Annotated in this window: 32 protein-coding genes and 1 pseudogene; 11 read left to right on the top strand and 22 right to left on the bottom strand. The window is 38.9% G+C overall.

Annotated elements, in window-relative coordinates:
• From VE944_RS21635 to VE944_RS21705, 15 genes and pseudogenes are all read right to left on the bottom strand, one after another.
• Positions 1-253: pseudogene (locus VE944_RS21635) on the bottom strand (DUF4419 domain-containing protein); the annotation flags it as partial.
• 147 nt (positions 254-400) lie between these two features.
• Positions 401-994, bottom strand: a complete 594-nt coding sequence (locus tag VE944_RS21640) for a CPBP family intramembrane glutamic endopeptidase (RefSeq protein WP_324981646.1) — start codon at positions 992-994, stop codon at positions 401-403.
• A gap of 86 nt (positions 995-1080) precedes the next feature.
• On the bottom strand, positions 1081-2517 hold the full coding sequence (locus VE944_RS21645; RefSeq protein WP_324981649.1) for a transglutaminase domain-containing protein: 1437 nt from the start codon (positions 2515-2517) through the stop codon (positions 1081-1083).
• A 50-nt stretch (positions 2518-2567) separates the two neighbouring features.
• Positions 2568-4514, bottom strand: a complete 1947-nt coding sequence (locus tag VE944_RS21650; protein ID WP_324981652.1) for a GmrSD restriction endonuclease domain-containing protein — start codon at positions 4512-4514, stop codon at positions 2568-2570.
• Positions 4515-4542: 28 nt separating this feature from the next.
• The gene (locus tag VE944_RS21655; protein ID WP_324981654.1) at positions 4543-6249 is read right to left on the bottom strand and encodes an exonuclease domain-containing protein; all 1707 of its coding nucleotides are present in this window, start codon (positions 6247-6249) and stop codon (positions 4543-4545) included.
• A 211-nt stretch (positions 6250-6460) separates the two neighbouring features.
• Positions 6461-6664, bottom strand: a complete 204-nt coding sequence (locus tag VE944_RS21660; RefSeq protein WP_324981655.1) for a hypothetical protein — start codon at positions 6662-6664, stop codon at positions 6461-6463.
• Entirely contained in the window at positions 6633-7271 is a 639-nt protein-coding gene (locus tag VE944_RS21665; protein WP_324981657.1) for a ribonuclease III domain-containing protein, read from the bottom strand. Before VE944_RS21665 ends, VE944_RS21660 begins: the two co-directional genes overlap by 32 nt.
• A gap of 81 nt (positions 7272-7352) precedes the next feature.
• Entirely contained in the window at positions 7353-11621 is a 4269-nt protein-coding gene (locus VE944_RS21670; RefSeq protein WP_324981660.1) for a helicase-related protein, read from the bottom strand.
• Between the two features lie 9 nt (positions 11622-11630).
• Positions 11631-11975, bottom strand: coding sequence for a hypothetical protein (locus VE944_RS21675; protein WP_324981664.1), 345 nt, complete (start codon positions 11973-11975; stop codon positions 11631-11633).
• Positions 11966-13063 carry a phospholipase D family protein gene (locus tag VE944_RS21680; protein ID WP_324981666.1) on the bottom strand — a complete coding sequence of 366 codons (1098 nt, stop codon included), beginning with the start codon at positions 13061-13063 and terminating at the stop codon, positions 11966-11968. The genes VE944_RS21675 and VE944_RS21680 overlap by 10 nt, the downstream gene beginning before the upstream one ends.
• Positions 13064-13112: 49 nt before the next feature.
• A complete protein-coding gene (locus VE944_RS21685; RefSeq protein ID WP_324981669.1) occupies positions 13113-16268 on the bottom strand; it encodes a type ISP restriction/modification enzyme in 3156 nt (1051 codons plus the stop codon).
• Between the two features lie 131 nt (positions 16269-16399).
• On the bottom strand, positions 16400-16648 hold the full coding sequence (locus tag VE944_RS21690; RefSeq protein WP_324981672.1) for a helix-turn-helix domain-containing protein: 249 nt from the start codon (positions 16646-16648) through the stop codon (positions 16400-16402).
• A 175-nt stretch (positions 16649-16823) separates the two neighbouring features.
• Entirely contained in the window at positions 16824-17294 is a 471-nt protein-coding gene (gene ybaK, locus VE944_RS21695) for a Cys-tRNA(Pro) deacylase (RefSeq protein ID WP_324981677.1), read from the bottom strand.
• A gap of 18 nt (positions 17295-17312) precedes the next feature.
• On the bottom strand, positions 17313-17720 hold the full coding sequence (locus tag VE944_RS21700; RefSeq protein ID WP_324981680.1) for a type II toxin-antitoxin system VapC family toxin: 408 nt from the start codon (positions 17718-17720) through the stop codon (positions 17313-17315).
• The gene (locus VE944_RS21705; protein ID WP_324981683.1) at positions 17717-17971 is read right to left on the bottom strand and encodes a hypothetical protein; all 255 of its coding nucleotides are present in this window, start codon (positions 17969-17971) and stop codon (positions 17717-17719) included. Before VE944_RS21705 ends, VE944_RS21700 begins: the two co-directional genes overlap by 4 nt.
• 247 nt (positions 17972-18218) lie before the next feature.
• Between VE944_RS21705 and VE944_RS21710 the strand changes: the two genes are divergently transcribed.
• Both VE944_RS21710 and VE944_RS21715 read left to right on the top strand, forming a co-directional pair.
• Positions 18219-18395 (top strand): hypothetical protein, encoded by a 177-nt coding sequence (locus tag VE944_RS21710; RefSeq protein ID WP_324981686.1) that lies wholly within the window; start codon positions 18219-18221, stop codon positions 18393-18395.
• Positions 18388-19656: an IS1096 element passenger TnpR family protein gene (locus VE944_RS21715; protein WP_324981689.1), complete on the top strand. Its 1269-nt coding sequence runs from the start codon at positions 18388-18390 to the stop codon at positions 19654-19656. The genes VE944_RS21710 and VE944_RS21715 overlap by 8 nt, the downstream gene beginning before the upstream one ends.
• 102 nt (positions 19657-19758) lie before the next feature.
• Here the strand turns inward: VE944_RS21715 and VE944_RS21720 are convergent, their stop codons facing one another.
• From VE944_RS21720 to VE944_RS21735, 4 genes are all read right to left on the bottom strand, one after another.
• The gene (locus VE944_RS21720; RefSeq protein ID WP_324981692.1) at positions 19759-24219 is read right to left on the bottom strand and encodes a WD40 domain-containing protein; all 4461 of its coding nucleotides are present in this window, start codon (positions 24217-24219) and stop codon (positions 19759-19761) included.
• A gap of 110 nt (positions 24220-24329) precedes the next feature.
• Positions 24330-25223, bottom strand: a complete 894-nt coding sequence (locus tag VE944_RS21725; RefSeq protein ID WP_324981695.1) for a hypothetical protein — start codon at positions 25221-25223, stop codon at positions 24330-24332.
• A 241-nt stretch (positions 25224-25464) separates the two neighbouring features.
• On the bottom strand, positions 25465-26001 hold the full coding sequence (locus tag VE944_RS21730; protein ID WP_324981697.1) for a helix-turn-helix domain-containing protein: 537 nt from the start codon (positions 25999-26001) through the stop codon (positions 25465-25467).
• The gene (locus VE944_RS21735) at positions 25991-26212 is read right to left on the bottom strand and encodes a helix-turn-helix domain-containing protein (RefSeq protein WP_324981700.1); all 222 of its coding nucleotides are present in this window, start codon (positions 26210-26212) and stop codon (positions 25991-25993) included. The genes VE944_RS21730 and VE944_RS21735 overlap by 11 nt, the downstream gene beginning before the upstream one ends.
• Before the next feature lie 214 nt (positions 26213-26426).
• Here VE944_RS21735 and VE944_RS21740 point away from each other — a divergent pair, with 214 nt between their 5' ends.
• Complete coding sequence (locus tag VE944_RS21740; RefSeq protein ID WP_324981703.1) at positions 26427-30230, top strand: WD40 domain-containing protein; 3804 nt, start codon at positions 26427-26429, stop codon at positions 30228-30230.
• 30 nt (positions 30231-30260) lie between these two features.
• On the opposite strand, the gene VE944_RS21745 is transcribed toward VE944_RS21740, so the two are convergent.
• Entirely contained in the window at positions 30261-31010 is a 750-nt protein-coding gene (locus VE944_RS21745) for a sucrose-phosphate phosphatase (protein WP_324981706.1), read from the bottom strand.
• A gap of 337 nt (positions 31011-31347) precedes the next feature.
• Here VE944_RS21745 and VE944_RS21750 point away from each other — a divergent pair, with 337 nt between their 5' ends.
• From VE944_RS21750 to VE944_RS21765, 4 genes are read left to right on the top strand one after another with little or no spacing between them, the layout of a single operon-like run.
• Entirely contained in the window at positions 31348-32409 is a 1062-nt protein-coding gene (locus VE944_RS21750; RefSeq protein WP_324981709.1) for a trypsin-like peptidase domain-containing protein, read from the top strand.
• Between the two features lie 7 nt (positions 32410-32416).
• Positions 32417-33922: a VMAP-C domain-containing protein gene (locus tag VE944_RS21755; protein ID WP_324981712.1), complete on the top strand. Its 1506-nt coding sequence runs from the start codon at positions 32417-32419 to the stop codon at positions 33920-33922.
• Positions 33923-33936: 14 nt separating this feature from the next.
• Positions 33937-34887: an AAA family ATPase gene (locus VE944_RS21760; protein ID WP_324981715.1), complete on the top strand. Its 951-nt coding sequence runs from the start codon at positions 33937-33939 to the stop codon at positions 34885-34887.
• Positions 34884-39077 (top strand): SAV_2336 N-terminal domain-related protein, encoded by a 4194-nt coding sequence (locus tag VE944_RS21765; RefSeq protein WP_324981718.1) that lies wholly within the window; start codon positions 34884-34886, stop codon positions 39075-39077. Before VE944_RS21760 ends, VE944_RS21765 begins: the two co-directional genes overlap by 4 nt.
• A gap of 42 nt (positions 39078-39119) precedes the next feature.
• On the opposite strand, the gene VE944_RS21770 is transcribed toward VE944_RS21765, so the two are convergent.
• Complete coding sequence (locus tag VE944_RS21770) at positions 39120-39674, bottom strand: hypothetical protein (protein ID WP_324981721.1); 555 nt, start codon at positions 39672-39674, stop codon at positions 39120-39122.
• 159 nt (positions 39675-39833) lie between these two features.
• Complete coding sequence (locus tag VE944_RS21775; RefSeq protein ID WP_324981724.1) at positions 39834-40286, bottom strand: helix-turn-helix domain-containing protein; 453 nt, start codon at positions 40284-40286, stop codon at positions 39834-39836.
• A gap of 214 nt (positions 40287-40500) precedes the next feature.
• Between VE944_RS21775 and VE944_RS21780 the strand changes: the two genes are divergently transcribed.
• From VE944_RS21780 to VE944_RS21795, 4 genes are all read left to right on the top strand, one after another.
• Positions 40501-41277 (top strand): hypothetical protein, encoded by a 777-nt coding sequence (locus VE944_RS21780; protein WP_324981727.1) that lies wholly within the window; start codon positions 40501-40503, stop codon positions 41275-41277.
• Between the two features lie 95 nt (positions 41278-41372).
• The gene (locus VE944_RS21785; protein ID WP_324981730.1) at positions 41373-41699 is read left to right on the top strand and encodes a hypothetical protein; all 327 of its coding nucleotides are present in this window, start codon (positions 41373-41375) and stop codon (positions 41697-41699) included.
• Positions 41692-41889 carry a hypothetical protein gene (locus tag VE944_RS21790; RefSeq protein ID WP_324981733.1) on the top strand — a complete coding sequence of 66 codons (198 nt, stop codon included), beginning with the start codon at positions 41692-41694 and terminating at the stop codon, positions 41887-41889. Before VE944_RS21785 ends, VE944_RS21790 begins: the two co-directional genes overlap by 8 nt.
• A gap of 24 nt (positions 41890-41913) precedes the next feature.
• On the top strand, positions 41914-42021 hold a 108-nt coding region (locus VE944_RS21795), incomplete at its 3' end, for a DUF1392 family protein (RefSeq protein ID WP_324981736.1).

Raw genomic sequence — 42021 nt, forward strand, 5'->3', positions numbered from 1 at the left:
CAGGTGTTAATAATAACGGGCGATGTTCGCTAAAAGCAGCATGAACAGCAAACGCCAGCGAATGAATACCTTTGTCTTGAATTACTTCAAACGTATCATTATGGCTGAATGCCAGCACTTGTTCTTGGAAATGCTTCTCTAACTGAAATTTGGCGTTTTCAGTAGGTAAAGGTTTCTGAGCGTTTTTTACATCATCAACACAAAAGCGAATCTTTCCTACAGTTTGTTCCAAAATAGGTGCAAGTACTGCCATAAGCTAGTTCTGGTTATATTTTAGTTCTAGTTAATATTTTGCAAATCTAGAAAAGAAATTATGCCATTTTTTAGAAAAATTTTATATAAATCAATACCTTTACCAAAAGTTGAGCAGCGATATTGCATAAAGAGAGTGTCTGATACTCTAACTGGAAACATATTTAGCCCTGCGTTTCTCCCTTCTTCGTTTTTTATAGTTATTAACCTGATATTTAAGCCACATGAACGGGTAAATATCTCCTGCCAAGTGAAAACCTATAGATCCAACAAGTCCTATATCTGAATAAAGCAATGTTACAGTAAAAATATAAAAGATAATATGCGTAATAATATGTAATCTTCCTTGATAGATATGATTTCCAACAGTTACAAATAAACCCAAAACAATTGCCAAGTAATAATTATTTATATATATGCCTAATTGGTGTACTAGTACTCCACGAAATATCAACTCTTCTGTTATTGGATTTAATATACATACAGCAACCCAAAATAAAGTTTTTTGAAACTTTTGCCGTGGTATAAGTCTTATGGAAAGAATATAAGTTATGCAAAAAAAGGGAATTAACGAAATTTGATTCCACAAGACATAAAAGACAAAACTAGATTTTGGTCTTTCTAGTTTTCGTTGTTTTTTAATTGATTTTCTTTGAGTTATGCTGCTATAAAAATACATCATACTTAAGAAAAGTACAAAGAATAGAACACAATTACTAAATGGAGGTAATTCAGTTTTCACGATTATCTTTTATTGGGTTGAAGATGAAACTTAGTATTACTCATATATATTTTTTTAGCTCCATTTGTGATGTTTAAATTTTTTTCTTACGACTTGTTAAACTCTAATTGACCTACATAATTAAATTCACCCTGACTTTTTGTAGAGGTAAATAACCGCATTTCATAGGAACCGGAGGCAGGAAGTTTACACGTAACTTGATCGCCTTGTACCGCATGACCACAAGATTGGGAGTTGCCTTCACCTTTTGAGTTATAGCTGGCTAATAACCAAACATTTTTAGGATTTGCCAATACTAATTTTGCTTCACCACCTACATTCGTCTGCGATCGCACAGGGCTGACAAGTTGCAAGCCATCAGCAAAAAACTTTGGTTTCATCATCGGCTGGCGCAAAAATTCACCAAGCGGTAGTGGATTTGATAACAGCTGCCAAGCAGGATCTTTTGGAAAATGGCTGATCACCATAACTTCTGGTGGGGGCATTAAGTATTCAGTACGGTAGTTTTTTGTAAAACCTGACGAGCGATCAACATAACCGCTATCCCAAGTAGCATCAATTAAGTACCATTGTCCTTTTACTCTTGCTGCATTCCACGCGTGACCTTGACCGCTAAGGTCGCTGGTTTGAGTCCGTGCATCTCCTACGACATAAATGATTTCTTCTCCAGCCGCTTTACCCAATGCTTCTAATAATTTTGCATACCCAGCACACACAGACTTACGAGTTTTAAATACAGTTTCGGCATCTTGCGGCGGATATTGCCCTGCAAAATAAGATTCAGCATCGTAGGCAATACGATCAGCAACATAATCATGAAGAGCTTTAATTCGCTGTACTGGATCTGATTCCTTGCTAACAATATACTGAGCAACTGATGCGATACTTGTCTCTACACTGCTGGGCATATTGGCAACTGCGGGGTGTATTCCCATACCTTCCCACGCCCAACCATTGGTATTATTAGCTGGCCGCGGTTTAGCAGTATCTTGGGTTCTTAATTTCTCAAAAGGATCTCGGTCAGTTTGGGGTTGCGGTTGTACTTGACTACTGCCGTCATCGTAACGCTCAAAAGGATTTTTATTGAAGCTGAGATACATTCCTTCCAAACCATTTGCCAGCTTGAATAAATTCTGTCGAATTAACTGTGCAGGTTGTCCTTGTAAATTACCCAGCATCCAGTCGCCTCGCGTTGACAGAGCTACGAAACTCAAACGTGGTTGCCATGCTAATAAGGCAGCGATCGCCACAAAGTTGATTACAAGAGTTCTGAGCGTCAAGCGATCGCCCCAAGTCAAAATGCGCTCTTTACTCCGACTGCCCTTGCTTTGTGCCCGTAGTTCCCAGAGCATAGGTAAGATGGGAAAGAGAAACACCCCTGCTAGTACGGCTAAAGAAGTAGAACGGTTATTGTAAGCAGCTAGGGAAGATGCTAGCCAGACACCTAGAACGGGTGTGAGGTAGATAATAGCGATCGCAGTCCACTTGATTAATCTACCGATAAGTTGGAAGAGAATAGCCATATAGATTTACGTTCCAGAGAGTAACTAAATTAGAAAGATTTATACCTGGCTTATACCCAACCTAAATGTTCTAAAGCTTGACTAACCTGCTCCCGTAATTGCCAGTGCCATTCTCGTTGACTAGTAATTTCAGCATCTTCCAATGTTTTCCAGTACCCAGAAGCTAACATTAGTGACCAGAAAGGTTTACCACTATCGTCATGTTGAGGTGGCGAATAGTTTAAGTAATTTGCAACCAGTTCTGCTATTCTGGCGTATTGAAGATTTGCACCACCAAAATGTTCATATCCAGCCGCCTTTGCTAACTCAGTTGCAGTAATAATTTGCTCGGCTGCGTGGTAATGCGCTCTCAGCATAGCTTTATGACTATTCGTTATTTCACAACTAATAGCGATAAAAGCTTTTTTGTAATCGTCTACTGTCGGAAAATCAACAGCTAAAACCTCTTGGATAACATAGCTTTTGAATTTGTCTATGTCTGTAAAATAGCAATAACCAAGACGATTTGCAGCCTCTTCTATTTCTTGATCTGCATCAATTATCAGGGCAACTGGTTGACTTTTCCCCGATTGCAAACCATTGGGCCATGCTAAATCAAGTACTTTACTCACTGTTCCTGTCGAATCAGCAATTTCATGTATCCATTCACCAATCGGTAATCCCTGCTCTTGCACCCATACATTACATTCTTCCAGAACTCGTTCCTCAGCCAATGGTGCAACCTCAGTAGAACTTTCAGCTCGTTCTTCTAAAATAGAATCTGTCACTTTTGGTTCTGGAATATCCCCGGTGAGTAAGCTATTCAAAAATTTATTGGCAGCTTGAGCTAAAAGTTCACGACGTGCGGTTAAAAAATCACGGTAGTTTTCAATTTGCCACAAACTGCGTTCCATCGGTATCCAGTGCGTTGCGATCGCACCCGGTTGGGTTGTCTCAAATGCCTCAAAATACTCCGAAGGGTGTCGATTTGAAACTTTGAGGTTGGTTTCTTGGGTTAGAAATGTCAGGTTAGCGATCGCGTTAACTTCCGATTTGGGATATCCAGCTTTGGAAAGTAACGATTTCGGAAAAATATGATGGACTTGCAAATAGCAATGTTTACCGAGAAGATGCTTGGATAGTTCGATGCCACTATCCCAGTCTTGTGCTTGATGCACACGAGTGAGCATATAAACTAATGGGTAAAACCTTGCTCCCATACCCCAACCTTGAAAGTCAATAGCTTTAATTTCCAAGTCTCCGCGATTTTGCCGTAGGTTGGTGATAAGTTGGTCTAGCGGATTATCTTCAGATTCCAATACGTGTAAATCTTGGGCTAGAACGCTCTCAGTTGACCCTGCGTAACGTCCCCACAATAAAGTATGTACATACCAGTACAGTAACTTGTCGCGCTCTGTGTGATCTCTAAGATGTCCGCCACGCGCAACAAGGTAACGCACCATGACAGGAAAGGCGTAAATACCACCGAGTACCCGATTGTGGTCGAGTCCTAAACGCCCAGAAATGAGGTTGAGCAGGGTATCAATAGCTTTTTCTGCCTTGTATAGCCCGTCTTGAAATGTCGTAGTTTTAACATCTTTGAGCGCGGAAAACATTGCCTCTCCGGTAATAACTGCATTAATGCACCTCAGCAACCACTCCAAACGAAAGTCAAAACCTGCTTTATTCCATTTTGCCAGACGTGCTTTGAGTTCACTACGGGCATCCGGCCATTGAGCGCAAACTTTTGCTAGTGCCAAATCACCTTTAGATAGTTTGGTTCCTCCGCTATTAACAGTGTTAAAAATCTCTACAACAACATCAACTGTTTTATCTTCACCAGTGACTTCTTCAATATGCAAATTGATATTTTTAATGCCTTCTAGTTTATTTAAAGCATTAATGTAAGTAGTCAAATTCAGACTAAGCTCTGGAATTTTGAGCAAATGCCCAATGAAAACTCCTACTCCTTGCTGCATCAATTCAGTCACATTTACCCATAAAGGGTTATCCTTCATTTTGACGGGAGCGTAAAATTCAAATATTTCATCTTCTAAGTTTTTGCTGTTGCTGCTGTACAGTTCTTAGCTGTTGCTCTAGTTGTTCTTTACTATCAAGCTTATGCAGGTTTTCTTTGACAGATGCTAGAGGAATTTGACGAACCCTGTAGTTATAATAGTCTGCTGCTCGGTTTAATACCCCTCTAATTGGCTTTTGTCCAAGAATATCTTCCAAATCTTCAGAGCTAAATAATAGTTCTAGAGGAATATCAAGCGCCTGAAGCTTCACCCGCAGAATCGCTTCAAGTTCTGTTTCATCTGGCTGACGTAGATAAATCTGGTACTGGGAAACTCGACCAATAATTGAGTTATCAAAGCTAGCTTGAAACTGTTCCCATCGATCAGGAAACATATTGAGAATAATTAAACTGTTAGGAACGTGAGTAAAAATTTCCTTGATAGCTTCCCCAAAATTCAGTAAGATTTCTCGGTTATGTGAAAGCCCTAATCCTTCTAGCTGATCGAAGACGATAATTAAGGGTTCATCCAAGATAGATAGTTTAGCCAAAACTGAAATTGCTTCCAAAGAAAAAGCTTCTTGGCTGAGGTCTTCTCCCCAATTTGGCAAACCAACTAATTCTGCCTCTTCTTTAGATAAGATATTGGCAGCTAACCAACGGGTAGTAATATCTTTGCGTCGTGGGTCAGTATAACTACAATACTTAACAATTCCCTTGAGGATAGCAAGAGCAAAACCTCCAGAAGAATAATGACCCGCCCACCACTCGTTGATTCGTTTTTCAATGTGTTGCCAGTAATCTCGTCTGCGCCCAGTTCCTTCTGCTCCAAGCGCATCTAAATTTTTATCTTGTAGAGCTTTAATAATTTCTTGGTCTTTCTGAGATGTAACTCGGAAACTGAGAATTTTATAAAAGCTATTGATAATCAGGTAGTCTAATTGAGTAGCAGAACCAACCGACTGTACCAAAGACTCCAAAATGCGGCTGTAGATGTGATGCAGCACTGCTTTGGGATGGTTTGGTTGACGGATAAATAACAGTCGATTATTGGCTAGTCGCTCATTGGCTAGTCTCATCATTAAGTGGGTTTTACCAGTCCCCGGCTCTCCAATAACTACAACTCCTTTACTCTGGCGATTGGAATCTAGTTTGATGTCAGCCAAAATTGACTCAAGAGTAAGATATTCTTGGCGGTAAGTGGCAAAATAATCAGGGTGAGTCTGAAACGGAGTATCAACCCGACTAGCACTAAATGGATTGGGCTTTTGTTTTAATTGCTCAATCATCATCTGACGATAAAGCTGGTAAGTAAACTGGGCATCATACCGAGCAACATGAGCCATATCTCGAACAAAGTAGCGGTTGTTCACCTGCAAATTAAAATGCTTACTCAGGTATTCTAGGGAATGGCTTTCTAGCTCTGACCAAACACTTTTTGCTTTTTCCCAAGTACACTCGTATTCTAGTTTGGGGCAAAAAAGACCAACTCGGCGAAAACTGGACTGAAGTATCTCAATATCATGCAAGGCATAGTGGCAGACTATTTTTTTCCCTTGGACAAGGGACAGAAACTCTGTAAGCAGAGTTTTGAGACTTTTAAGGTTAGGCAGATTCTTGTTGTGATTGGGATAATCACTAGAAAACCCTTCATAGATCAACCGTCCTTGACTATCCACAATCGCCAATTCACTTAATTCCGGTTTCCCCTCAGTGTCTAAAACTACAAAGTCCATATAACCCTGACTATGAGTAAGCTATAGCAAAATTAACACAAGTATTTAAAAACGGGTATAATTTGTATCACTTAAATAAGTAAGATCGGAAAATATCAGTAGATAACTTGACAAGTATCAATGTCTTTCAATGGTCGCAGTCAGTATTGATGCGATGAAAATTTTCTACAGCGATCGCATATATCCCCGTCTTATCTCCAGATTTCCTTTCTCAGTACCCCATCGAAACCACATCTTTGGCATAGCGTGTTGCCAGCCACGGCATCTGCGACTTTGAGCAGATGCCGCCTATGATGTGGTAGTACTTGGGATTGCCTTGGAATAAGGAATAAGTCATTGCTGTTTGGTAGATTTCCTTGCTTAGTTTGAGTGGGGCGATCGCTTTAGTCATCATCGTCACCAGGGGCCCATCCATAGTCAGGAAAATTTTCTAAGCCAATCATGTCTAAGCAATCTCTGGTATCAAGACTCATATCCTCAAAACTATCCTCATCGTCTTCTTCATCATTAAGAATTTCGTCTAAAGCATCTGCTAAAAAGCGCTTAATTAGCCAAGAGCTAGCTTGAGAAAAATCACGGTTAAACCCTAAATAAACTGCACCAAACACAGCCTCAAACATTTCTGCAAAAAGTCTCTCTTGCTCATTTAAAGGTTTTCCTTTTAAACTTTTTCCTAATAGGCAGAACTCTGGTAAATTTAACTTAATAGCAAATTCTGACAATTTAGCTTTATCTACAAGTGATTGTTTATCCTCAGTAAGTTCACCTTTTGTAGATTCGGGAAATCTTTCATATAAATAGTCAGTAACAATAGCACTAAGAATTGCATCTCCTAAATGAGCTAACCGTCTGTAAGCTTTCTCTTGTAAATCTTTTGTCTGCCTATCTACATTTGATTCATATATAAATGATGGGTGTCTTAAAGCTATTCCTAGCTCTTCTGTTGCCTGAAATTCACTTATGCCAATTCCTTTCAAAAAATCTTGAATCTGCTGTTGTCTTTGCTGTTCTGGTTTATACAATTGTGTCATGATTTAATAATTAATATGATGATTTTTAGCTAAAAAGGAGTAAAAACAAGAGAGTATGTCTACTACAATCGCTTATGCCCTTAATAAAAGAGCAGCTAAAGAAACTTGTATACTAGTAGGTTTAATGCCTTCAAATACAATTAGGTTGAGTTTGTCTGTATCTTGCACTAACTGAATCACAAAGTTTTCATCATCCAAAATTGCTTTATTCCCATCGGTATACTCTTTTAAAAGTTTTTGTACAGCCTTCATCTCCTTCCAAGTGTTTAATTTTTTTAACGTACTCTTAACAGCTACTCGATCTAAACCTGCTGGAAAGTGATCAAGCATACTCACCCGACGTTGAATTTTAGTAATGCGCTCAGAGGTAACGCTAATGTTTTCTAGGGTTTCTGGCTGTTCTAATTCAGCAACCTGTTGCTGTTTTAAGCCCACCAGTTTGTTATATAAAGATTGAGCGCATGATAGTAAATATTTTGAGGAGAAAACATTTCCCGCTATCGGAGTTTTGAAGGCAGTAGCGATCGCCATACCATAACCATCGTTTTCCCCGGTTTGGTCATTCCAGAACAAAGTCTGCTGTTTCTCTAAAATTGGTTCTCCATTTGGGCCAAAATATTGCACTGTCAACGCCACTAATCCGGTAGCTTCACCCTTTTCACCAGTGCGGCGACCTACAACAATTGGATTGGCTTGGTAATCTTCACCCAATTCTTTTAGTAACTTGCTTAGTTCTTCACTATGCAGAATCTCATTTTGGGTATAAAGGTCGCAGCTAGTTTCCTGTTTTTTATAGGCATCTTCTTGTAAATTACCCTGCTCTATTTTTCTAGCTTTGACTAAGCTCTGAACAAAGTCGATGTATCCTGGCAGAATTTCATCATCAAATAGGGTATCACCATAAATAGAAGCCCCCAATGTGTTGACACTAGAAATGGTAGGGATGTTTGGGTTAGGTTCAATACTAGCTATGTGTTCATCATTTTGAGCTAAATCTCCCACTAGTTTTTTATGCAAATTTGACAGGCGAGAAGCTTGCCGTAACAATTGGCTTTCACTATTGGCATAATAAACATAAATGTTCTTAGCTTTATGTTGTTTGGGGCGGTCAATTCTGCCAATGCGCTGCTCCAAAATCATAGGATTCCAAGGCAGGTCAATATTAATCAAATAATCAGCATCTTGTAGATTTTGACCCACTGATAAAGTTTCTGAACCAATTAGTACGGTGATTTCTTCTTCTGGCTTTGGGCGTTCTGTAAGATTTTTACAAGTAGCGTCTGGGGCAAACAGTCTAAATATTTCTTGGCGATTTAAAGTAACTGGGCTACGTTTTGGTTGCAGTGCGTGGCCAGGACTTACTTTTTGAGGTTTAGCTGAGTTATTTGTGTAATACAGCTTTGTAGAACCAATCAGCATCCCAATACCTTTAGATGCGATCGCACTGTCACGAGCCATGTAACGGTAGTAATCAATTACAGTGTCACTGAAAGTTGAAATTAGCAGCACCTTATGACCTTGACCTACCAGTTCTGCTACTTTTTGAGTAACTTGCTTGCGTTTGTGGTCAACCAGAAATTCATCTATTAACAGGTTTTGAATCTGTTCTAGCTGATGCAAATCACCTTCACAAGCAGCCAACATTCGCTCATAAACTTTTTGGGCATTGTTAGGATTATCTCGTAAGTTATCTGTGGCAATATCAATAGACCGCCTTAACTGTTGACGTTTTTGCTGTTGTTCTGCCTCGTTTTCGTCCTCGTCTTCTTCCCCATGTTCATAATCCTCATCCCAGCCTTCAGGGTTGTAATCATCTAATAAACTTTCTGGTTTATCCTTCTTGTCTGATTCAAAATTGTAGTGAATTAGCAAAAATTCTTTCAGCCCATCAGCATCAGGAGAAACTGATTCTAGGCGTTGTTGCATCTGCCGAATGCGATCGCCAAAGTTTTTGATAGTCCGATTCAAGGCATACATACTCGATTCAGCCCGTTGTAGAAAGAATCGGCGTTGGTTGCCTAATAGACTTCGCTGTTCGACGCTACCTGTTAAATAACGGATTGGATCAGCAAAGGGAATGAAAAGACTGGTTTCAAATTGAGTGAAAATCTGTTCAAGTGCCTGTTCTGTACTAATTTCAAAATGTACAGGTAGCCATTCTGCTATCCGTTTGGCATATAAATTTAAATCTGGGGTGGCTTCTCGCAGCATTTGGCGAGTGCGCTGAAGAAACAGTTCGCGGTAGGTACGGCGAAATAGTTCAGTATTATCTGTAAAATTTTCTACCCCAATTTCCCGATTTTGAAACCATTGAGCGACTTCTGCGGGGAACTTTAAATCATTGAATCCTTGAGGACGACTGATAAAGGGCGAGAGAATGTTATAAATATCTTCCCGACGATTGTTCCAAGGTGTAGCGGTCAACAGTAGAAAGTAACGTTGCCGAGCAGACTTGCGATCGCTTTCTTGAATCGCTGCACAGGTTTTATGAATGCGGTTTTTATAATTGCGAATGCCTTCGTGGGCTTCATCGATGATAACTAGGTCAGGGCCACCGTAGCGATTGAAGTCTGCAAGAAAATTACTACCTTTGCGGCTCATCAGGTTTTTATTGTAAAGCTCGTAATCGTTAGATTTAAAGCCCAATTCTGCCATTTCTCGCTCCCAGTTGGGGTAGAGTTTCTTAGCAGCAATGATCGCAATTTTAGCTTGACCGTTCTGCTGGCGATACAACCACGAGACAGTAGCCGCTAGCCGAGTTTTACCCAATCCTACAGCATCAGCACAAACGGCAACACCAAAATCCTGCATGACTCTTAGGCAATGTTGCGCTCCAGATTTTTGATGCTCAAACAAGATACCTTGATTTAACAGTTCATCTAATAAATCACTACGTTCAACACGGAACTGACGGGGGCGCTGCTGTGCCAACCAGTAGAGAAAATCGTTAGGTGTGCCGTGATTCCCTGCCAAAATGATTTCTACAGCTTGTTTAAACCCCTCAATCTCACTGAAATCTGGAATTTCTAGGGATTGGCTGACTGCCGGGGGATTTTCGGGTAAGTTGTGATATGTGCCTTCGGTAGTTATAACTTTGAATTCAGTTAGCTTTGTCGGCGGATGTTCTGGGTCTACCTCAACTTGACCAATAATCCGTTCAGAATCTTGGCTGTCAATGGTGATTTTAACCAATTCATCATTTACAACTTCAATGCTTTTTATTTTGTCTAAATTTTGACCTGTGATTTCAACTTGGGTGGTTTCTCCAGGGGCAAACTCATCAGGATTGATAGATTCAATAACTGGTTCTTTTAACTGGGCACGGCGATCGCGTTCGGCTAATACCTGCTGTAAAAACTCTTGGGTTAAGTCAAAGGTGATATCATCTCGCTGCCACTCAACATCAAACTGACCAATACTTTCAAATATGGCTTCTGCATCTAAACGAGAATCCCAAGAATAGAGAAAGGTTACACTCTCAGCATTTTTGGAATGTGCTGCACGAGTGAAATTATCTGAGCCTTCGTGCAAAATGTGGTTTTCTAACTGGTCACTCAGGATGCCAGTTTTTTTGTGATAAATACCTCTTCCTGACTCCATTTTTACAAGTTTAATTTGCAAAAAATTCAGGCGAACTAACTCTGCCAAAATTTCTGTCCCACTAAAGGCACTATCTTCTAAACCCTTAAGGAATTCAGCTAGGGTACAATGAGCATATTGGGCGCGGTAGTTAGGGTCTTGTAATTTCTCCAGTTCTTGGACATCAGCCTGCTTGGTGAATCCTTGCCAGTCCATCAGTAGGCGAATTTGACCTTCAGTTTGCACAATTGAAGCAAGAGGTTCTTCATATAGTTTCAGCACACCACTATCAAAGTAAGCCGTAGAACGGCGATAAATTTGTGTGCGTTCTAGGGCAGAGCCGATGAAGACATTGTATTTATCTAGCTGATCAGGCAAATTGAATCTACGAAGACGACCGTTAATTTCTAAAAAGCTGCCAGCAAGTAAAGCCTTTTCTTTGGTTACACTTTCTTTATGAAGGAATTTTTCAATAATATTTAAGTTACTAATTCGCAGCAGAGAGGTACTAGGTACATTTCCATCTTTGATAGGAATGTAATCAAAAACCTTAGCGCTTTTTGGATCAATTCGTAGTATTCTGTAAGTCGCTTGTTTACCACCAATACCTAAGAACTTCACAACTGTTTTTAACAGCTTGTCAGCATCGCGGTGCTTGAAGACGAGCCAGTATTGATTGTCAATGCCTTTGATGGGATTACCTTGAAGTAGGTAGTAGGGGCGTTGTTTGCGAATTAGGTCTTGGATAAAATTTTCAAGCATAGTTCAAATTTATTTATCCTTAAATTGCTTATTTCGGTTTACATTTTTAACAAAGTTTTCTCTTCTTAAAAGTCTTATGAAGCCAAGGTTTTGAGTTGTAATTGCTAAAGATAAAATTTTAAATAATATATTAGTATTATTATCCTGTAAGTAGAAATTAAATAGATTTTTTATATCTTCATTTTCATTAAGAGCTATTTGCTCGGCATTTATTGCATAATACTCTGCTTCTCCCAATTTTCTAATGCAAGACTGTTCTAAAATATTGAATAAATTTTGAACTTCTTCTTGATTTGTAAAATCAAAAGGAATTTTAAGATGATAGTATCTGAGTAATAATCTATCTATAAACAATATAAAGGTATCATTTTTTTTCTTAAATGCTTTTCGGTTTCTGTTTTTATGTATAAGTCTAGTATTCCATTGTCTATTTTGGTCATTTGAGGCTTAAAGTTATCAGTTAACCAATCTTTTTCTAATAAATTTTTCCATTGATCTTCCATCAGAATTTTAGCTGTATTAAGGTGAGAAGTAAGTTCTTGTTTTATTTCAGATTTGCAACATTCTAAATCTTTTAACGTTTTTTCATCTTCTCTATTCAAATAAGCTATTATGTTTTTAGGAATCCAATAGCCAAAATCTGTATTAACACCATATTTCCCCCATTTAACATCATAACTAAAGTTATACTTTCTAAATATATTTTCTATAACAGGGTAAATTTTTTCAAAATAATTTTTGCTATAACTATTTTTATCTTTAAGTTCTAATTCTTTAAACTCCAAGCTTTTAGACTCTTTTCGTCCTTTTTCATTAAAATTATAGGTAAAACTTAATAATTCATTAATGCTTAAATCATTGCTTTTTACAAAGCATTCTTCTTGCAGAAGTGCATATTTAAAATAGTCATCTTCGGTATTATTAAATTTTTCTAATTCTGAAATATCTATAAACTTTTGCACATTATTAGAAGTCAATTCATGATAAAAACAAAGTATATCTTCTATATTGTGAATCTCATATAATAGTTCAATACTTCCAGTTTCTGTAGTTAGTCCATTACCTGTTAAATTAGCTGAACCTACGACTAAACTACCACAGGTAAAATCATCAGCTAATAAACAATATGCTTTAACATGAAATAAGCTGGCGCTATCAGCGATTTTAAAAGAAACATTTTCTGATTTAGAAAGCTCTTTAATCCAGTTAGTAATATTTTCTTTACCGATATTAATAGCAGATCCTCTATCTATATATATTGAAGTTTTTGATAAATTTATTGAGTCTTTTAATAATGAAATTATCTCGTTAGCTGAATTAATGTTAAAATAACAGCTTACCAAAATAAGGCAATACCTTTTACTTTTAATAACGCCATTTAATAAATAATCTAATAGAGCTTGTTTTTTAAGAGATTGAAAAATGAACTTAGATTTATGCATATTAAGTTAAAATAATTTAAACATAAATATTAATACTAATTAATACTTTTTACTCAATAGGAAAAACAGGAATTGCATCATCAATGTTTGCCATTAGTTTAATGGTTTCTTTGAGGGCTACAACAATACGCTGGTAATGTTGGATATCGTCAGGGGTGAGAGTGCGTCCTTTACGGTCTTTGAGCCATTTTTGGCAGACTTGATAACCTCCTACAGAAAAGTTCCAAACTTCTTCTGGTACACCTGTAAATTTGTCTCCTTTTTTGTTGATAATGACAGCACCATTGGTATATTTTGGGTGTCCTGCATCAACTATTTGACTACCACCATTTTCTGTAAATTGTGTGATGAGATTGTTTAATTTAGGTGATTTCATTAAGTGGAGTGCTACTAATTCTTCACCGTATGTTGACAGTTGGGTGAAGAGTTGATTATCACTGGTAAGGGGAATACGGGGGAAGTCGATTTTGAGAAATTCGGCGTAACGGGTACGGTAAGTGGGTGAGTGGAAGATGGCGTAAATGTAGTAAAATATGGCTTCTGGTGTGGGGATATAACCGAGTTTTGAGATAATGCCTTTGAGGAATATTGGGGAAAGATTAGGGCGTACTGGTTCTTCTAATTCTTTCGGGTTGTTTGGGTTAGGGTAGAGGTAAAGAGGAAATAATTGAGCATTATCTAGTGATGAAATAGCACACTTATCTGTTGCTCTGTCGCTTACAAAGAAATTACCGATTTCTTGATTACGAGGTCTCCGAATTGTAATCAAGGCAAGATTAAATTGCTCAATAAAGTGTCGCATACAATCAATTCTTACCCGTGCTAATAATTCCGGTTGATAGAGAAGCTGACAATTATCAAAAGGTCTATAAGCAACGGTAATAGCTTTGCTAATATTTTCAAACTTTACTTTTAGTTCTTCTTTATTAAAAGTGATAAAACGTGCATCATCTCCAGTCGTAATACCCATGCTATTTACAAAAAAAATGTCTGTTACCTTCCATCCCTGTTCATATTCTCCTAGTAAATCTGTATTTTGTGGAACAAATAGATAAAATGGAGCTTGTGGATTTAGCTTTTTCCACTGAGTTGTATCTATACTATGAAGATTTAACCAGTTATATTTATTGTCACGTAAAGCATATAAAGCTGAATGATAAATATTAGCAATTTGTTTTTTATTATCTTGCCGTTTTACAAAAATGCTAATTGCTACACCTTGCTGAATATCAAAAACATTCTCGTCTTTTGAACCATCGGGTGATTGCTCTTTTTTCTTACTATTCCCATGCAAGTCTAAAAGATAAATGTCATCAAATGTTACCATCAAACTTTGACGCATACCACGGAATGTGGGGTTGTCAAGAAAGCCGTGGTTAGTGATAAAAGCTAAGATCCCATAACCAGTTTGTTCAATACGCCATTGAGCAAAGCGAATAAACTTCACATAATCATCGTTTAACCACTTAGGATTTCTCTCGCCAAGTGGCTTCCCATCAACTTCAAAATAATTGCTAGTTACTTTTTCGGTGATTGTATCTTTTCCTCTAAGGAGATTACTAATCCAAATGCCATTATTAGCAGAATGACCAGAATAAGGAGGATTTCCCATCACAACCATTACTGGTGCTTCTTGCTTAATTTGGTTAGCTGCATCCGCCTCATCCCGAATCCAATTATCGTATTCATCAGCAGGCGGTATTTGAAATGCTTCTTGTAATGTATTGGTGAGGTAAACTCGTAATCGTTCTAAAGTATCGAATTTGTAACCTAATTCTGCTAGCTGTAACCCTAATTTCATGTGTGCAACTGCATAGGGAGCCATTAATAACTCAAAGCCTAGTAGTCGTGGTAATAAGTGTTGGGAAACATAATTTGACCATGCATCTGTATCAAGTTTTAATGAGTTATAAATGTGGTCTATAACACTGTAAAGAAAAGTTCCTGTGCCAGTTGCAACGTCTGTTATGAGAACTTTATGTGTTTCCGTCGTACCTTTCTTGTCAGGCTTTTCAACCTTTACCTTTGTTGCATCCGCTAAACCATCAGTTAGTTTAAAGTCTGTTTTTAAAATATGGTCTACAGAACGCACAATGTAAGAAACTATAGGTTCTGGTGTATAATAAACACCCCGTCGTTCTCGCATCTGTGGCTTATAGGCTGTCAAAAAATCCTCATAGAACCGGATAACAATATCTTCGCGGTTCATCTTCATCTGGAAATCTGACAGAATTGCATCCATTTTCGCAGCGCGGAGGATGCCGAAAATCTCTGCGATCGCACCTATCAACTCATCACCCAACTCTTCAGCTTTCCGTTCAGATATATCTTTAAACAGCTTACGGAGAAATGGGTTAGTTTCTGGTAACTTCTGCCAAGCTGATTCGCGGTCAAAATGTGTTGGCTTCTTTTCACGTCCTTCTTCTTTATCCCTCACATAGCTGAATACTCTGGCCGTAAACAGTGCATAAGCAATGGTCTGGGCATATATATCAGCAAAGCTATAATCTTTCTCGTTATCAGGAGTCAGTTTTAGTGCGGGCAGTAGTTCCCGTTGAAAACTCTCTAGCAGATGGTGTAAATACCCATCAGCTTTTTCTTTCTCATAAACTTGGGGAATGACCTGCTCAATTCGACGGGCAGCTTCAGCCAGCAACTGCGCTAGTTCCTTCGCCGTCTTAATCGGTTCATAGAAAACCCACTCCACCAAGGGAACCGAACTTAGCCCCTTAGCTGCGATGGGTAGTTCCCCTTGTTTTAAGCGGTTTAACCGTGCTATTAGTTGCGGTTCATTCCAATCAAAAGTTTGGATTTGACGTTGGCGCAACCCCCCTTCGTTTGGCAGCACTAACGGCACTCGACCTGTAGCTTCTTCAGTTGGCAACAGCAAATACATCACTGGTTGCTGTTCAGCCACTCGGTTTGTGTAATGCCCGTAAATTTCTTGTTGCTGTTCTTTTGAGGTCAAAAATCTTTTGATTTCTTGGTCTGTTGCTCCTGCTAGTTCCTCATAAAAGCCAACAGCAATTGGGCAAGTGTCTTCAGCTTCTTCTTCATCCGCACCAGGGCGCAAATACCGAAACCGAGAACCTTCAGGATCATGCTCTTTCACTGGATATCCTAGCAGTTGCCGCAGTGCCTCTACACGATGATTTAAATCTGTACCAGTCATGACAGCCTGTAACTGCTCTTTGGTGAAAGTCATTTATTTTCCTTACTAAGTTCAAAACAGCACAGTAAAACTGCAATCACACTCTTTTTAAAAGAGCGATCGCCATATCAAATTTGCTTAAGTGCTGCTCTCAAGAAGTGAGGTAATCTGCTTTTACCTCAGAACTAATTTGACTGATATTTCGCTAACAGTTTTTGCCCCTGATCACCCATCTCTTGCAGAAGTTTTTCAACCCTCTGCATAGCCATCGGTGATAACCTAGAGCGTTTATTTTCCCAACGATTAACTGTGGAATAAGTAACGCCCAAATGTGTTGCAAATTGTTCTTGGGTTAAACCCGTTACAGTGCGAAGTTCATGTATGAGCCGCCCCAGTTCTGGTTGTTCGATTACCAAAGGTTTTTTGATAGTCATTAGCTCAAAACCCACTTCTTAAGTATCAAATAATGTGTTATTCGCTATATCCTAGTAAGGCTAATGCTAGATTGTAACCCGCTAATATACTGTTATTTTTTTACTGCAACTTTAATGTTTCTATGTAATAAACGCAACTTGTACTTAAGTATGCTTGTTCAGAACTGGTTTAATGCTAATTTTGTACAATTGCTCCCAAAGTACCACTGACAGCACGTAAATAGTCAGATGGCGATAGCAGAAGCAGCATCCCTCGCATCCCACCAGAAACAGTGATCTGCTCGAATAGGGTTGCCGTTTCATCAAGATAAACCGGACAATCTTTTTTACAGGCTAAAGCTGTCACACTGCCACGGATGTATCCTGTTAGTGGCTGCATTTCCTTTAGGGCAACTGTCTCAACTTTCCGGTTTCCTGAAATCCGCGCTAAGGCTTTCAAGTCTAACTGAGCATTTCCTGGCACAACAGCAAAACAGATACCTGTTGTGTCACCTCTGACTACTAGAGTTTTAAAAACTTGCTCTGGCGGAAGACCAACTTTGTGTGCTGTACTCTCGGCAGCCAAATCAGCAGGATCTACTTCATAAGTGAGAATTTGGTAAGGAATACCTAGTTTATCAAGTAGCCGAGCAGCATTAGTTTTCATTCAAGTCCACAAAAGATATCATTGCTCAAGCTCCCAATCTTGAATCACCAGCCCACTAACGCGACTAAATTCTCTTGTGTTGTGCGTGACTAATGTTAAGTTATTCACAACTGCGATTGCTGCTATCTGTAAGTCATAAGGCCCAATTGGTGTACCAAGCGCCCCTAACTCTACCCGAATTGTGCCAAAAAGCCGAGCCGCCCGATCATCAAAAGGCAAAGATACAAAATTATTTAAGAATGCTTCTTGTAATGTTAAAGTCCGTGTGGGATTATTACTTCGCATTGCACCATAGAATAGTTCGGCTTTTACTACCGAACAAACAACAATATCTGCTGGTGATAGCGATTCTAACCTCTGCCTCACAGCAGACATAGGACGATTCAGATAAACAATACAAGCATTGGTATCTAACAAAAATCTCACTCTAATGACTCCCTAGTGTCATACTCACCTTGGGGATATCTTTGAATTGGGTCATCCGCTAATGATCCAGCTGTTTGTTCAAAAAATCCGGCTGGCCATCCTAATTCTTGGGGTGTTTTCGGGGGCACTGATGGTTCTAGCTGTTGATATATTACTGTTACTTCTATTTCTTTGTCTGTTATCCCCGTGGGGATACTAAGGTGTAAAATGCCGTCAGCCCCAACATGAGAACATAACTTAATACTTTGCATTACTGTTTTCTCCTATTCCTTGGTTTATCAAGAATTGGGTAGTACCTCATCTATGATGCCGTATTCTTTCTCAATCAAACTCAACAGTTTCTCTTCCACATCAGTCGAATACGGTTACTTCAACTCCCCCAAGTGCTTTAAGACAGCATGGGCAGCCTCTTCCAAGTTCTTGTTTTCCTGTAACCTACTGATGTTTAGTGCAACCCGCCGCAGGCATCGCTAATTAACTGCATCTGCTGACATTCAGATGAATAAGCCAATTTCTGAGAAATTATCTAGCCAAATCGACGCAGGTGTTAAACTCGCTATGAAGAAAACTATTGAAAAACATCGCCGTCTAGTAGAATCTATTAGCATTTGGCAAAATGGCCAAGTTGTGAGATTAACCGCCATACAAATTCCTCCTCTCAACTCAGATGAGTAACCTATTTTCCCTCATTCCAGATCAAATCCGAGATAAACTACCACTGACGGAAGATAAAAAAGAACTACTTCAACAGCAAACCATTACTCAAGATATCCCAGGAACAATTCTGCGGGATTTTCAAACTATTTTAGAATTTCTCCAACCCAACGGCGTTGAAGTTAGTAGTACTTATCACCAATTGTCCCTTAAATATCTCCAACAACTTAACTCACAATTGAGTTATCCCATAGATATTAACCTCAAACGTCCTGTACAAAAATCCTATCCTTATATTCACGGTCTTTATTTCCTCCTCCGCACCTCTGGACTATCTCAAGTTATTACCGAAGGCAAAAATAGCAAGTTGGTTTTAGACCAAAATATTCTGCAAGTTTGGCAAGGATTAAACCCCACAGAACAATATTTCACCTTGCTAGAATCTTGGTTAGTTTGGGGAGAAAGTGAACTCTTAGGCGACCAAAGAGATATGTTTGACCAAGCATATCGCTGTTTATTATTTTGGAACAATCTCCCATCATCAGGATTAAAAATTAATAATTACTCAGAACAAGATAAATTAGTTTATTATCCTGGTTTCCACAATCTTGCTCTCTTACATTTATTTGGATTAATTGAACTGACATTAGGAAAACCACAAGCCGCTAAAGGCTGGCGTTTTACTCATGTAAACCCCAAGGCTTGGGGTAATGCTTTCATGGCTGTATTAACTGAAAGTCGCTCAAATATCCAAGTAGAAGATTACGCCACTTTTCGGTTAGATTTTCGCATAGCTTTTGACAATTTAAAACCTTATCTCCAACCCTATTTCCCGGAATGGTCACAAACATTAGTGATTGCTGAAGGCGGTTTTACTGATGGGGTTTATATATTTAAAGCTAATTTACAAGATTCTTGGCGACGGATTGCTATTCCTAGTTACTTCAATTTAGATGAAGTTGCTGCTGCAATTGTGCAAGCATTTGATTTTGATCCAGAACACCTCTACAGATTTATTCACAAAGACCGTTTAGGAAGAACTTTAGAATTTAATCATCCTGTTGTCGAAATTCTCCCTGATACCTGCGATTTTCGTTTAGGCGATTTATCCTTAGAGGTAGGCAGTCATTTACAATTTATCTTCGATTTACTGCAAGAGTGGGAATTTGATTTATATGTAGAGAAAATTGAACCAGCCAATGACAAAATGAAAAAGCCCAAGATTCTTGAATCTTATGGTGAACCGCCAGCACAATATGGCGAAGAGGGAGAGATTTACTGATGCGATCGCTCTTACAGTATTAGTGTAAAGGGATGGGTGGTGCGTTCCTCGAACGGGTTGCCACAGGCATCGCCTTAACATTGCTTATATATAGTCTCTGATTCATTCTCCATCTTCTATTGCGCCTAATGCTTTGAGGGAGGCTTTTTCAGCTTGGGTTAAACCCATTATCCCAGTAATATTCATAGCTTCATAGGGTCTTTCACACCTAAGTGTCTTCAAGCACTCCCCTGTCCTGATATCCCAAAGTTTTATAGTTCCATCTTGGCTGCCACTAGCAAGAGTTTGACCATCTGGACTAAAAGTGACTGACCAAATCCACTCAGTATGCTCTTGCTCTTGCAGAATTTTAAGGCATTCGCCAGTGCTAATACTCCACAATCTAATCGTGTGGTCAGTGCTGCCACTGGCTAGAGTTGTGCCATTTGGACTAAAAGCTACTGAGCAAACTAATGCAGTATGCCCCTGAAAAGTTTTTAGACACTCACCAGTGCTGATATTCCATAACTTTATAGTTTTGTCTAGACTGCCACTAGCCAGAGTTTGACCATCTGGGTTAAAAGCTACTGAATCCACTGAGCCAACGTGTCCTTTTAGAGTTTTTAGGGAACAACCATTATCAATATCCCATAGCTTGATTGTCTCGTCCCCACTACCACTAGCCAGGATCGTCCCTTGATGGCTAAAAGCAACAGACGAAACTGTATTTGTGTGTTCCTGCCAAGTTTTGAGACGCTCACCCTTACTAACACACCAAAGTTCTACAGTACGATTCTCACTGCCAATAGCTAAGATATTACCATCAGGAGAGAAAGCAATTGAGACGATTGCCCTTCTCAAAGGTTGTAAACTTATGAGGCACTGACCAGTATTAGTATCCCATAACTTGATATCATCATCACTGCTAGTAGCTAGAGTCATGCTTTGAGGCTTGAAAGCAACTGACCAGATTTTATGAGTGTGCCCTCGCAAAATTTTCAGACATTCACCAGTGCTAACATCCCAAATTCTTGCGGTATGATCGTCGCTACCACTAGCCAAAATCGAACCATTAGAACTGAAAGCAACTGATTCTATTCCATTACTGTATCCTTGAAAAGTTTTGAGACATTCACCTGTATTCGTATCCCAAAGTCTTACAGTATGGTCATTACTTCCGCTAATAAGGATTTGACTGTTAGGAATAAAACAAACCGATCTAACTAAGTTAGTATGCCCTAACAAAGTATTGACGCATTCACCTGTGTCAATACTCCATACCTTAATAGTTGAGTCGCCACTACCACTCACCAAAGTTTGACCATTGAAACTAAAACAGACTGACCAAATCCGCCTGAGATGACCTAAAAAAGTTTTAATGCATTCACCAGTATTAGCATCCCAGAGCTTGATTGTATAGTCTTCACTACCACTAGCTAAAATTTTGCCATCGGGGCTGAAGCAAACTGACTCAATCAAACCAATATGTCCTGATAAGACTTTAAAACATTCACCAGTGTTAGCATTCCAGAGCTTGATTGTATAGTCTTCACTGCCACTAGCTAAAATTTTGCCATCGGGGCTGAAGCAAACTGACCCTACACGACTAGTATGCTTTAAGATTTTGAGGCATTCACCAGTGTTAGCATCCCAGAGCTTGACTGTATAGTCTTCACTACCACTAGCTAAAATTTTGCCATCGGGGCTGAAGCAAACTGACACTACACGACTGGTATGCTCTAATAAGATTTTGAGGCATTTACCAGTGTTGGCATCCCACAATTTCACTGTATAGTCTCCACCGGCACTAGCCAAAATTTTATTATCGGGGCTGAAACAAACTGACCTTACCCAATCAGTATGTCCCTTACAACTTAAAACTGGTTGACCTTCTGAAAGTCGCCAAAAACAAACCTCCCCACTCTTATCACCCGTAGCTAAAACTTCTCCATTGGTGCTAACTGCCACTGATAAAACGCTGCTAAAGACTTTGGATAAGTTAGAATTCAACAGCTTTGCTTCAACTAAATTGACACGACGAAGACTGGCATTGGTAAAATCAGCACCTTTGATCACAACATGGCTGAAATCTCTCCCCTCTAATGCGGTCTTATCAACCTTCACCGCCAATGTTGCCGCATTCCCGCCAAGGTAACCCACCTCTTCTTCGCTTTTGTTTCGTGTTGCCTCAATCATCCGAATAAGAGGCTCACTATCACTTAAGATTGGTAAAAGTAAATCCATCACAGCTTTAGTGAGTGGTGCTTTACCAAAGGTCTGCCTTAACTTATCCAAAGACTCGTTTCTAAATTCCCTTAGCGGTGCGTTCCCAAAAGGTGTTGCCGCAGTCATCGCCTCCCCACTCCCTTGACGCGAAAAATAACCAGACCAAGTATAATCAACAGGGGTTGTACTGCTATCCAAACCTGACTGTGCTTCGGCTAATTCTGTAAAATCTTCAGCTAACGCCCCCAACTCTGCTGCAAATTTATACGCCACGAAAAACTCTAACAGCGACCTATGGGCTGGAGTATAGTCACCATCAGCATTACGAACAAGCATCGTCTGCGCCATCATGTCGTAATGCCAGTGGTCTAAATCCTTTTCTTCTTGGACAACAGAACCAAATAAGCGGCGAATGCGTTCTGGGAACAGTCGATAATTCAGGCTCATTTGATCACTGGACAGCATTTCCCAGGAGATTTCGCACAAAAAGTAAAGTTTTTCTGCTAAAGAAGTAAAAGTACGCTCCGCTTTGATGTCCCGTTCCATCTTACGCCGCACTGCATACAGATAAACCCTTGACATATCCACAGGTTTACCCGCCTCAATATCTGGCAATGCTTCTAAAATTAATTCAGTCATCACTGGGCGACGGGCTAAGTCTAATAATTGCGGATTGCCTACTACTTGTTCTACTGTCGATGCTTCAGCTTGGTATGACAATACCTGCCGAATTTGCTCATCGTTAAATTTCTCCAATTCCAAGACTTCAAATTGAGGTGTTTCGCCAGTTAATTTTTTAGTTGAAGCTTGCAGTTCTGCATTTAATAAAGCACGTCCTTCCTTCGCCTCTGGGAAATGCTCAGTACGACAGGTGAGGATGACTTTAGCACCGGGAACTACCACCTTCGCCAGTTCCCAAAAGTTGTTAATCATCTGTTGACGGTCAACTTTTGCTGCCATTTCGTCAAAGCCATCGAAAATGAGCAGCAACTTACCCATGCGATTGAGTTGGTCAAAGACTTCGCTGTTAATGCGGATGTTGTGTTGCGTAAAAAAGAAACCTGCCAAAACATTCTCCACATTTAAGGCTTTAGCAAAGTCACGCAGGGTAATTACCAGAGGGAGGCGGGGACGTTCAACACCACGTTTTTGGGCATCACGGTAACGTTGCAGAGCAGTCCAAGCATAGTGAAAGACAAACCAAGTTTTACCTGTGCCAAATTCTCCCAGAATTGAAATATGCTCTTTGGCTGGGTCATCAAGCCAAAGGTCTATATAGCCATCAATCCAGCCGTCCTCTTCCTCATAACGACTCACCCCGATTCGCCGCTTAGTAATTGGCTCAATTTCTTCTTTAGTACAAGCAATCGGTACATACTTAGTATCAATTTTTCGGCGTTTGATTTCCTCTTCTAGCCAGTCAATATAAGCATTAAAGTCGGCATCCAAGTCAATTAATTCGTCAAAAGTGAAACAATCAAGATGGCGATTTTCCTCTTTCTTGACTTCATCTCTTGTGGCCCGGGAAATGCGGCGGGTAGTTACTAACCATCCTTCATCAGTTTTTTGCTCATTAACAGAGGAACGCAATGCCATCACATCACTTAGTCCAATTTCTCCAGCAACGCCACGTATAAGAATGCGGTCAAAACCGCGACGTACCGGGATGTGAATTATCCATGCAAAATATTCTTCTGCCCAGATTTCATATTTTTCAAAGTCATAGCCCAAGGTTTCAAACCATCCTCGCATCTGTTGGGCGAGTGCGATCGCTCTACATTGGTTTGCAGTCGCAGTTCCTGGTAGTGCGGGATAATTCTCTACTGCCAACCTTGCTATTTCTGTCCGAATCCCCTCCAGCGTTGGCAATCTTTCCATTTGCTCTTGGATACAAGCAATCCTTTTATGTAGAGAACCAATTTTCTGATTTAGCAAAACATCAGAGGGTGTGCGAGTTCGTTTAGCAACTTCGATAAATACAGTTGCAAATTCAGCCACTTCTCGCCTGACATCAAGTTCCAAACTACTAATCTCATCACCCAAGGTATAAGTATCTAGAAAAGCATCAACCTCAGAAAGCAGAATTGAGGGGTTATTGTGGTCTAATGCTGTGCGAAAAGCTTGTTTAATTGCTGGTTGCCGGAACAATTCGAGCAATGGCTTAGGTTTGCCTACGCCATATTCTACTAAAGCGTAAGCATAAACACCACTAAAATCAGCAGGTGGATGCTCTGGATCTAGGTTAAATTGCTGGAGTAACTTAATTACAGTCTCCGAACGCAGAATTTTTTCTTTAATCAAAGGGTTGGCGATGCTAGTAATTGCGTTGAAGACCAGATCCAGGTTAATCAAGCTCATTAAAATACTCCAAAAACACAGAGCTATCTTGCTAACTAAGGGTTAATTACTGTTACAAATAATATACTGCCAAAAACAGTTTTATGAAGAGTTGACAGTACAGTTAGCTATTAGGCTTTAACTTCGGACTCTAGAAGGCTTAAAAGTTTTTCTTCCAACTCAGTTAAATAAGCCCGATTCACCTTACCTAACAACTGCAACAGACTTTTGACTGTCTCCTCCAGTGAGTCTGAATACACCCGACCGATGCGATCGCAAATCACCCGCATCTGCTCACACTCCTGGGGCAGGTAGTTGAAGGACTTCAGGTGCTGCAACCCAACGGCGTACTCCCCATCCCAGGTTTTGACGGTGCAACTGAATTGGCCCACATGGTTAACTATCCCCCAGCACCCACCCTTACCTCTGAGTTCTGGATTGTCCTTTGCAAGTATTTGGCATACTTCGCCTAACTGGTAAGTGTTTGGTACTTGGGTGCGTTCCATTATTTGCTGCACTACGTTTTTAACGATTCTAGCTGGTGGCACTTTGCCCCCTGCCTGCTCCACTGCTTTTACCCACGCTTCTTGCTGTTCTTGGGGTTCAAGCTTTGTCATCGGTCGAACTTGTCCCTCTGCTGTCGGCAAAATGTGATCAAATTGATCACATTTTTCCATCAAATTATCGAAAACAACAGCCGCATCCATTAAAAGATAAGATTGGCGACGGCTATGACCAAAGCGATCGCGGCAATATTCCTCAAAAGTTTTATGAGTTGATCTGTAGAGTCTGCGATCGCGCAATTCTGCCAACGCCTTCCCTGCCTCAAAAAAGGCTCTTTCCACACGCCGCTCTAGGTGCAGGCGATCACTTTGCTCCTCCTGGGTCAACTCTGGGACTTCAACAGCAGTAACTGTAATTGTTGCTGTAGCTGGATTTTCTTCTTGGGCAAGATTATTTGGTGATATGCTGCCACTGGATACGGTAGAGGTGGCTTTTTTGCGTTTAGAAGGTGGTTTAGTCATGATTCCACCTTTTTAGCTTAGTAACATTTACTCAAAGTCAATTGCAAATATATTTTCAGTGTTTTATGTACTTGCGTAGCCGTAGCCCGTTGTAGGTGCAGCTTCTCAAGCAAAACATAAGGCACTAATTGCCGATACTGAATACCTAAATAGATGGCGGCACATTCTAACAAGTCTTTGCATTGCAATAACACAAGTGGCCGTAAAGATAAAAGATTGATTAATCCGGGTGCGACTACACTCACACTTGCCTACCTTCAATATCATCTTCTTCCCAAATGATTTCAATTAAATCATCTAGTTTTCTTAAGCCAAAGTACTTACAAAGCGTCGTGACCGTGTGGTTATCTATGCGGTCAAAGTGGCTACGGTAAAGCTTCCCTACAGTGGTGGGACTAAGCCCTGTTTCTGCTGCTAGGGTTTTTTGGTCTAATCCTCTGGACTTCATCAATTCGGGTAGTTTTGTTCTAAGAAAACATTGCTCTGGGGGCGGGGTCATCCAAGCATCAATTTCAGACTCAGTTAAACCTACATCTGCCAGTATAGAGTTCCACTCGCTTTTAAATGAGAAATGACGAAAATACCACAGCTTAGGATGTTGGTTCCTCTTACTGAAATTACAAGCATGACAGGCTTGAACAGTAAAGCGGCGATCGCTTTTTGTAATTGACTTTGGAATAAAGTGATCTAAAAGTAGTCGATTGCTAGAACCACAATAAATACAAACTCTAGCTATCTCTCCAACCTTAGTTTTAGTAGAGGCAGGATTAATCCCCATTGTTCAACTCCTGGGCTGGTATCCATTTCAGTAAAATATCTGGTTGTATGTTGTATCGACTACAAATCGCATCCATTACATCTCTGCCAAGATACTGAGCGGAATTATTATACAAGCTATACGCAGTAGTCCGGCTAATACCAGTTTCTTGCCAGAACTGATAAACGCTTATTCCCCTGCTGTCAACAAATTCCTTAATCCGATTTCTCATGGGCATACCTTAGATTGCCACTGAATATATTCACAATTAACTGTTATTGCAAAGTAGTTAACACTATTGTAGAGTAATTGTAGTATAAAGTTAACTAAGAATTTAAAGTGTTTTTATAGCCACTGAGTGGAGTGACAGATTCGATAACTGTCTCTGCACAGTGAACTTTAGTAATATTTATAACAACAACCTTTAAAATTACTCAAACTAACCCATGTCGGACTCAGAAAACCCAAAGCAAGTTAATAACAATGTTAAAAATATTCAAAATCTCAATTTAGAATCTAACATTCTCAATGAGTTAGTGAATTTATTACGCCCTTTCTTGGAAGACGAGAGAAGCCGTCGCTCTTTTTTAGTTTTAGCTTTAGGTAATGATGCACCTGTGTTGCAACATATTAACTGGAATGGTTCTGTAGCAAATTTCACACCAGAAATGTTGGTTCAGTTAGTAAATATTGGTGGAGAAAAAGCTTTTTATGCGGTTTTAGAACATACGAAATCACAGGTAGGGATAGAGGGGAAAGAACGTATAGACAAACTTCTACTTTTAATTAACTCACCATTATTAAAAAAATCGTCTTCAAATACTATAATATCAGTATTAGATAGCTCGACTACATATAACGAAGATTTGGAAGAAGCAGATAAAATTCTTTTTAATATTCCATTCGTAGGGCGGACAAAAGAGTTAGAACAACTCAATCAATTTATTATTAACAACCAATGTCGTCTTGTCACATTAGTCGGCATGGCGGGAATGGGAAAATCTTGTTTAGCAGCACAATTCACTCATAACGTGAAAGATAATTTTCGATATGTAATTTGGAAAAACCTTCGTATTTATGCCTCTTTTGAGGATTTTTTAAACAAACTACTTAATTTTTTATCTGTAAATGCTAAATTGTCGAATAATTCAATAACTTCATTGGATAGAATACAAACTATAATTAATTATTTAAAAGACCATCACTGCTTACTTATTTTAGATGATTTAACAGAAATAATAGATAAAATAGATAATAACGAGACAAAATATAAAGAAGCATGGGGAAATTTTGGTAATTTTTTGGAGCAGGCAGCATTACAACCTCATAATAGTACTCTATTAATAACTTGTCATAGACATCCTTCTATTTTGAATGATGAAAAAATTAAAAGCAAGAATCAATTTATAGAAATAAAAGGATTAGAATCAGAAGAGATTAAACAAATATTTCAGCAGGATGAGGGGTTAGATAAAATAATTTCGGCAGTAGATGAAAATAACTGGGATAAATTAGTTAAGCATTTTGGAGGAAATCCAGTCATACTAAAGATAGTAGCTGGAAAAATATCATCATACAGTAATATAGAAATTAATGATTTTATTAAAACTTTATCAGATAATATAGATTTAGAAAAGAGAATTGAAGATATTTTAGATCGACAGTTTAATAGTCTTGGAATTAACGAGCGGAAATTAATGTATTGGCTTGCCTTTAAAAATGAACCTGCGGCAAAAGAAGAATTTAAACCATTATTAAGATCTAATTATGATAATTCCATTGATAGCTTAGAATCTATGTCATTAATCATACGCTCTCCCTCTGGGTATACTCAAGTACCTATGATTATGGATTATGTAACTCGAAAAATTATTGATGTAGTTAATCAAGAGATATCTGAGAATCAACCATCACTAATTGACGATTATCCACTGCTTGACTCACAAGCTAAAGATTATATTAAAGAGATTCAAAAGCGTCGTATTCTTACGCCAATTATAAATAAACTACGTGAAGATAATAAAAATATATCACAAATTAAAAATCAATTGGTTTCAATGCTGAAAACTTGGCGTGATAAAGAGCCAATAAAGGGCTATCTTGGAGGTAATATTATTAACCTAGTTTTAGAATTTAATTCAGAGAATAATAAAAATTTCAATCTTATAGATTTGAAAAATTTTAATTTTTCTCAGATTCCTTTAGGTAAAGCAGATTTACAAGGTCAAGAATTAAATGGAATTGATTTTAGAAATTCTGATTTGTCTCAGGCAAGTTTTTCTGAAAATATCGGCTGTATACATTCAGTAGTGTTTAGTGCAGACGGAAAGTATTTTGCCACAGCAGAAGCTAATGGAGATTTGCGATTATGGGAAACTGATACTTATAAACAAGTCAAATTATTTAGGGATGAAGATAGCAGTAGTCAAATTTGGTCAATAGCTTTCGCACCTGATGGGAAAACGATCGCCAGTGCTGGAGAAGATAAAATTATAAGATTATGGGATGTAGAAAAAGAAACAAAAACAAATAATATTAATGTTAACCAATGTATTTATTCAGTAATATTTATGCATGATGGCAAATATTTAATAGCTGGAGGTGATAAAAATATTACAATATATAATCTAACAAATAATAATTTGACGGAAATACCAGTAAATGAAAATAACGAATCTAAGTCTATTACGTCTATTGCAATTAATGGTCGAAATATTTTAGCTATTGGCTGTCAAGATGGATTAGTAAAATTAATTAAACTAATAAAATCTAAAGGATCTAAAGTTGATTTTAATACTGAGATTTTGCATACATTTAAGGAGCATGATCAAAGTAAAACAGTTCGTTCTATTGCTTTTAGTCATGATGGTAAAATTGTTGCCAGTGGTAGTGAGGATGGAACTATAAAACTATGGGGAATAGATGAAGAGAAATCCTTTAAAACTCTACATGAGCCTCAAACTAAGCGTGTCTGGACTCTCTCATTTAGTCAAGATAGCAAAATTCTTGCTATTGGTAGTACTGACGAAAATCCTAATGGTATTGATGAGCATCATAATATACATTTGTGTAATCTTCATGATTACAAATTGACAAAATTGGGCGCACATCAAAATCAGTTACGTGCAATTGCTTTTTGTCCGGAACCCACACAATCTAATTTACTAATTAGCGGAGGAGATGACCATACAATCAAAATATGGGACACAGTTAGTAACGGGAAACTTCAAAAAACTATACAAGGATATACCAATCGAATTTGGTCTACTGCATTTAGCACTTGTGGAAAAAGACTTGTCAGTGGCTGTGAAGATAATAGAATACGTGTATGGAATGTTCAGACGAAACAATGTATTCAAACATTACAAAAACATACAGACTGGGTTTGGTCTGTTGTATTCAGCCCAGATGGTAAAAAGATAGCTAGTGCAAGTGAGGATAATACAATATATTTGTGGAATCTGAAAGATGATAAATGGGTATGTGATGCTGATAATCCGCTAACAAAACATACTGATAGAGTTAGAGTAGTTGCTTTTAGTCCAGATAGTAAAAAATTAGTTAGCGGCGGTAACGACCACCAAGTAATTGTTTGGGATTTAACTAAGCCAAAACCAACACCAAAAATACTGGGTGAGTCTTGTAAAAAACACACCCGTCGAATTTTGTCGTTAGCTTTCAGCCCTGATGGTCATTGGGTTGCTAGTAGTAGCCGTGATAAAACGATTCTCTTGTGGAACTTAGAGACAGATGAAGCTCAAACTTTAGGAGAACATGACAATCAAGTTCATTCGATTGCCTTCAACCCTGATGGTGATACTTTGATAAGTGGAGGTTTTGACAACAAAGTAAACTTATGGGATATCGAAAAGCGAGTATGTACTGGTACTTTTGAAGAGCATACAGATAGAATACTTTGTGTAGCATTTCATCCAGATGGACTAATTTTTGCCAGCAGTGGACATGATAAAAAGATCCGATTGTGGAGTAAGACAAACAAAGAAAGTATTAGGGTTTTAGAAGGTCATAAAGGATCTGTAGAATCTATTAATTTTAGTCCAAAAGGAGGGATGCTCGTTAGCAGTAGTCAAGACCAGACTATTAAGATATGGGATATATTTACAGGTAAGTGTTTGGGAACGTTAGAACCAGATAGCAAACCTTATAAAGGTATGATAATTTCTGGTGTTAAAGGTTTAAAGAAAGCTCAAAAAGATACACTTATAACTTTAGGTGCTATAGATGAGTGATATTTTCAAGCAGATTATTAATCGATGTTCTTAAATAAACTTAAAATGGTGCAAACCTTCTAAAATGCCATTAGCATAGAATAACTTTGCGAAATAGCGATACTCTGTTTTGTTTACTTCATACCAATCACGTAATTCAGAACGAGCATTCCCTACAATAATACCTCTTGCTTGTTCTACGCTAAATAAAGCTATATCATTACCAGAATCTCCACAGACAACTGTTTTTTGAGCATCATACTGCCATTTGCTTTGTAAATACTTGACTGCTAAACCCTTATCAGCATGAAGAGGCAAAATATCCAGGTCTTTGCTACCACTATAGATTAAATTAAATTTAATATTTTCTTTTTGTAAAAGTTTATCAAGTTGAGGTAAAACTTTTTTTGCTGCCTCTTCTTTAACAAGATAGCTAACTTTAAATAGACGCTGTTCAGATGGTTGTTGAAGAACTAATTCTTCAAACTTTCCAGCTATTTCCTCTACTAAGTCTCTATTCCAACCAATTGATAATTTATTAGACCATTCTGAGTCAGGAGTCTTATAATTAGAATCGAAGTATATTTCAGTCCCTACAGATGTAATTAAAGCATCAGGATCTAAAAGATTTTGTTCTTGTTTTAGCTCATCATACAATGTTAGTGAGCGACCTGTTGCATAAACAATCTTGGTCCCATATTTTTCTCGATGATTGATTAATTCCTTCTTTAATTTTTCTAAAGCTTCGTTATCACCTACAAGTGTATGATCTAAATCAGTAACAAACATAAATGATTTCATCTTTCTACTCCTTTCATATCAATAAGATTAGTCTAAAACACTAATATATATTTCTAACGATTCTATTAATTATTTACTAAACGTGGCAATTTTCCTTTTGTAGCAGTTATACAGCGCTTCCGGCTATTATGCAATATACTTTTCTCCTAGCCCCTTTCCTATCATCGTTTTCAGCTTTTAGAATGTACCTCATAGCTGCCGTAAGTGCTGTAATGAAGATTTTTTTGAAATTAGGAGTATTTAAGTTAAAAGCATTTAAAAAATATATTTATATTAAACTGTATATTACCTATAATTTTCAATTTAGTAAAGCAAGTTTCAAAGGATATCATAACCCGTGACCGTACAGCTATCGCAACCTGACTTCCAAAAACTTACCCGTATTGTCCAAAATTTACCCGACTTTGCCAACGTGCGCGATCGCCGTCGTTTAGTTGCAGGTGCATTGCAAGGCGTAGCCCAAGCAGATGTCATGCTGGCGCGTTTAGATTTGGATGGTACGCCGATGGGTGTTTCTGTGGAAGTGGTGCGATTTTTAGCTCAATTTGGACGAGTCGCTTACGATAAAGAAGCCCTCGCTGTCTTCCTCAACTGTATTCAGCCTTACACTGGGGATGAAGATAAAGACTTTATCGTAGAACTATTTCGGAACTACCCACTTGATGTTCCAGTCAGTCCTAGCCGTGGAATTGGCAAGTGGAAGGGAGTAGATAGTACAGCTGATATCAAAGAAAAGATTATTGGGGAAAATACATTACGCGATATATACATTTTAAACTTGGCTCTGGAAGCTTCAAAAGCCGTGGTTCGGATCGCCACTCCAGACGGTTTAGGCACAGGATTTATGATTGCGCCTGATTTACTAATGACGAACAATCACGTTATTAATAGTCAAGAAGTAGGAGAAAAAAGTGATTTTAGCTTTAACTATCAACTGGATATCAACGCGAAAGAATGCCCAACACAGATTATTGGGGCTTTAGCTGGGGGTACTTTTTACACTAATGAAGAATTGGACTATGCAGTAGTAACCCTAAAAGAAGTACCCGATTTCGGTAAGCCTTTAATTTTCAAGAGTAAACTAATGCGGCGAGATGACCGCGTATCGATAATTCAGCATCCAGGCGGGCATTTAAAAAAAATCTCCATACAGAATAATTTTGTTGCTTACGCCGATAATAGCGTACTACAATACACTACCAGTACAGAACCAGGATCATCTGGTTCACCTGTGTTTGATGATAATTTTCAAGTAGTTGGTATACACCATAGCGGAGGGATGCTTCCAGAACCTAATACTCAACGCAGATATCTACGCAATGCGGGAACAAGTGCTATCGCTTTGTTGAATGACCTCCAGAAAAATGCTCCAAGGATTTATAACTGTTTATCGAGATAGTTAGGCGATGGCAATAAGTAGCGATTTAATGAACAAAATATTACCGTTACTTAGACCCGTGATGGAAAATGCAAACCAACGTCGGGCGTATTTATTTAGGGCATTGGGTACTAATACACCGGTGCAGTATCGACTAGTCTTTGATATGCCTACAAATGATTTTATTCCTAATTTAATTAATGAATTAGGAATTTTTGACAAAACTGCTTCTGGAAAACCTGCACTTTGTACTTTACTGGAAGTCGTTCGTGAGGATGTATCATTTGAGAAGCAACTAAGCATAGATGAAGTGACGCGACAGTTGCTTAATGATAAGACAAGCCAACAAGATATTTTAAAAGATTTGCTAAAAGGCAATAACTTAACTACTAGAGATATTACACAACAAAACGTTAAAAATCAAATAAATTTATTACTTTCAAATATTCCAGATAAAGCTGCGATAATTAAGGCTTTCTCAGTATTTGTCCCTGATGGATGGTTTGATTGGAGAGGAAAGCCCAAAGATGTTGATGAGATTATCAAGCAATTAGAAGAAATTCCTCAATCAAAATCTAATAGTTCAGCTTTGTTAGAATTTATTTTTTTACTAACTCAAGATAAAAATATTTCCCCAATTATCCGCGAAAAGCTCAAACAACTATTAACTAATGAATCTTTTGAAGTTAAAGTTAAAACTACATCCACACAAGTCCTACATTCCTATCTGTTAATTCAACTTCGACCAGAAGGAAGTAAAGAACTATATATTAAAGCTTGGTTTATTCCTGATGATACAATTCAAGATCCTTGGGAACGTTTTAAACTTTTAACAGTTGACGAGCAGCAATCAGAAATTTCATTTGTGCCGGAGAAATTACCAATATTGCTCAGTAAATTGCTTCAACAATGTTTTGAAGAATACTTGCAAGGACAACCAACAGAACTAACTATTGAAATTTTCCTACCACGCGATCGTCTCTGTGATGAGGTGGAAAAATGGGAATATAAGGATGACGAAGATTGTAATATCACTATTGGTAAGGATTTTCGGGTTGTAGTGCGTTCCTATGATCGACTGAAAAAATTACGCACACAACAGGGTTCATATTGGCGCAGAAATTGGGAAAAAGTTCAGCTAACTTGGCAAGCTCCTCCCTGTTATGAGCAGGCTATAACAGTTTCTCAAGCTTGTTTTGATCCCAAAAAATTGAGAGATTTGCTATTTGAGAAAATTATTCTTAAAATCTGCTGTGATTTATCAGACTCAGAGCGAAATGGTCTACTTAGTGCAATCCACAGTGCTGGGACACCGATTATAATTTGGTCACGTTGTGAGCTAAACAGTCTCAAAAATGCTGAACACTTTGATGCGTTACTAAAAAAACCATTGCACGAATTGTCCACCTGCGTTAGAGAACAACGTCGTTTAGGATCTGACCATGAAATGCACTTGGGTAATCATTTAGTCTTATGGTGGGACGACCCCAATCGAATACCGCCAAACCCAGCATTGGAGTTTTCTTCATCATAATTTAGGAGTAAGCAATGAGCGATTGGCTGATTTTCCAAGGTACAGACTCACCACATGATGGAATCAAGAATCTTCCAGAACCACCAAAATGGCGTGAGTTTGGGGATGCCAAGGAGAAGGAGCGTGGACAAACCTTTCAAGTTCGTCGTAATGAAATTGAGCTTGTAAATGCAGCACTTTACCTGCGTCGTCCTTTGCTGGTGACTGGAAAACCGGGGACTGGTAAAACCTCTCTTGCTTACAAAGTTGCGTATGAACTTCAACTGGGTTCTGTACTGCAATGGCCCATCACTACCCGCTCAACTCTGCAAGAAGGGCTTTATCGCTACGATGCGATCGCTCGTCTACAAGATGCCCAAGGAAAGGACAATACCAAAGATATTGGTAAATATATTCAACTTGGCCCTTTGGGAACAGCCCTTTTACAATCACCATCACCTCATGTTTTGCTAATTGATGAAATTGATAAAAGCGACATCGATTTACCCAATGATTTACTCAATATATTTGAGGAAGGTGAATTTGAAATACCCGAATTAGCCCGATTACCCCAAGAATACCAGACGGTACAAGTACGCACTTATGATGGTAATGTTGCGAATATCGATAAAGGACGGGTGCGTTGTACTCAATTTCCTTTTGTTTTATTAACTAGTAACGGCGAAAGGGAATTTCCTCCAGCCTTTCTGCGGCGATGTCTGCGCTTGACAATGGAAAACCCCGACGAAACAGCATTAAAAAAAATTGTGCAAGTCCACTTAGGGGAAAAGATAATGTCAGAAGCAGAGGTTTTAATTAGTGAATTTATAAAGCGTCGAGACAGAAGCGATGCAGGCGATCTAGCAACAGATCAGTTGCTTAATGCTATTTATTTAGTAACCCGTGAAAGGAGTCCTGCCGGGGATGATAAAGAACGACTACTCAATGCACTAATGAAATATCTCACAAGCACAGAGGATATATGATTGAAAGGGCAATTGGTGCTTTTCAAAACCTGGGATTTGATTTAACCGATACCGAAATTGCCGATATCCTCTGGTTGGCTGTGCAAATGCGTCGTTCTGATTGTTCATCCGTGTCTGAACCGGGACAACAAACGCCTGTATCTACTTCAAAAATAGCATCGATCTTACCCCAATTACCATTAGAGGAAAATTTAAATTCCTCAAAATCTATCAACAAAACTGAAGCTAGTGCTAATGTATATCCTCAATCTTCACAGGATAGCGATCGCAATTCAAGCGGCATACCGATTAAAGTTCCTGCGGCTCAAGCATTAAGAAATCAGTTAGAAATTGGCCGCGCCCTCCGCCCGTTGAAACGTCGAGTTCCTTCAAAAAGAGAATTTGTACTTGATGAAGCAGCAACCGCAGAACGCATTGCCAAAGAAAAACTTTTATTACCTGTAATGCGTCCTGCGCCAGAACGTTGGCTAGAGCTTGCGTTAATAATAGATGAAAGCGCATCGATGATGCTCTGGAAGCAACCTATTAAGGAACTTAAACAATTATTAGAAAGACTTGGAGCTTTCCGAGATGTCCGAACCTGGGGCTTATTTACTGACAAGGACGGTAAAGTTTGGCTGCGTCCAAGAAGTAGTACGGGATTAAGTCAAAAACGATTGCATAATCCCAGAGAACTTATTGACCCTAATGGTAGACGTTTGTTCGTAATTGTCAGCGATTGTGTTTCTCTAGCTTGGCATAATGGTGTCATTACGAAAGTTTTAGCAGCTTGGGCTTGCAGTTGCCCAGTAGCAATTATTCAAGTATTACCCCAGTGGCTGTGGGAAAGAAGTGCTTTGGGTGTTGCTGAGTCAATTTTACTACGGAGTTCGTCTCCTGGAGTTCCTAATCAGCAGTTAGTAATGACAGCATTGGATTTGCTTGATGAAAGTGATATTTGCAGCAAGCTAAAATTACCTGTAGTAACGCTAGAATCAGAATCGCTAAAAACTTGGGCGCGGATGGTTGCAGGTTGGGGGTATGTGCAAACCAAGGGCTTTTTACTTGCAACTCATTCAGAAATGGATGTTAACAGCGAATTAACTGAAAATTTTAGAGTTGAGCTTTCAGCTAATCAACGTTTGCAGCGTTTTCGTCTCACAGCTTCACCAGTAGCACGGAAACTGGCAGGACTTTTGGCTCCTGCCCCGATTAGCTTGCCAATTGTAAGATTGATACAACAGACAATGTTACCGCAGTCAACCCAAATTCATGTTGCTGAAGTCTTTTTAGGTGGAATATTGAAGCCTTTGTCGCCAGTTGATGAGGGTGTAGAAGCTGATAATGTTCAGTTTGACTTTATCAATGGGGTGCGAGATTTATTGCTGGATGGCGTTCCTTTAACTGAATCAACTGAGGTACTGCGTAAAGTTTCGGAATATATTACCCAAAAAGTTGGATTATCAATTGATGAATTTGCTGCGATGTTGATGAATCCGGGATTGGTTGATAATTCGAGTAGAGTTTTAGCTCGCCCTTTTGCTCAAATTACTGCGAAAGTTTTAAGGCGTTTGGGTGGAAACTATGGAGAATTAGCAGAACAAATAGAACAATCCTTCCAACTTTTATCCCAAACTACTTTATCTGAATTTAAAGAACAATCTGCCCAACTTTCCTACACATATCAAGTTGGTGGCTCATTACCACCTGATGCACCTACGTATGTCGTACGCCAGGCAGACACAGATATTTATGAAAGCTTGAAAAAAGGTGAGTTCTGTTATGTCCTTGGCTCTCGCCAAATGGGGCGCTCCAGTTTGAGGGTGCGGACGATGGATCGATTGCAGAATGAGGGCTTTGCTTGTGCTGTGGTTGATCTCACTGTGATTGGTGCAGCAGATATTACGCCAGAACAGTGGTACACTGGAGTAATTTATACTTTAATTTCTAATTTCAATCTTGACACAACTTTCGATTTAAAAACTTGGTGGATCGATAACAATACTCTATCGGTAGTAAAAAGGTTTAGCAAGTTTATTGAAGATATTATATTACAAAAAATTATTGAAAATATTGTTATTTTAATTGATGAAATTGACTACATTCTCAGCCTGCAATTCAATTTAAATGACTTTTTTGCTATTATGCGTGGCTGCTACAACCGTAGAGTAGATAATCCAGCATATAATCGCCTGACCTTTGTTATCCTGGGTGTCGCAACTCCCTTAGATTTGATTCAAGATAAAAAACTTACACCATTTAATATTGGTCGTGCAATAGAATTAAAAGGTTTTCAGCTTTATGAAACAGAACCTTTGAAAAAAGGTTTAGCTGTGGTTGGAAATCCTCAAAAACTAATGGAGGCTATTCTTTATTGGACAGAAGGTCAGCCATTTTTAACTCAAAAGCTTTGTGGGCTTGCTGTAAACTCTAACATCGTTCGGCCCGCTAATGGCTATGAAGCGCAATGGATAGAAGATTTAGTTCGTTCAGAAATTATTGAGAACTGGGAAAGTAAAGATGAACCAGAACATTTCAGGAGTATTGAAAACAGAATTTTACGCTTCACGGACAGCCCTGAAAAATTATTAAGGCTATATCAAAAAATTTTACATCAAGGAGAAAGAACATCCGATTCTAGTAAAGAAGAGATGTATTTAATTTTGTCGGGTTTGGTAGTCAAACAAATAGATAAGTTAAAAGTTTATAACTGCATCTATCAAGAAATTTTTAATGAAGCTTGGATCAATATACAACTAGAGAAAGTTGTATTGAAGAAAGTCCTAATTTTATCATCAGGTAATACCACAAATCGTCTGTCCTTAGAGAAAGAAGTAAGAGAGATTGAGAATACTTTGCAGCGTAGCAAAAAAAGGGATCGTTTTCAAATAACTAGCAAAGCAGTGGTACGTGCTGATGACTTACGTAGGTCACTGTTAGACTCCGAACCGGAAATAGTATATTTTTCTGGACATGGTGCAGGAAATCAAGGTTTAGTTTTGGAAAATAACACTGGAGAAATGCAAGCAATTAGCTCAGAATATCTAGCAAATTTATTTAAATTGTTTAATAAAAAAATTGAGTGTGTTGTTTTAAATGGTTGCTATTCTGAGGTTCAAGCTCAAGCAATATCCCAAGATATTAGCTATGTGGTAGGTATTAGTCATGAAATGAGTGATAAAGCAGCTATGCAATTTGCTGTTGGTTTTTATGATGCTTTAGGTGCAGGTAGAAGTTATGAAGATGCCTATAAATTTGGCTGTACTGCAATTGATTGGGAAGGTTTTTCTGAGCGTCTGAAGCCTGTTTTAATAACAATGCCGAAACAATTGACATATAATAACGCAGACCAGGATTTACAAGAAGCTCAAGAATGGAAAACGTTAGCTTATTCTAAGCCCGATGAGGTGGTACAAGAGTTGTTACAAAGATTGAGTGAGCAGGCGAAGCAAGACGATATAGTGGAAATTACGCGGCTTGCTTCATTGATAGAGACTTTAGCGGAGCCTTTAGAGGAGGCTGGTTTTGAGACGTTCCTAATTTATGTTAAAGCAGTAGTTGCTGTTTCATATGGCAAGCAACAAGGTTCAGTTGCTCAATTTAGTGAACTGATGAGTACAGGTAACAAACAGTTAGATATAATTCTATTCTATATGTACAAAGAATTAGAATCAGATGATTTTATTGACTTTTTAACCAAAAATTACGAATATTTTGAAGACATAGAACAATTACTATCTGCTGCATACGATAGAGAATACCTTAATTTTGAATCATTTGTAGCGTTAGCAATTCAAACAATTAAACCAGATTTTGACGGAAAAGTTTATGTCAAGTATAACAGCTATTACTCTGTTAATGATGAAGGAGAGAGAATTGTTGGTTCGTTAGGACAACACGCTGTACAAATACATTTAAAACAAGTTCGTGAATTTATAACTGAGACTGATGGCGAGAGTTTAGGCGTTAACTTAGAACAAGAGCAAGAAATAGAAATGGTGCTTTCAATCTTAAACAGTGGAGATTACGAATTACCTGATAGTGATATTGAAGAAGGTACTGTTGAAATTTCCATAAAAGAACCTGAATTACTTGAAGACTCATACGATGAATATGAAGGTGATGCCAATTTTAGGGAAACAGTAGAGTCTATAGAATCTACTGAACCTAATTTTTCGGTAGAGTTTGATGAAAAACTTAAGGACTTTTAAAATAGCAATCTAAAGATATCGGATACCAAACATCAAAAATTTTTATAGTATTATTCTAACCCCATACTGCGACTCCAAAAGTATCAATAGCTTCTCCTCCACCCCAGTCAAATACGGTCGCTTCAGTTCCCCCAAATACTTCAACACCGCACGACCAGCTTCTTCCAAATTCTCATTCTCCCTCAGTCTGGTAATGCGATCGCACATCTCCTGCATCCGTTCACATTTTTCCACCAAATTATCAAAAATAACCGCAGCTTCTATTAAATGGTAGGGCTGTCTGCGGCTAAAACCAAAGCGTTCGCGGCAATAATCTTCAAAAGTTTTGTGCGTGGAACGATATAACCTGCGATCGCGTAACTCAGTCAATGCCTTCCCTGCTTCAAAGAACGCTCTTTCTACCCTACGCTCCAAGTGCAGGCGATCGCTCTGCTCCTGCTCGGTTAATTCAGGAATTTCAACAGCAGTAACGTCAATTGTTGCTAAGGCTGGGTTTTCTTGAGGGGAGATATCTTCTTCTGCAAGATCATTTGGTAATGTGCTGTCATTAGATGCGGCAGGGGTGGTTTTTTTCCGCCTAGAAGGTGGCTTATTCATGTTTCCACCTCCTGTAACTCAATGGTATTTGCTCAAAGTCAATCGCAACACAGCTTTTGAATGTAAATGGTAAATGCGTAGGCGTAACCCACCGTAGGCATCGCTTATAAAATGAGACAGAAGTTAGAGCAAAAAGAGGTTCTTCAGCAGGTTCAATCATCACACTGCTTCTTCCTCAAACAAATCTTCAATATCACATTCCAGCACTTTACAAAGTCTTGCTACTTTTGCGAAAGTTTCTGATCCTTTGCCATATTCCCAATTTCTGATTGTCGAAGTATCAACTCCAACTAAATCACCTAGTTGCTTTTGAGTTAATCCAATTTTTTCCCTTAAAGCTGCAATGCCTTTTTTGGGTGCTTCCGTTAAGTTCAACGGAGGTTTAAAAACTTTGATTAGGGCATTTTCTAGCTTTCTGAGTAATTCAGCTTCGGTTCTAATGTACGAGATTTTAACGCCTTTAAGACGACTTAAGGCTTCTAGCTTAGGATGGCTTTTCCATTTCTGCCTTAAATTGTCTGACATACCTACGTACAGCACCGAGTTATCTTTATCGATTGCCAAGTAAACACAAGGCTCATCCGGCAATGAGTTTCTGTCTTCAAGTGCCACAAATGGCAGCTCCCATAAATTAATATCCTTCATATAAACCATAACTTTTTAGCGCTTCCTTTGTAATATACACGCTAATATATTAGCGCTAATAGCTAAAATATTCTTGACAGCGCTAAAAAATTAGCGCATAATAGTAAAAGATAAAGAGAAAGCGCCCTCGACTACCAATCTGAAGCGCTTTCTCTGTCCCTAATAATAAGGAAACTTCATTATGACCCATCCAACCTACACACAGCAAGCCCTTTGCCGCTATAACCTCCCCCTTCTCAAAAGAATCGCCACCGAATTAGGCGTTGCACCTACCGGGGACAAAAGAGCGGCTGACACCTGGGTAAACGCAATCATCACCCACCAATCCGCCCAAACTCACAAAGTTGCCCAATCCGAACTCAACGACTACATCGCCAACCAAGCCCAAGCCGTAGCCCCTGAAGAACTGACAACAAGAGAAATATCCTTCTACGATCACGAAATTTACTGCGGCGACGAACTGATAGCCAGCATTACCCATGATGATGACCTAACCCAACCTTGGGTAGTAGTGGTAGAAGGTGTAGAAAAATTCCGCGCTAATACATGGGCTAGATGCTATCGCTTCATTACTTGGCATCACCAGGACACTACACTCAACGAACCCGCCCAAACAGAAACCCCATGCACCTCCGAAAACCTAATCATGGCGCATATCTTCAACGAGTGCCAGAAGTACGGTTTTGAAATTCTCAATGATGGCATTTACAACAACAACGGCGTGAAACTGGGGCAAGTCGGATGCACTGATGGTAACTGGTGGGTGAAGAGGCGTTATTCAGTCCAGCAGCAGTATTCTAACTCCGTGCTTGATGCTGTGCTATCGCTGTCGATGGTGGACGTGTCTACTGATGGTAAATCCATTTTTGATGAATATTTTTTAGACCAACCGTTAGAACAGCTAACTGGCGATAAATTGCAACGGTTACTGGAGAGAACGGAGTTAGTCACAGCGTAAAGAGGCAGGGGGGCAGAGAGGAAAGAATCTGTACAAATCTCTCCTCTGTTCCTCTGCTCAAGAGCTTCATTTTCCCTTCATTCACCTATTCATCTATGCAACCTACAATCTCAATCCCTCAACACTGGGGGTACCCTCGCTTTGCTTTAGATCAGCGTACAAACCAGGGCATTATCCTGGGACTTTATTACTATCCCTCTGGTACAGAACTGGCTAGTGAATTTGATGAAGGATGGCGTTATGTGCTGATGCCTAACAAGAATTCTGACGAAATATCGTATTTGCAAGAGGATCAAATTCAGCCGCTCTCTCCAGAGGAATTGTTCACGCAAATTACAGCAGAGATTGACTTTTACCAACAGCAAATAGCAATCCGGCAACAACAGTTAGCAGCCATTACTGGAGGTGCAAGTAATGGCTAAGACGGCTGACAACTATGTGGAGCGTACTTCTGCTAGATTACTACACTCTCTAAGTCGCTCTGGTGGTTCTATTCCTTTGCACCGCATTCAGTTCTCAGAAACCATTATTCAATATTTACTTGACAAAAAACGGGTACAAGTGCAAAACACTGGATGCGGTTTTTTGTTGGAGATTACCGAGGATTTTTAGGTTATTAATCCCAGAGGAAAAAGCATGATTGACTACGTTAACGCCCTGAAAACAAGTTGGTATATCTCCCCGCCTTGGGGTCAAACAATTCCGCCTGTTGAGGTCAATTTATTGGAAAGAGTTTACCTGAAA

Origin of the sequence: Nostoc sp. (assembly GCF_035638895.1) — a bacterium.
In the GTDB taxonomy this organism is placed as follows: domain Bacteria; phylum Cyanobacteriota; class Cyanobacteriia; order Cyanobacteriales; family Nostocaceae; genus Nostoc.

What these genes read in the sequence shown, in the direction of transcription:
- VE944_RS21715 (WP_324981689.1), top strand. Translation starts at nt 18,388, where the DNA reads ATGAGTAACCTATTTTCCCTCATTCCAGATCAAATCCGAGATAAACTA.
- VE944_RS21660 (WP_324981655.1), bottom strand. Translation starts at nt 6,664, where the DNA reads ATGGATGGGCCCCTGGTGACGATGATGACTAAAGCGATCGCCCCACTC.
- VE944_RS21670 (WP_324981660.1), bottom strand. Translation starts at nt 11,621, where the DNA reads ATGCTTGAAAATTTTATCCAAGACCTAATTCGCAAACAACGCCCCTAC.
- VE944_RS21685 (WP_324981669.1), bottom strand. Translation starts at nt 16,268, where the DNA reads ATGACTTTCACCAAAGAGCAGTTACAGGCTGTCATGACTGGTACAGAT.
- VE944_RS21730 (WP_324981697.1), bottom strand. Translation starts at nt 26,001, where the DNA reads ATGGGGATTAATCCTGCCTCTACTAAAACTAAGGTTGGAGAGATAGCT.
- VE944_RS21645 (WP_324981649.1), bottom strand. Translation starts at nt 2,517, where the DNA reads ATGGCTATTCTCTTCCAACTTATCGGTAGATTAATCAAGTGGACTGCG.
- VE944_RS21740 (WP_324981703.1), top strand. Translation starts at nt 26,427, where the DNA reads ATGTCGGACTCAGAAAACCCAAAGCAAGTTAATAACAATGTTAAAAAT.
- VE944_RS21680 (WP_324981666.1), bottom strand. Translation starts at nt 13,063, where the DNA reads ATGCATAAATCTAAGTTCATTTTTCAATCTCTTAAAAAACAAGCTCTA.
- VE944_RS21690 (WP_324981672.1), bottom strand. Translation starts at nt 16,648, where the DNA reads ATGACTATCAAAAAACCTTTGGTAATCGAACAACCAGAACTGGGGCGG.
- VE944_RS21770 (WP_324981721.1), bottom strand. Translation starts at nt 39,674, where the DNA reads ATGAATAAGCCACCTTCTAGGCGGAAAAAAACCACCCCTGCCGCATCT.
- VE944_RS21710 (WP_324981686.1), top strand. Translation starts at nt 18,219, where the DNA reads ATGAATAAGCCAATTTCTGAGAAATTATCTAGCCAAATCGACGCAGGT.
- VE944_RS21720 (WP_324981692.1), bottom strand. Translation starts at nt 24,219, where the DNA reads ATGAGCTTGATTAACCTGGATCTGGTCTTCAACGCAATTACTAGCATC.
- VE944_RS21785 (WP_324981730.1), top strand. Translation starts at nt 41,373, where the DNA reads ATGCAACCTACAATCTCAATCCCTCAACACTGGGGGTACCCTCGCTTT.
- ybaK (WP_324981677.1), bottom strand. Translation starts at nt 17,294, where the DNA reads ATGAAAACTAATGCTGCTCGGCTACTTGATAAACTAGGTATTCCTTAC.
- VE944_RS21735 (WP_324981700.1), bottom strand. Translation starts at nt 26,212, where the DNA reads ATGAGAAATCGGATTAAGGAATTTGTTGACAGCAGGGGAATAAGCGTT.
- VE944_RS21765 (WP_324981718.1), top strand. Translation starts at nt 34,884, where the DNA reads ATGATTGAAAGGGCAATTGGTGCTTTTCAAAACCTGGGATTTGATTTA.
- VE944_RS21655 (WP_324981654.1), bottom strand. Translation starts at nt 6,249, where the DNA reads ATGGACTTTGTAGTTTTAGACACTGAGGGGAAACCGGAATTAAGTGAA.
- VE944_RS21790 (WP_324981733.1), top strand. Translation starts at nt 41,692, where the DNA reads ATGGCTAAGACGGCTGACAACTATGTGGAGCGTACTTCTGCTAGATTA.
- VE944_RS21760 (WP_324981715.1), top strand. Translation starts at nt 33,937, where the DNA reads ATGAGCGATTGGCTGATTTTCCAAGGTACAGACTCACCACATGATGGA.
- VE944_RS21725 (WP_324981695.1), bottom strand. Translation starts at nt 25,223, where the DNA reads ATGACTAAACCACCTTCTAAACGCAAAAAAGCCACCTCTACCGTATCC.
- VE944_RS21650 (WP_324981652.1), bottom strand. Translation starts at nt 4,514, where the DNA reads ATGAAGGATAACCCTTTATGGGTAAATGTGACTGAATTGATGCAGCAA.
- VE944_RS21705 (WP_324981683.1), bottom strand. Translation starts at nt 17,971, where the DNA reads ATGCAAAGTATTAAGTTATGTTCTCATGTTGGGGCTGACGGCATTTTA.
- VE944_RS21745 (WP_324981706.1), bottom strand. Translation starts at nt 31,010, where the DNA reads ATGAAATCATTTATGTTTGTTACTGATTTAGATCATACACTTGTAGGT.
- VE944_RS21780 (WP_324981727.1), top strand. Translation starts at nt 40,501, where the DNA reads ATGACCCATCCAACCTACACACAGCAAGCCCTTTGCCGCTATAACCTC.
- VE944_RS21755 (WP_324981712.1), top strand. Translation starts at nt 32,417, where the DNA reads ATGGCAATAAGTAGCGATTTAATGAACAAAATATTACCGTTACTTAGA.